The sequence below is a fragment of the Desertihabitans brevis genome (genome assembly GCF_003327535.1).
Classification (GTDB): domain Bacteria; phylum Actinomycetota; class Actinomycetes; order Propionibacteriales; family Propionibacteriaceae; genus Desertihabitans; species Desertihabitans brevis.
In genome coordinates, this window is record NZ_QOUI01000002.1 from 171970 (window position 1) to 228228 (window position 56259).

At 72.9% G+C, this 56259-nt stretch carries 55 protein-coding genes (2 of these 55 cut by a window edge); 33 read left to right on the forward strand and 22 right to left on the reverse strand.

Annotated elements, in window-relative coordinates:
- The 4 genes in view from DT076_RS04130 to katG are tightly spaced (at most 43 nt apart) and all read left to right on the forward strand, a layout consistent with a single transcriptional unit that may run on beyond the window.
- Positions 1–662: the 3' portion of a polyamine aminopropyltransferase gene (locus DT076_RS04130; protein WP_114125388.1), read on the forward strand. The gene continues 31 nt to the left of window position 1, outside the view; the window shows 662 of its 693 coding nt (coding positions 32–693); its start codon lies beyond the left edge, outside the window; its stop codon occupies positions 660–662.
- Positions 659–2071: a class II fumarate hydratase gene (locus DT076_RS04135; protein WP_114125389.1), complete on the forward strand. Its 1413-nt coding sequence runs from the start codon at positions 659–661 to the stop codon at positions 2069–2071. The genes DT076_RS04130 and DT076_RS04135 overlap by 4 nt, the downstream gene beginning before the upstream one ends.
- Before the next feature lie 43 nt (positions 2072–2114).
- Positions 2115–2555, forward strand: a complete 441-nt coding sequence (locus DT076_RS04140) for a Fur family transcriptional regulator (RefSeq protein ID WP_114125390.1) — start codon at positions 2115–2117, stop codon at positions 2553–2555.
- Positions 2556–2567: 12 nt separating this feature from the next.
- The gene (gene katG, locus DT076_RS04145) at positions 2568–4850 is read left to right on the forward strand and encodes a catalase/peroxidase HPI (RefSeq protein ID WP_114125391.1); all 2283 of its coding nucleotides are present in this window, start codon (positions 2568–2570) and stop codon (positions 4848–4850) included.
- 66 nt (positions 4851–4916) lie between these two features.
- On the opposite strand, the gene DT076_RS04150 is transcribed toward katG, so the two are convergent.
- The 4 genes from DT076_RS04150 to DT076_RS04165 all read right to left on the reverse strand — a co-directional run bounded on the left by DT076_RS04150 (position 4917) and on the right by DT076_RS04165 (position 9604).
- Positions 4917–5576: an aggregation-promoting factor C-terminal-like domain-containing protein gene (locus tag DT076_RS04150; protein ID WP_199538950.1), complete on the reverse strand. Its 660-nt coding sequence runs from the start codon at positions 5574–5576 to the stop codon at positions 4917–4919.
- Positions 5577–5679: 103 nt separating this feature from the next.
- On the reverse strand, positions 5680–7005 hold the full coding sequence (locus DT076_RS04155; RefSeq protein WP_114125392.1) for a PhoH family protein: 1326 nt from the start codon (positions 7003–7005) through the stop codon (positions 5680–5682).
- 265 nt (positions 7006–7270) lie between these two features.
- Complete coding sequence (locus tag DT076_RS04160) at positions 7271–8746, reverse strand: S10 family peptidase (RefSeq protein WP_114125393.1); 1476 nt, start codon at positions 8744–8746, stop codon at positions 7271–7273.
- A gap of 48 nt (positions 8747–8794) precedes the next feature.
- Entirely contained in the window at positions 8795–9604 is an 810-nt protein-coding gene (locus DT076_RS04165; protein WP_114125394.1) for an isoprenyl transferase, read from the reverse strand.
- Positions 9605–9751: 147 nt separating this feature from the next.
- Here DT076_RS04165 and trhA point away from each other — a divergent pair, with 147 nt between their 5' ends.
- Positions 9752–10444 (forward strand): PAQR family membrane homeostasis protein TrhA, encoded by a 693-nt coding sequence (trhA, locus tag DT076_RS04170; protein WP_233493626.1) that lies wholly within the window; start codon positions 9752–9754, stop codon positions 10442–10444.
- Positions 10445–10776: 332 nt separating this feature from the next.
- Here the strand turns inward: trhA and DT076_RS04175 are convergent, their stop codons facing one another.
- Positions 10777–11010 carry a hypothetical protein gene (locus DT076_RS04175; protein ID WP_114125395.1) on the reverse strand — a complete coding sequence of 78 codons (234 nt, stop codon included), beginning with the start codon at positions 11008–11010 and terminating at the stop codon, positions 10777–10779.
- A 36-nt stretch (positions 11011–11046) separates the two neighbouring features.
- The gene (mca, locus tag DT076_RS04180) at positions 11047–11991 is read right to left on the reverse strand and encodes a mycothiol conjugate amidase Mca (protein WP_114125396.1); all 945 of its coding nucleotides are present in this window, start codon (positions 11989–11991) and stop codon (positions 11047–11049) included.
- A gap of 59 nt (positions 11992–12050) precedes the next feature.
- Between mca and DT076_RS04185 the strand changes: the two genes are divergently transcribed.
- Together DT076_RS04185 and greA are read left to right on the forward strand one after the other, a co-directional pair.
- A complete protein-coding gene (locus DT076_RS04185) occupies positions 12051–12467 on the forward strand; it encodes a DUF4307 domain-containing protein (RefSeq protein WP_114125397.1) in 417 nt (138 codons plus the stop codon).
- Positions 12468–12576: 109 nt separating this feature from the next.
- Entirely contained in the window at positions 12577–13089 is a 513-nt protein-coding gene (gene greA, locus DT076_RS04190) for a transcription elongation factor GreA (RefSeq protein ID WP_114125398.1), read from the forward strand.
- Between the two features lie 81 nt (positions 13090–13170).
- On the opposite strand, the gene DT076_RS04195 is transcribed toward greA, so the two are convergent.
- The 3 genes from DT076_RS04195 to DT076_RS04205 form a co-directional block, all read right to left on the reverse strand.
- On the reverse strand, positions 13171–13563 hold the full coding sequence (locus DT076_RS04195) for a DUF2089 domain-containing protein (RefSeq protein ID WP_233493627.1): 393 nt from the start codon (positions 13561–13563) through the stop codon (positions 13171–13173).
- A gap of 40 nt (positions 13564–13603) precedes the next feature.
- Positions 13604–14521 carry a hypothetical protein gene (locus DT076_RS04200; RefSeq protein ID WP_233493628.1) on the reverse strand — a complete coding sequence of 306 codons (918 nt, stop codon included), beginning with the start codon at positions 14519–14521 and terminating at the stop codon, positions 13604–13606.
- Between the two features lie 77 nt (positions 14522–14598).
- On the reverse strand, positions 14599–15831 hold the full coding sequence (locus DT076_RS04205) for an AI-2E family transporter (RefSeq protein WP_114125399.1): 1233 nt from the start codon (positions 15829–15831) through the stop codon (positions 14599–14601).
- Positions 15832–15897: 66 nt separating this feature from the next.
- Between DT076_RS04205 and DT076_RS04210 the strand changes: the two genes are divergently transcribed.
- Both DT076_RS04210 and msrA read left to right on the forward strand, forming a co-directional pair.
- Positions 15898–16608 (forward strand): uracil-DNA glycosylase, encoded by a 711-nt coding sequence (locus DT076_RS04210; protein WP_407642703.1) that lies wholly within the window; start codon positions 15898–15900, stop codon positions 16606–16608.
- A gap of 26 nt (positions 16609–16634) precedes the next feature.
- Positions 16635–17279, forward strand: coding sequence for a peptide-methionine (S)-S-oxide reductase MsrA (gene msrA, locus DT076_RS04215; protein ID WP_233493630.1), 645 nt, complete (start codon positions 16635–16637; stop codon positions 17277–17279).
- A gap of 52 nt (positions 17280–17331) precedes the next feature.
- Here msrA and DT076_RS04220 read toward each other — a convergent pair whose 3' ends face one another.
- Complete coding sequence (locus DT076_RS04220; protein ID WP_114125648.1) at positions 17332–17760, reverse strand: pyridoxamine 5'-phosphate oxidase family protein; 429 nt, start codon at positions 17758–17760, stop codon at positions 17332–17334.
- 72 nt (positions 17761–17832) lie between these two features.
- On the opposite strand from DT076_RS04220, the gene DT076_RS04225 reads away from it, so the two are divergent.
- Positions 17833–18612: an SDR family oxidoreductase gene (locus DT076_RS04225; RefSeq protein ID WP_114125401.1), complete on the forward strand. Its 780-nt coding sequence runs from the start codon at positions 17833–17835 to the stop codon at positions 18610–18612.
- Between the two features lie 42 nt (positions 18613–18654).
- Here the strand turns inward: DT076_RS04225 and DT076_RS04230 are convergent, their stop codons facing one another.
- Positions 18655–19224, reverse strand: a complete 570-nt coding sequence (locus DT076_RS04230; protein WP_114125402.1) for a nucleotidyltransferase family protein — start codon at positions 19222–19224, stop codon at positions 18655–18657.
- An 18-nt stretch (positions 19225–19242) separates the two neighbouring features.
- Here DT076_RS04230 and DT076_RS04235 point away from each other — a divergent pair, with 18 nt between their 5' ends.
- On the forward strand, positions 19243–20031 hold the full coding sequence (locus DT076_RS04235) for an endonuclease/exonuclease/phosphatase family protein (RefSeq protein WP_114125403.1): 789 nt from the start codon (positions 19243–19245) through the stop codon (positions 20029–20031).
- A 25-nt stretch (positions 20032–20056) separates the two neighbouring features.
- Here the strand turns inward: DT076_RS04235 and DT076_RS04240 are convergent, their stop codons facing one another.
- From DT076_RS04240 to DT076_RS04250, 3 genes are read right to left on the reverse strand one after another with little or no spacing between them, the layout of a single operon-like run.
- A complete protein-coding gene (locus tag DT076_RS04240) occupies positions 20057–21058 on the reverse strand; it encodes an NAD-dependent epimerase/dehydratase family protein (protein ID WP_114125404.1) in 1002 nt (333 codons plus the stop codon).
- Positions 21059–21103: 45 nt separating this feature from the next.
- The gene (locus DT076_RS04245) at positions 21104–21427 is read right to left on the reverse strand and encodes a hypothetical protein (protein ID WP_114125405.1); all 324 of its coding nucleotides are present in this window, start codon (positions 21425–21427) and stop codon (positions 21104–21106) included.
- A gap of 40 nt (positions 21428–21467) precedes the next feature.
- Positions 21468–22199 carry a M50 family metallopeptidase gene (locus DT076_RS04250; RefSeq protein ID WP_114125406.1) on the reverse strand — a complete coding sequence of 244 codons (732 nt, stop codon included), beginning with the start codon at positions 22197–22199 and terminating at the stop codon, positions 21468–21470.
- Between the two features lie 80 nt (positions 22200–22279).
- Here DT076_RS04250 and DT076_RS04255 point away from each other — a divergent pair, with 80 nt between their 5' ends.
- The 6 genes from DT076_RS04255 (at position 22280) to DT076_RS04280 (ending at position 28902) form a co-directional block, all read left to right on the forward strand.
- The gene (locus tag DT076_RS04255; protein ID WP_114125407.1) at positions 22280–23284 is read left to right on the forward strand and encodes a LacI family DNA-binding transcriptional regulator; all 1005 of its coding nucleotides are present in this window, start codon (positions 22280–22282) and stop codon (positions 23282–23284) included.
- 105 nt (positions 23285–23389) lie between these two features.
- The gene (locus tag DT076_RS04260) at positions 23390–24715 is read left to right on the forward strand and encodes an extracellular solute-binding protein (RefSeq protein ID WP_114125649.1); all 1326 of its coding nucleotides are present in this window, start codon (positions 23390–23392) and stop codon (positions 24713–24715) included.
- A 10-nt stretch (positions 24716–24725) separates the two neighbouring features.
- Positions 24726–25670 carry a carbohydrate ABC transporter permease gene (locus tag DT076_RS04265; protein WP_114125408.1) on the forward strand — a complete coding sequence of 315 codons (945 nt, stop codon included), beginning with the start codon at positions 24726–24728 and terminating at the stop codon, positions 25668–25670.
- A 1-nt stretch (position 25671) separates the two neighbouring features.
- Positions 25672–26574, forward strand: a complete 903-nt coding sequence (locus DT076_RS04270) for a carbohydrate ABC transporter permease (protein ID WP_114125409.1) — start codon at positions 25672–25674, stop codon at positions 26572–26574.
- Between the two features lie 48 nt (positions 26575–26622).
- A complete protein-coding gene (gene arfA, locus DT076_RS04275) occupies positions 26623–28161 on the forward strand; it encodes an arabinosylfuranosidase ArfA (RefSeq protein ID WP_114125410.1) in 1539 nt (512 codons plus the stop codon).
- Positions 28162–28212: 51 nt separating this feature from the next.
- Positions 28213–28902: a M23 family metallopeptidase gene (locus DT076_RS04280; protein ID WP_147264045.1), complete on the forward strand. Its 690-nt coding sequence runs from the start codon at positions 28213–28215 to the stop codon at positions 28900–28902.
- 34 nt (positions 28903–28936) lie between these two features.
- Here DT076_RS04280 and DT076_RS04285 read toward each other — a convergent pair whose 3' ends face one another.
- Complete coding sequence (locus DT076_RS04285) at positions 28937–29983, reverse strand: LCP family protein (protein ID WP_147264046.1); 1047 nt, start codon at positions 29981–29983, stop codon at positions 28937–28939.
- A 75-nt stretch (positions 29984–30058) separates the two neighbouring features.
- Between DT076_RS04285 and DT076_RS04290 the strand changes: the two genes are divergently transcribed.
- The 6 genes from DT076_RS04290 to DT076_RS04315 all read left to right on the forward strand — a co-directional run bounded on the left by DT076_RS04290 (position 30059) and on the right by DT076_RS04315 (position 37405).
- Positions 30059–31465: an L-serine ammonia-lyase gene (locus DT076_RS04290; protein ID WP_114125413.1), complete on the forward strand. Its 1407-nt coding sequence runs from the start codon at positions 30059–30061 to the stop codon at positions 31463–31465.
- Positions 31466–31493: 28 nt separating this feature from the next.
- Positions 31494–32351 (forward strand): LLM class F420-dependent oxidoreductase, encoded by an 858-nt coding sequence (locus DT076_RS04295; protein WP_233493632.1) that lies wholly within the window; start codon positions 31494–31496, stop codon positions 32349–32351.
- Positions 32352–32501: 150 nt separating this feature from the next.
- A complete protein-coding gene (locus DT076_RS04300; protein WP_114125414.1) occupies positions 32502–33614 on the forward strand; it encodes an ABC transporter ATP-binding protein in 1113 nt (370 codons plus the stop codon).
- Between the two features lie 121 nt (positions 33615–33735).
- Entirely contained in the window at positions 33736–34836 is a 1101-nt protein-coding gene (locus DT076_RS04305; RefSeq protein ID WP_114125415.1) for an alpha/beta hydrolase family protein, read from the forward strand.
- A gap of 27 nt (positions 34837–34863) precedes the next feature.
- Positions 34864–36225: a DUF4032 domain-containing protein gene (locus tag DT076_RS04310; RefSeq protein ID WP_114125416.1), complete on the forward strand. Its 1362-nt coding sequence runs from the start codon at positions 34864–34866 to the stop codon at positions 36223–36225.
- A 64-nt stretch (positions 36226–36289) separates the two neighbouring features.
- Positions 36290–37405: an SPFH domain-containing protein gene (locus DT076_RS04315; protein ID WP_114125417.1), complete on the forward strand. Its 1116-nt coding sequence runs from the start codon at positions 36290–36292 to the stop codon at positions 37403–37405.
- Between the two features lie 43 nt (positions 37406–37448).
- Here DT076_RS04315 and DT076_RS04320 read toward each other — a convergent pair whose 3' ends face one another.
- Together DT076_RS04320 and DT076_RS04325 are read right to left on the reverse strand one after the other, a co-directional pair.
- Positions 37449–38048: a carboxymuconolactone decarboxylase family protein gene (locus tag DT076_RS04320; RefSeq protein ID WP_114125418.1), complete on the reverse strand. Its 600-nt coding sequence runs from the start codon at positions 38046–38048 to the stop codon at positions 37449–37451.
- Positions 38049–38082: 34 nt separating this feature from the next.
- On the reverse strand, positions 38083–38847 hold the full coding sequence (locus tag DT076_RS04325) for an SDR family NAD(P)-dependent oxidoreductase (RefSeq protein ID WP_114125419.1): 765 nt from the start codon (positions 38845–38847) through the stop codon (positions 38083–38085).
- 73 nt (positions 38848–38920) lie between these two features.
- Between DT076_RS04325 and DT076_RS04330 the strand changes: the two genes are divergently transcribed.
- Positions 38921–41470, forward strand: coding sequence for a polysaccharide lyase family 8 super-sandwich domain-containing protein (locus tag DT076_RS04330; RefSeq protein WP_114125420.1), 2550 nt, complete (start codon positions 38921–38923; stop codon positions 41468–41470).
- A gap of 14 nt (positions 41471–41484) precedes the next feature.
- On the opposite strand, the gene DT076_RS04335 is transcribed toward DT076_RS04330, so the two are convergent.
- On the reverse strand, positions 41485–42654 hold the full coding sequence (locus DT076_RS04335; RefSeq protein WP_114125421.1) for an acyl-CoA dehydrogenase family protein: 1170 nt from the start codon (positions 42652–42654) through the stop codon (positions 41485–41487).
- 90 nt (positions 42655–42744) lie between these two features.
- Between DT076_RS04335 and DT076_RS04340 the strand changes: the two genes are divergently transcribed.
- From DT076_RS04340 to DT076_RS04355, 4 genes are all read left to right on the forward strand, one after another.
- Positions 42745–43320, forward strand: a complete 576-nt coding sequence (locus DT076_RS04340; RefSeq protein WP_114125422.1) for a TetR/AcrR family transcriptional regulator — start codon at positions 42745–42747, stop codon at positions 43318–43320.
- 38 nt (positions 43321–43358) lie between these two features.
- Positions 43359–44768 carry a cysteine--tRNA ligase gene (gene cysS / locus DT076_RS04345; RefSeq protein WP_114125423.1) on the forward strand — a complete coding sequence of 470 codons (1410 nt, stop codon included), beginning with the start codon at positions 43359–43361 and terminating at the stop codon, positions 44766–44768.
- Positions 44768–45721, forward strand: coding sequence for a 23S rRNA (guanosine(2251)-2'-O)-methyltransferase RlmB (gene rlmB / locus DT076_RS04350; protein ID WP_114125424.1), 954 nt, complete (start codon positions 44768–44770; stop codon positions 45719–45721). The genes cysS and rlmB overlap by 1 nt, the downstream gene beginning before the upstream one ends.
- A 134-nt stretch (positions 45722–45855) precedes the next feature.
- Positions 45856–46713 (forward strand): endonuclease domain-containing protein, encoded by an 858-nt coding sequence (locus DT076_RS04355; RefSeq protein WP_199538953.1) that lies wholly within the window; start codon positions 45856–45858, stop codon positions 46711–46713.
- Positions 46714–46729: 16 nt separating this feature from the next.
- Here DT076_RS04355 and DT076_RS04360 read toward each other — a convergent pair whose 3' ends face one another.
- Complete coding sequence (locus tag DT076_RS04360) at positions 46730–47884, reverse strand: pyridoxal phosphate-dependent aminotransferase (RefSeq protein ID WP_199538954.1); 1155 nt, start codon at positions 47882–47884, stop codon at positions 46730–46732.
- A gap of 356 nt (positions 47885–48240) precedes the next feature.
- On the opposite strand from DT076_RS04360, the gene DT076_RS04365 reads away from it, so the two are divergent.
- The 4 genes from DT076_RS04365 (at position 48241) to DT076_RS04380 (ending at position 51932) form a co-directional block, all read left to right on the forward strand.
- Positions 48241–49641, forward strand: coding sequence for an extracellular solute-binding protein (locus tag DT076_RS04365; RefSeq protein ID WP_114125425.1), 1401 nt, complete (start codon positions 48241–48243; stop codon positions 49639–49641).
- A complete protein-coding gene (locus DT076_RS04370; RefSeq protein ID WP_114125426.1) occupies positions 49638–50561 on the forward strand; it encodes a carbohydrate ABC transporter permease in 924 nt (307 codons plus the stop codon). Before DT076_RS04365 ends, DT076_RS04370 begins: the two co-directional genes overlap by 4 nt.
- Positions 50558–51460 carry a carbohydrate ABC transporter permease gene (locus DT076_RS04375; RefSeq protein WP_114125427.1) on the forward strand — a complete coding sequence of 301 codons (903 nt, stop codon included), beginning with the start codon at positions 50558–50560 and terminating at the stop codon, positions 51458–51460. The genes DT076_RS04370 and DT076_RS04375 overlap by 4 nt, the downstream gene beginning before the upstream one ends.
- 100 nt (positions 51461–51560) lie before the next feature.
- Positions 51561–51932 (forward strand): YciI family protein, encoded by a 372-nt coding sequence (locus DT076_RS04380; protein ID WP_114125428.1) that lies wholly within the window; start codon positions 51561–51563, stop codon positions 51930–51932.
- A 28-nt stretch (positions 51933–51960) separates the two neighbouring features.
- Here the strand turns inward: DT076_RS04380 and DT076_RS04385 are convergent, their stop codons facing one another.
- The 3 genes from DT076_RS04385 to yczE are packed head-to-tail and all read right to left on the reverse strand — an operon-like array spanning position 51961 to position 55317.
- A complete protein-coding gene (locus DT076_RS04385; protein ID WP_114125429.1) occupies positions 51961–53628 on the reverse strand; it encodes an alpha-amylase family protein in 1668 nt (555 codons plus the stop codon).
- Positions 53629–53630: 2 nt separating this feature from the next.
- Positions 53631–54602, reverse strand: coding sequence for a TIGR03885 family FMN-dependent LLM class oxidoreductase (locus DT076_RS04390; protein ID WP_114125653.1), 972 nt, complete (start codon positions 54600–54602; stop codon positions 53631–53633).
- A gap of 49 nt (positions 54603–54651) precedes the next feature.
- On the reverse strand, positions 54652–55317 hold the full coding sequence (gene yczE, locus DT076_RS04395) for a membrane protein YczE (RefSeq protein ID WP_114125430.1): 666 nt from the start codon (positions 55315–55317) through the stop codon (positions 54652–54654).
- A gap of 61 nt (positions 55318–55378) precedes the next feature.
- Between yczE and yczR the strand changes: the two genes are divergently transcribed.
- Positions 55379–56259, forward strand: partial view of a MocR-like transcription factor YczR gene (yczR, locus tag DT076_RS04400; RefSeq protein ID WP_199538956.1) — the 5' portion only. It continues 562 nt past the right edge of the window; only the first 881 of its 1443 coding nucleotides appear in the window; its start codon is at positions 55379–55381; the stop codon falls past the right edge of the window.

The following is a 56259-nucleotide window of genomic DNA, read 5'->3' on the forward strand; positions in this document are numbered from 1 at the left end:
CGGGCCCGCACGGCGAGCTGGCGCTGCGGCTGCGCACCGGCCCCGACGGCGAGGTGCACGAGCTGGTCGTCGACGGCGCCTTCGCGATGGACAGCCGGGAGACCGCCTCGGAGCGCCGGCTGGCCGGGCTGGTCGCCGAGCACGGCGCCCTGGGACGGGTGCTGGTCGGTGGGCTCGGGCTGGGCTACACCGCCACCGCGCTGCTGGAGGCCGGGGCCGGGCGGGTGGAGGTCGTCGAGCTGGAGGCGGCGCTGGTGCGGTGGGCCCACGAGGGCGTCACCCCGCAGCTGGGTGCGCTGGCCACCCACCCCCGCTGCCGGTTGCACGTCGACGACGTGGCCCGCTGGATCGCGACGGCGGAGCCCGGCAGCCTGGACGCCGTCGTGCTGGACGTCGACAACGGCCCCGACTTCCTCATCCACCCCGGCAACGCCGAGCTGTACCAGACGCCGCGGCTGGCCGCTGCGCTCCGGCTGCTGCGCCCCGGCGGCGTCCTCGTCGTGTGGTGCCAGCACCGGACGCCGCAGCTGCGCGAGCGGCTCTCCGAGCTCGGCCCGACGGCCGAGGAGGTGGTGCCCGTCGAGCGCGAGGGCCACCGCCTGGAGTACGCCCTCTACACCGTGCGGGCCGACCCCTCGGGCACGGCTATCGTGCAGCCATGACGACGCAGAACCCCGAGACCGACGTCCGCATCGAGCACGACACCATGGGCGAGGTGCGGGTCCCCGCCCGGGCGCTGTACCGGGCGCAGACGCAGCGGGCGGTGGAGAACTTCCCGATCTCGGGCACCCCGATCGAGCCGGCGCTGATCCGCGCGCTGGCCACCATCAAGGGGGCCGCGGCCGGTGTCAACGCCGAGCTGGGGGTCCTGGACGCCGAGATCGCGGCGGCCATCACCGCGGCCGCCGCCGAGGTCGCCGAGGGCCGTCACGACGCCGAGTTCCCCATCGACGTCTTCCAGACCGGCTCGGGCACGTCGTCGAACATGAACACCAACGAGGTGGTCTCCACGCTGGCCAGCCGCGCGCTGGGCCGCGACGTCCACCCCAACGACCACGTCAACTGCTCCCAGTCCAGCAACGACGTCTTCCCCAGCGCGATCCACATCGCCGCCACCCGCTCGCTCACCGAGGAGCTGCTGCCGGCGCTGGAGCACCTGGCCGGCACGCTGCGCACCAAGTCGGGCGAGTTCGCCGAGGTGGTCAAGAGCGGGCGCACCCACCTGATGGACGCCACGCCGGTCACCCTGGGCCAGGAGTTCGGCGGCTACGCCCGCCAGGTCGAACTGGGCGCCGAGCGCGTCCGTGCCGCGCTCCCCCGGGTCGCTGAGCTCCCGCTGGGCGGGACGGCCGTCGGCACCGGGATCAACACGCCGGCCGGGTTCGCGGCCAAGGTGATCGCCAGCATCGCCGAGCAGACCGGGCTGCCGCTGACCGAGGCCGCCAACCACTTCGAGGCACAGGGCGCCCGCGACGCGCTGGTCGAGGCCTCCGGGGTGCTGCGCACCATCGCGGTCAGCCTGACCAAGATCGCCAACGACCTGCGCTGGATGGGCTCGGGCCCGACCGCCGGGCTGGGCGAGATCGCCCTGCCCGACCTGCAGCCCGGCTCCTCGATCATGCCGGGCAAGGTGAACCCGGTGATGTGCGAGGCCACCCTGATGGTCTGCGCCCAGGTGATGGGCAACGACGCGACGGTCGGCATCGCGGGCGCGGCGGGCAACTTCGAGCTCAACGTCATGCTGCCGGTGATCGCCCGCAACCTGCTGGAGTCGATCCGGCTGCTGTCCTCGGTCAGCGTGCTGCTGGCCGACCGCTGCGTGGCCGGGATCACCGCCAACGAGGAGCACTGCCGGGCGCTGGCGGAGTCCTCGCCCTCCATCGTCACCCCGCTCAACCGCTACATCGGCTACGAGAACGCCGCGAAGGTCGCCAAGACCGCGCTCAAGGAGGGCAAGACCATCCGCCAGGTGGTCGTCGAGTCCGGGTTCGTCGCGCAGGGACGCCTCACCGAGGAGCAGCTCGACACGGCGCTGGACGTGCTGTCGATGACCCGGGCACCGCAGGCCTGATCCTTTTCTTGACTCGTTCCAGAAAAGACAGCAGACTGCGGCCGTGGTCACCGAGCCGGAGCTGCACCCGCTGCTGAGGGCAGCCGGGTTGCGCGTCACCCGCCCGCGGGTGGCGGTGCTGCAGGCGGTGCACGCCGCCCCGCACGCCGACACCACCGAGCTCCTCCACCGCACCCGGCAGACCCTGCCCGAGGTGTCGCAGCAGGCCGTCTACGACGTGCTCGCCGCGCTCACCGACGCGGGTCTGGTCCGCCGGTTGCACGCCGGGGGTTCGGTGGCCCGCTACGAGGCACGGGTGGACGACAACCACCACCACCTGCTGTGCCGCTCCTGCGGCACGATCGTCGACGTCGACTGCGCCGTCGGGCCCGCCCCCTGCCTGGCCCCCGACGACGCCCACGGATTCACCGTCGAGCAGGCCGAGGTCGTCTACCGCGGCCTGTGCGCCTCCTGCTCCTCCGCACCCGACCCCGTCACCACCTGAGGAAGGACCGTCATGACCGACCAGAACGACGCCCCGGAGCCCACGCCGGGCAACGCCCAGGGGCTGGACGCCAAGACCGAGGGCGGCTGCCCGGTCGCGCACGGCAGCGTCACCTCCCACGGCAGCGAGAGCGAGAACCCCGCGATCGACTCGCCCACCCCGGTCAACCCGCGCCCGCGCACCAACCAGGACTGGTGGCCCAACCAGCTCGACCTGTCGGTGCTGCACGCCCACCACCCGGCCGGCAACCCGCTCGGTCCGGACTTCAGCTACCGCGAGGCCTTCGCGACGCTGGACGTCGAGGCGCTCAAGCGCGACATCGTCGAGGTGCTCACCACCCCGCAGGACTGGTGGCCGGCCGACTTCGGCCACTACGGCGGCCTGATGATCCGGATGAGCTGGCACGCCGCCGGCACCTACCGGGTGCACGACGGCCGTGGCGGCGCCGGTGACGGCGGGCAGCGGTTCGCCCCGCTCAACAGCTGGCCCGACAACGCCAACCTCGACAAGGCGCGCCGGCTGCTGTGGCCGGTCAAGCAGAAGTACGGCCAGGCGCTGTCCTGGGCCGACCTGCTCGTGCTGGCCGGCAACGTCGCGATGGAGTCGATGGGCTTCAAGACCTTCGGCTTCGCCTTCGGCCGCGAGGACGTCTGGGAGCCCGAGGAGATCTTCTGGGGTCCCGAGGACACCTGGGTCGGCGACGAGCGCTACCTCGGCGAGCAGGAGATGAGCGAGGGCGTCGGCTCCACCGAGATGGGTCTGATCTACGTCAACCCCGAGGGCCCGGCCGGCAACCCCGACCCCAGGGCGGCCGCCTGGTTCATCCGCGAGACCTTCAAGCGGATGGCGATGAACGACGAGGAGACCGTCGCGCTGATCGCCGGCGGGCACACCTTCGGCAAGACCCACGGCGCCGGACCGGCCGACGACCACGTCGGCCCGGAGCCGGAGGGCGCCCCGCTGGAGGCCCAGGGCCTCGGCTGGCTCAGCAGCTACGGCAGCGGGAAGGGCGGCGACACCATCACCTCCGGTCTCGAGGTCACCTGGACCGACCGCCCCACCGAGTGGAGCAACCGGTTCTTCGAGATCCTCTTCGGCCACGAGTGGGAGCTCACCGAGAGCCCGGCCGGGGCCAAGCAGTGGGTGGCCAAGGACGGCGAGGCGATCATCCCCGACCCGTTCGACCCCGAGAAGAAGCACAAGCCCACGATGCTCACCACCGACCTGGCGCTGCGGGTCGACCCGGTCTACGAGAAGATCTCGCGGCGCTTCCTGGAGAACCCCGACGAGTTCGCCACCGCCTTCGCCAAGGCCTGGTACAAGCTGCTGCACCGTGACATGGGCCCGGTGGGGCCGCACATGCTCGGCCCGTGGGTGCCGGAGCCGCAGCTGTGGCAGGACCCGGTGCCGGCCGTCGACCACCCGCTGGTCGACGAGGCCCGGGTGGCCGAGCTCAAGCAGCGCCTGCTCGGCTCCGGTCTGTCGGTCTCCCAGCTGGTCTCGCTGGCCTGGGCCTCGGCGGCCACCTTCCGCAAGACCGACAAGCGCGGCGGGGCCAACGGCGCCCGGATCGCGCTGGAGCCGCAGCGCGGCTGGGCGGTGCACGCCGACGTCCAGGACGCCCTGGCCACCCTCGAGCGGCTGAAGCAGGAGTTCGACGGCGCCCAGACCGACGGCACGCGCATCTCGCTGGCCGACCTGGTCGTGCTCGGTGGCTGCGCCGCGGTGGAGCAGGCGGCCCGCGAGGCCGGTGTCGAGGTGGTCGTGCCGTTCCGTCCGGGACGGACCGACGCCACCCAGGAGCAGACCGACGTCGAGGCGGTCGGCTACCTCGAGCCCCGCGCCGACGGGTTCCGCAACTGGGTCGGTGAGGGCCAGGAGCTGCGTCCGGAGACCCTCCTGCTGGACAAGGCCTACATGCTCGACCTCTCCGCACCGGAGATGACGGTGCTGCTGGGCGGTCTGCGGGCGCTGGGGGCGAACGCCGGCGGCACCGCGCACGGCGTCCTCACCGGGCGTCCGGGGGCGCTGACGAACGACTTCTTCGTCAACCTGCTCTCCCCCGGCGCGAAGTGGCAGAAGAGCGGCGAGGACGGCGTCTACGAGATCACCGACGCCGCCACCGGTGAGTTGCGCTGGACCGCCACCGCGGTCGACCTGGTGTTCGGCTCGAACTCCCAGCTGCGCGCCCTCTCGGAGGTCTACGCCAGCGCGGACGCCGGTGAGAAGTTCGTCCGTGACTTCGTGGCCGCCTGGGTGAAGGTCAGCGAGCTGGACCGCTTCGACCTGCGCTGAGCGCATCGATCCCTGCCGACGCGGTGGGCTGTCCCCCGACGGCCCGCCGCGTCGGCGTCTCTGGGGTCAGTACCAGTGGTGCGCTCGGTGGAAGGACCAGGCCCGGCACGGTGTGGAGTAGCGCTGCTCGATGTCCTCGAAGCCCCACCGCAGCTGGGTCGCCGGGTTGGTGCGCCAGTCGTCCCCGGCGGTGGCCAGCTTCTCCGCCGGCAGGGCCTGCACCAGCCCGTACGCCCCGGAGCCCGGGTTGACCGCGAGCGGGTCCCAGGACGACTCCTGGGTGATCAGCGCGTCGATGCACCGCCACTGCTCGCCGTCCCAGCCGTGGCGGGAGGCGGCCAGCTGGCGGGCGATCTGGCGGGGGTCGGTGAGGTCGGGGTCGTCGCCGGCCCGCTCGGCCTCACGCCGGGCGCGTTCCAAGTCGGCGGTCAGACGCTCGTCGACCTCGCGCAGGGTCTCCGCCCGGGCAGCCGCCTCGGCCTCCAGCACCGCCTCGTCCACCGGGACGCGGGTGCTGGACCGGGAGAACGCGTCCTCCACCGCCGCCCGGCGCGCCGCCCCCTCCACGTCCCCGCTCGAGACCGTGCCGCGCGCCGGTGCGGGCTGCTGGCCGTGCACGTCGGGGGCCGACGCCGAGGCCCAGGGCTGCACCAGCAGCACCACCACGGTGAGGACCAGGGTCGCCACCACCACCACGGCAGCACCGAGCAGTCGAGGGGCAGGCATCCGCAGCAGACTGGCAGATGAGAAGTTCTTGGTCAACTCTCAGGTGCTGCACGGTTTTCTGACGGCCGGGGTGGCCCGTGGCGCGGGCCACCCCGAGAACCGGTCAGCCGAGGGGTTCGCCCTCCAGCATCTCCGTCACCAGCGCCGCGATCGGCGAGCGCTCCGAGCGGGTCAGCGTGATGTGGGCGAACAGCGGGTGGCCCTTGAGCTTCTCCACCACCGCAACCACACCGTCGTGGCGGCCCACCCGCAGGTTGTCGCGCTGGGCGACGTCGTGGGTGAGCACCACCCGGGAGTCCTGCCCGATCCGGCTGAGGACCGTGAGCAGGACGTTGCGCTCCAGGGACTGGGCCTCGTCCACGATGACGAACGCGTCGTGCAGCGAGCGTCCGCGGATGTGGGTCAGCGGCAGCACCTCGAGCATCCCGCGGTCGAGCACCTCGTCGATGACGTCGCGGCCGGCGACCGCGCCGAGGGTGTCGAAGACCGCCTGGGCCCAGGGCGCCATCTTCTCGTGCTCGGTGCCCGGCAGGTAGCCCAGGTCCTGCCCGCCGACGGCGTAGAGCGGCCGGAAGACGACCACCTTGGAGTGCTGGCGACGCTCCAGCACCGCCTCCAGACCGGCGCACAGCGCGAGCGCCGACTTGCCGGTGCCGGCCCGGCCACCCATGGAGACGATGCCGATGCTGGGGTCGAGCAGCAGGTCGAGGGCGATCCGCTGCTCGGCCGAGCGCCCGTGCAGCCCGAAGGCCTCCCGGTCGGGCTTGACCAGCCGGAGCTGCTTGCCCGGCGTCACCCGGGCTAGCGCCGACGTGCCGTTGCCGAGCACCACGACACCGGTGTGGCAGGGCAGGTCGCGGGCGGCGTCGGAGTCGATGACACCCTCGGCGTAGAGCGCGTCCACCTCGGCCGGGCTGGCCGCCAGCTCGGCCATCCCGGTCCAGCCCGAGGCCGAGGCCAGCTCGGCCCGGTACTCCTCGGCCGGCAGGCCCACCGCGCTGGCCTTGACCCGCATCGGCAGGTCCTTGCTGACCAGCACCACGTCGCAGCCCTCGGCCTGGAAGTTCAGCGCCACCGCCAGGATCCGCGAGTCGTTGTCGCCCAGCCGGAAGCCGGCCGGCAGCACCGTCGGATCGGTGTGGTTGAGCTCGACGTGCACCGTCCCGCCGCTGTCGGTCACCGGGACCGGGGCGTCCAGCCGGCCGTGGGCGATCCGCAGGTCGTCCAGCTGCCGCAGCGCCGAGCGGGCGAAGTAGCCCAGCTCGGGGTGGTGCCGTTTCGCCTCGAGCTCGGTGATCACCACCACCGGCAGGACCACGTCGTGCTCGGCGAACCGCGACAGCGCCCGCGGGTCGCTGAGCAGCACGGAGGTGTCGATGACGTAGGTCCTGCGACCGGACGCGGGCGTCGCGGCGGATTCGATCGTCACAGTGAGTCCTTGTCCGGGACCGCACGTCACCACCCGCCGGCCCCACGGTGCTACGTGGTCAGCCGGGTGGCCTGCCGTGGCCGCCGGAGCGGCCGGTGGTGTCCATGCAGTGCGCCTCCGGACGGGCAGCTTCCCCACTCCCCGTGACCCCGACGCTACGCCCGTCGGAGCTCGGATCGACGCGCGGACACGCCGGGGACGGCTCCGTCACCGAGTCGTCATCCGCCCGCTCCCCGGTCGTCATCCGGACCGCCGCGGGACACGCTCAGCGGTGGCTGCGGCGGCGGACGAAGTCGGCCAGGTCGGCGCTCTGGCGCAGCCGGGTCTCCTCGTGCACGTACATCATGTGGCCGGCCTCGTAGTAGCGGTGCTCGATGTTGGCGCGCAGCTCGTCGGGCACCTGCAGGTGGGCGATCGAGTCCTCCGCGCAGGAGTACGGCGTCGCCCCGTCGTAGTAGCCGTAGGCCACGTGCACGGCCAGGTGCGGGTTCTGCCGCATCGCCCGGGCCAGCCGGTCGGTGACGACCACCGGGGAGTTCTCGAACTCGCGGTAGCTCCACTGCTCGATGACGCCCTTGCCGAACACGCGGAACGGGGTGTCCAGGCGCACCTCGAGGTCGTGGTGCAGGTAGTGCTGGTAGGCCGCGGCGTAGGGGCCGAGGATGGCGTCCATCGACGGGTCGGCGTCCATCTTCTCCGCGATCGCGCTGGCGGCCGGACCGGTGAAGCGGGAGTCCAGCCGGCCGACGGTGAGCCCTTCCGCGCGACGCAGCTCGCCGAAGTAGCGCCAGTGCTCGATCCGCAGGTCGGCCCGGTCGACGTAGTCCTCGCTCAGCCCGCTCAGCCGGGCCACGGTGGCGACCGCGCGCGCCCGCTCCTCGGCGTCCAGCCGGGAGCCGCGGGCCAGCACGTAGGGGTACTCCCGGGCGGCGTACTGCTCGGCCTCGGCCAGCACCTCGGCGAGCGGGCGGTCGCCGTGCCGGCCGTGGTAGTGCGCGGTGGCGGCGTAGAAGGGCAGGTAGAGCGCGACGGCACGGTCGTTCCCGCGCTCGAAGTTGAGCACCCCGAAGTCGAGCACGGTGGAGATCAGCAGCAGCCCGTTGAGGTACATCCCGTACTCGCCCTGCAGGTGGGCGGCCAGCGCGGCGGCCCGGGTGGTGCCGTAGGACTCCCCGGCCAGGAACTTCGGCGAGAGCCAGCGCCCCTCGGCGCTGACCCACTGCCGGATGATCTCCCCCACCGACTCCAGGTCGGCGGTGAAGCCGTGGAAGTCGCGGGCCTTCTGCCCCTCCACCACCCGCGAGCGACCGGTGGAGACCGGGTCGATGAAGACCAGGTCGCTGACGGCGAGCAGCGACTCGGGGTTGTCGGCCACCGCGTACGGCGGTGTCTCCAGCGCGCCGGCGTCGCCCATCAGCACCCGGCGCGGGCCGAGCAGACCCATGTGCAGCCAGACGCTGGAGGATCCGGGGCCGCCGTTGAAGGCGAAGGTGACCGGGCGGGTGGTCGGGTCGGCGCCGTCGGCGGTGTAGACCGTCACCCCGACGTGGGCCCGCGGGCGACGGCCCTTGGAGACGCCGTCCTCGACGTGGTCCTCCCACAGCACGACGCTGCCGGCGCGGGCGGTGTAGGCCAGCGGGCCGTCGGGGGTCTGCAGCTGGTGGCGGGTGGTGACCAGCTCGTCCGCGACGGCGGTCGGCGGCTCGGGCTCGGCGGGCGCGCTCGGCGCTGGCTCGGTCATGTCAGCCGACCCTAGCGACCTGCTCCGACGACGCCAGCGGGCACCGCCTCAGCGGCCGAAGCGGCGCTCCCGGCTGGCGTAGGAGCGCAGCGCCCGGACGAAGTCCACCTTGCGGAAGTCGGGCCACAGCGCGTCGCAGAACCAGAACTCGCTGTGCGCGGACTGCCACATCAGGAATCCCGACATCCGCTGCTCGCCGGAGGTCCGGATGATGAGGTCGGGGTCGGGCTGGCCGCTGGTGTAGAGGTGCTCGGCGATCTCGTCGATCTCCAGCGTCCGGGCCAGCTGCTCGATCGAGGTGCCGCGCCGGGCGTGGTCGGCCAGCAGAGAGCGGACCGCGTCGCGCAGCTCGTGGCGCCCGCCGTAGGAGACGGCGATGTTGATGTGCATGCCCTCGATGTGACGGGTCTCCTGGTCGGCCACCCGCAGCCGCTCGGCGGTGACCTCGGGCAGCAGGTCGAAGGCCCCCACCGGTTTCACCGGCCAGCGCCCGGCGTCCACGAGGTCGGCGACCATCTGCTCGATCACCTCCAGCAGCGGTTCCACCTCCTCGTCGGTGGTGCGGCCGAAGTTGTCGGTGGACAGCACCCACAGGGTCACCACCCGGATGCCGGCCTCGTCGCACCACTCGACGAACTCGCGCAGCTTGCGCGCCCCGGCCCGGTAGCCGGTGACCAGCGGCTGGCCGGGCGCGTTGAGGCGGGCCCAGCGCCGGTTGCCGTCGGCCAGCACCGCGACGTGGCGTGGCAGCCGGCGCGGGTCGATCTCGGCCAGCAGCCGGTGCTCGTAGGTGCTGTAGAGCAGCCCGGCCGGGTGCAGGCGGTCGAGCCACTCCCGGACCCGCAGCGCTCGCACCATGGGTCGGACTCTACGCGCTGGGTACCCAGAGGTGCGGCGTGCCGGGCCCTTGACGCGCCGCGCTGACGGCCTACTATACCTACGGTGCCGTAGGTTACGGGCGCGTAGGTACGACCGCACGGACGTGCGGAGGAGGTGGTGGAGCCGGTGGCGACCTGGTCCTCGTCCAAGGACTCCGGGACCGACCCTCTCAACGGGGCGGTCCGCGAGATCAAGCCACGGCTGCGCGGCTGGCTGCACTTCGGGATGACGCCGCTGGCCGGCATCGCGGGGGTGGTGCTGGTGGTGCTGGCCCCTACCGCGGCGGGCCGCATCGGCGGCGCGGTGTTCCTGGCCGCCTCGCTGCTGCTGTTCGGCACCAGCGCGCTCTACCACCGCTTCTACTGGAGCGCCGCCGGTGAGGCGGTGCTGCGACGGATGGACCACGCGAACATCTTCGTGTTCATCGCCGCCACCTACACCCCGATGGCGTTGACCATGCTCGCCGGCCGCTCCCAGGTGGTGCTGCTGGTGCTGATCTGGTCGGTGGCGCTGCTCGGCCTGGTGTTCCGGATCGTCTGGCTGAGGGCGCCGCGCTGGCTCTACACCGTGCTCTACCTCGGCATGGGGTGGGCCGCGCTCGGCTGGCTGCCGCAGTTCTACCGCAGCGGCGGACCCGTCGTGCTGGGGCTGGTGCTGGCCGGCGGCCTGCTCTACTCCCTGGGTGCGGTGGTCTACGCCCGCAAGCGTCCCAACCCGTCCCCGCGCTGGTTCGGGTTCCACGAGATCTTCCACGCCGCCACCATCGGTGCCTTCGCCTGCCACTACACCGCGATCTCGATCACCACCTACGCCCACTGAGCCCGGACCGCTCCGGGCGGGCCGGCCCAGCTGCAGCCACTGGACGTGGTGGGCCAGCGGCCGTGGTGCTGCGCATCCGGCGTCCCCACGGGAGGACCAGCCGGACGTGACGGCTCACCCACGGAGGGTAACCAGCCGGTGCCGGCGCATCCGCACCGGTGCCCGGCGCCGAACCAGGACCGGCCGAGCCAGCTGCGGGTCCGCGGACCCTGAGGAGGACGACGACGTGACGAAGAGCAAGACCTGGTGGATCTGGGTGTTCCTGGCCGGGATCGTGGTGGTCGTCGTGCTGCTCACCTCGCTGTACTTCGTCAGCGACTGACCTCCGGCGGTCATCCGCGCCGGCGGCCGTCCTCCTCACCCGGCCGGCCACCCTCCGGGCCGGCGGCTCCCGGGTCGCCGGCCACGTCGTCCCCGGCGTCGGGGTCGTCGGCGTCCTGCGCCGACCAGTTGGCGTGCAGCCGCTTCATCTGACGCTGCATCAGCACGAACAGCACCCCGGCGATCGCCACCATCACGACGACGAGCACCAGCGGCGTCCAGTCCGACGGCACGTCCAGCTCCATGCCGGCGACCCTACCCCGGGCCGCCGACGCCCGGGCTCAGCCGACGGCCGGGACGGCGATACCGGCGAACAGGTCGTCCTCCAGACCGCCCTCGGGCCGGGTGGGGCCGATCCGGCTCTGCGCCAGCTCGAAGTCCTCGGTGGGCCACACCTCGGTCTGGACGTCGAGCGGCACGGCGAACCAGGCCCCGTGGGGGTCGACCTGGGTGGCGTGGGCCAGCAGCGCGGCGTCGCGGACGGAGAAGTACTCCGCGCACGGCACCCGGGTGGTGATCCGGTCCTGGTGGGCGGGGTCGCGCGTCCAGTCCTTCATCCGCTCGGCGTAGGGCGACTCCAGCCCGTGCCGCAGCATCGCCTCGTGCAGCGCGAGCATGCGGTCGTAGTGGAAGGAGAAGTGGTAGTACAGCTTGCTCGCCGCCCACGGCTCGCCGAGCTCGGGGAAGGCCTGCGGGTCGGCCGCCGCCTCCCACGCCGCCACGCTCACCCGGTGGCACATGATGTGGTCGGGGTGGGGGTAGCCGCCGTTCTCGTCGTAGGTGGTGATGACGTGCGGTCGGAACTCCCGGATCACCCGCACCAGCGGCGCGCAGGACTCCGCCGGGTCGGTGAGCCCGAAGCACCCCTCGGGCAGCGGCGGCAGCGGGTCGCCCTCGGGCAGCCCGGAGTCGACGAAGCCCAACCACACCTGGTCCACGCCCAGGATCTCGCGGGCCCGCTCCATCTCCGCCCGCCGCACCTCGGTGATGTTGGCCAGGATGTCGGGACGCTCCATCGCCGGGTTGAGGATCGAGCCGCGCTCCCCGCCGGTGCAGGTAGCCACCAGCACCTGCACGCCCTCGGCCACGTAGCGCGCGGTGGTGGCCGCACCCTTGCTCGACTCGTCGTCGGGGTGGGCGTGGACGTGCAGCAGGCGCAGCGGTTCCCCGTCGGCGTCGACGCGCAGCGGCGTGGTGGGGCGGGGACGGGAGGATCGGTCGAGCACGGCGGAAAGGCTAGCCCGACGGGTCGGGCGCGCCCGCGCCGGAGTGGGAGGATGGACGGGTGCCCGAGCCCGTCCAGACCCTGACCGCCGCCGACCGGGAGCGGATCCGGCGGCGCTACCCGCGGTCCTGGTTCGCCCGGCCGGCCGGTGTGGCGGGGCTGGCCGTCACCGCCGTGCTGCTGCTGGCCTGGCTGGTGTGGGCCGGGCTCGACCAGTCCACGCCGGCGGTCAGCGGCCGGGTGGACCGCTACACGATCAGCGACACCCACCTGGACGTGACCGTGAGCATCCAGCGTCCGGACCCGGGCGTGCGGGCGTCCTGCCTGCTGGTGGCCTCGGCCCAGAACTTCGAGCGGGTCGGCGAGGTGGAGGTGGTGCTGCCTCCCGGCGGCGAACCGCTGGTGCAGCAGGACGTGCGGGTGCGGACCTTCCGGCGGGCCTCCACCGCGAGCCTGGAGGACTGCTCCGCCGGCTGATCCCGCACCGCTCCCACCGGCGGGGGCGGCGTCTGAGAAGATGCCAACGACAGCCTGAGCGTCGCCCGACCACTTCGGCCGCTGGTGTCTGCGCTGCTAAGGTCGCCCGATGGACAAGACCGACGCGAACACCATCTGGTTGACCCAGGAGGCGTACGACAAGCTCAACCAGGAGCTGGACCACCTCATCAACGTGGGTCGCGACGAGGTGTCCCAGCGCATCGCCGCTGCACGCGACGAGGGCGACCTCAAGGAGAACGGCGGGTATCACGCCGCCCGTGAGGAGCAGGGCCAGATGGAGGCCCGGATCCGCCAGCTGCAGGACATGCTGCGCCGCGCCGAGGTGGGTGAGCAGCCCGACGACCCCGACGAGGTGGCCGCGGGCACGCAGGTGACCATCGCCTTCGACGGCGACACCTCCGACACCGACACCTTCCTGCTGGGCTCGCGGGAGGTGCTCGGCCTGGACGAGGCCGCCGACACCGTCAACGTGTACAGCCCGCAGTCGCCGCTGGGCAGCGCCATCCTCGGCAAGAAGAAGGGTGACGAGGTCACCTACGAGGCCCCCAACGGCCGGCCGATCACGGTGACGATCGTCGGCGTGCAGCCCTTCCGCTCCTGAACGGGCCGGCCCGGCCCCGACCACACGCACGACGCCCCGGACCCACCTCGGGTCCGGGGCGTCGTGCGGTTGCGGCCGTCCTCAGGAGGAGAGCAGCCGCTGCGCCTCCTCCGGCGTGATCCGGCCGCTCGCCACGTCGGCCAGCACCTGCTCGCGGTCGACCTGCGGGGCGGGCTCACCCAGCCCGAGCTTGTCGAGCAGCCGCGTGAACCGCTGCCGCGCGGTCGGGTAGGAGACGCCGAGGTGCTTCTCGACCTCGCGCAGGTTGCCCCGCGAGGCCAGGAACACGTTGAGCGTCTCGCGGTCCTCGGCGCTGAGCGCGCAGAACTGGCACTGCTGGAAGAACCCGGCCAGCTCGGTGCCGCAGCCCGGGCAGCCCAGCCGCGTCACCTCCAGCCGCTGCGCGCACACCGGGCACGTGCTGGGAGCCGGGTGCAGCCCGTGGTGCCCGCGCCGGGCGCTCTGCTCGCTCACCAGCGCCACCCCCGTCGAGCCCGGGCCGCCCGCGGGGCCGTCACGGGGTGCCCACCCGGACCGCGGCGTGGCCCATCACCACGCCGATGTCGAGCCGGGCGTTGCCCTGGCCCATCACCACCTCGTCGCCGGCGCCGGTGTGACCGCCGGACCAGCTCACCTTGCCCAGCTGGGCGTCGGAGCGGATGGTGACGTTGGAGCGGTCGTCGAGCTCGATGGTCAGCGAGCCGGACTCCACCTTGACCCGCGAGCGGCCGGTGCGCAGGGCCCCGGTCAGGGTGGCCTGGCCGGCCTGCACCAGGGCGTCGTTCACCTCGGCCACCTCGCTCATCCGGGCCCCGCCCGCAGTGACCCGGATCCGGCCCAGCCACGGCACCCTCTCGGTGGTCAGGCTGCCGGCGGTCACCTCGGCGTCGACGGCCAGCACCGGGTTGACCCGCACCACCAGCTCCTTGCCCAGGCCCATCGAGCGGACGTCGTCCAGGCTGCGCGGCGGGCGGAGCACCGAGAACCCGTCGAAGGACGGGCCGAGCTCGCCCTCGCTGGTGATCTCCAGCACGTCGCCGTTGCGGCGGACCACGTTCGGACCGTCGACGGCGGCGGTGCTCACCTTGCGGTCACCGATGATGCGGACCCGCCGGCCCACGGTGCGCACCGAGACCCGGTCGACCCCGTTGACGCTGCCGCGGTCGGGGACGGAGAGGTCCTCCGGCTCCCGCGGGCGCGCCGGCTCGTCGGCGGCACCGGTGGGCCGGGGGTCGGTCGGGTCGGTGCCGGTGTCCTCCCCGTCCAGCGGCCAGACCCGCTCCGAGGCGTGGGTGGCGTGCTGGGGACGTCCGTTCTGGACGTCGTCGACGGGCTCGGCCTTGAGGGCGTCGATCCGTCGGGCGGCTTCGGCCGGGGTGAGGCGGCCGGCGGCGAGGTCCTCGAGGATCGGACCCAGGTCAGGTTGACTCATGGCACGAATATAAACGCGTCTTGCCAGAGTGGGAAGACTGCTTTCCTGATCTCAGGGACGGGTCGGGGGTGACCCTCTCAGGCGCTCGGCTCCTCTGCCGGTTCGGGCAGCTCGAGCCGGCCGAAGTCGTCGCCACGGACCAGGGTGGAGACGAAGCTCTGCACGAAGGCCAGCACCGGGATGGCGATCAGACCACCGACGATGCCGCCCAAGGTGATCCCGACCGTGATGGCCAGGATCACCGCCAGCGGGTGCACCGAGACGGCCTTGCCGAGCAGGAACGGCTGCAGCACGTTGCCCTCCAGCTGCATCACCAGGATGACCCCGCCCAACATGATCAGCGCCTGCACCCAGCCGACGGCCACCAGCGCCACCGCCACCGCGACGAACCCGGTGACCACCGCGCCGACGATCGGCACGAACGCGCCCAGGAAGACCAGCGCGGCCAGCGCCGGCGCCAGCGGCACCTGCAGCACCAGGGCCACCACCAGCACGCCGACCGCGTCCACCAGGGCGACCAGCACGGTGGCCCGGACGTAGGAGATCAGCGAGGTCCAGCCGGTGCGCGAGGCGACGTCCACCCGCTCACGGGCCGCCCCGGGCACGAAGCGCAGCACCGCGTTCCAGATCCGGGGACCGTCGTAGAGGAAGAAGAACAGCGCGAACAGCGCGATGGCCAGACCGGCGAAGAAGTTGCCGACCGCTCCGCCGGCGGTCTGCGCCCACCCCAGGAAGGTGTCCTGGGAGCTGCGGGCCCAGTCGACGATGCGGTCCTCGAACTGCTGGATCTGGGCCGCGTCGACGGGCAGCGGACCCTCCTGCAGCCAGGTGAGGAAGGTCTGCACCCCGGCCAGCGTCTGGTCGTAGAGCTCACCGGAGGCCTGCACGATCTGCTGGACGATCAGCGCCAGCACGCCGACCACCACCAGGAACCCGCCGACCACCCCGAGCGTGACGGCCAGGCCCCGCGGCCAGCCGTGCCGGGTCAGGAGGCCGATCAGCGGCTGCAGCAGCGCGGCCAGCAGCAGCGCCACCGCCACCGGGACGGTCACCCCCGAGAAGTAGGTCATCGCCCAGCCCAGACCGATCACCAGGGCGGCGATCGCCAGCAGCCGCCAGGACCAGCCCGCCGCGACCCGGATCCCGAACGGCACCGCCCGCCCGAAGTCGCCGGTGCGTTCGGTGAACGGGGTGGCCGCCTTGGCCTCCTGCACGGCCGGGTCGGCCGCGGCCGCCCGGATCGCCGCCTGCTCGCGCTCGGCCTTCTGGATCGCGCCGCGACGAGCGGCCTCCTCGCGTCGTGATGCCATGGTCGCAGTCTGTCACCCCGCTCCGACGGGTGGGCGCAGCGGAGCGAGCGTGGCACCATGCGGCGGGTGAGCCCACGACCGCTGCACGAGCTCGTCGCCCCGGACTGGGCCGAGGCCCTCGCGCCGGTGGCCGACGAGATCGCCGCGCTGGGCGACTTCCTGCGCGCCGAGGTCGCGGCGGGCCGCGGCTACCTCCCGGCCGGGCCGGACGTGCTGCGGGCCTTTCGGCTGCCGCTGGCGACGGTCCGCGTGCTGGTGGTCGGCCAGGACCCCTACCCCACGCCGGGGCACCCGGTCGGGCTGTCGTTCTCGGTCGCCCCCGACGTCCGGCCGCTGCCGCGCAGCCTGGTCAACATCTACACCGAGCTGCAGGCCGACCTCGGCATCCCGCCCGCCGAGCACGGCGACCTCACCGCCTGGTTCGAGCAGGGGGTGCTGCTGCTCAACCGGGTGCTCACGGTGCAGCCGGGCCAGCCGGCCTCGCACCGGGGCCGCGGCTGGGAGCGGGTCACCGAGGTGGCGATCCGGGCGCTGGTGGCCCGGGGCGGCCCGCTGGTGGCGCTGCTGTGGGGCCGGGACGCGCAGTCGCTGCGGCCCCTGCTGGGCGACGTCCCGGTGGTCGCCTCGGCGCACCCCTCACCCCTCTCGGCCAGTCGCGGGTTCTTCGGCTCGCGTCCCTTCAGCCGCATCAACGAGCTGCTGGACGCGCAGGGCGAGGCGCCGGTGGACTGGAGGCTCGACGGCGGGAATCAGCCGGCGTCGGTGGCGTTGTCCTAGGTGCACAGCGATCTGAGGAGAGAAGCTTGTTCGAGCGCCTGTTCGCCCAGCAGTCCCTGGTGGAGCCCGACCGGGCCCTTCCGGGCCGGGACACCCCCGTCCTCACCGGGCAGCACTTCCACGAGGTCCTCGGGACGCCTCTGGAGCCGGTTCCCGCCGGGTCGGAGGTCGCCTACCTCGCCCTTGGCTGCTTCTGGGGCGCGGAGAAGCTGTACTGGCAGCTGGACGGGGTCACCTCGACCGCGGTCGGCTACCAGGGCGGCTACACCCCCAACCCGACCTACGAGGAGACCTGCTCCGGACGCACCGGGCACGCCGAGGTGGTCCGGGTGGCCTACGACCCGTCCCGGATCGGCTACGCCGACCTGCTGAAGGTGTTCTTCGAGAACCACGACCCCACCCAGGGGATGCGCCAGGGCAACGACTTCGGCACCCAGTACCGCTCGGCGATCTACACCGTCGACGAGGCCCAGGCCGAGACCGCCCGCCGGGTGCGCGACGACTTCCAGGCCGAGTTCAGCCGCGCGGGCTACGGCGAGATCACCACCGAGATCGCCCCGGCCGGCCCGTTCTACCTGGCCGAGGAGTACCACCAGCAGTACCTGGTCAAGAACCCGAACGGCTACTGCCCGATCCACGCCACCGGCGTGACCTGCAACCCGGGCGCCTGAGCCCCGGCCGTGCCGCCCGGTCGCTGCCGGGCGGCACGGCGTCCGGCCGCCGTCAGCCCAGGGTGAGGTCGGCCCCCAGCCACTGCGTGGGCCGCAGCACGACGACCACCTCCGAGGCCAGCGCCTCGTCGTCGCGGGCGTGCTCCAGGTAGCCCTCCAGGGCGTCCCCCTGCAGGTAGCGGCTCGCCATCGCGCGCTGGTCGTCCGGTGTGCTGGGGCGCTCCTCGACGACGCGGCACGCGACGCTGACGTAGCGGACCCGCGGCTCCACCGTCTGCGCGACCAGCGTGCACCTCCCGGTCGAGCGGAGTGCGGCAGCCTTGCGCGAGCGGGAGCCGGTGAGCACCCAGGCGTCGCCGCCGGGGGTGTAGTGGTACCAGATCGGCACCGCCAGCGGCGGCCCGTCCGGCTCGGGGACGGCGATCACGCCGACGTGCGGTGCGGCGAGGAACTCCTGCTTCTCTGCCTGGCTCAGCCTCATGCCGGTCACGCTAGGGCGCGCCACCGACAACCCCGCTGCCGCCGTCCTCCGCGCACCTGCTGGGATGGGCCCATGCTGAGCGACAGAGTGGCTTTCGTGACAGGAGCAGGGTCCGGGATCGGCGCGGCGTCGGCCCGGCTGATGGCGCGCCAGGGCGCCGCGGTGGCGCTCGTGAGCCGCACCGCCGAGGAGCTGGAGGAGCTGGCCGAGCAGATCCGCGGCGAGGGCGGGCGGGCGCTGCCGGTGAGCGGCGACGTCAGCGACGAGGAGTCGGTGGTCGAGGCCTACGCCAAGGTGCTCGAGGAGTTCGGACGGCTGGACGTCGTGGTCGCCAACGCCGGCGTGAACGGCCGCTGGGCCGGGATCGAGGACCTCACCGCCGACGACTTCCGCTCCACCCTCGACATCAACCTCACCGGCACGTTCCTCACCATCAAGCACGCCGTGCCGCACCTGCGCCGCCAGGGCGGCGGTTCGGTGGTGGTCGTCGCCTCGGTCAACGGCACCCGGATGTTCTCCAACACCGGCGCCACCGCCTACTCCAGCAGCAAGGCCGGCCAGGTCGCGATGACCAAGATGCTCGCGGTCGAGCTGGGCCCGTCGAAGATCCGGGTCAACGTGGTCTGCCCCGGGGCGATCGACACCGACATCAGCGACAACACCCAGGCCGACAACGCCGACGTGATGATCCCGGTCGAGTTCCCCGAGGGCGCCATCCCGCTCACCGGGACGGAGTCGGGCTCGGCCGAGCAGGTCGCCGACCTCATCACCTTCCTCGCCTCCGACGCCGCCAGCCACGTCTCCGGCTCCGAGGTCTGGATCGACGGGGCGCAGTCGCTGCTCCAGGGCTGAGCACGGGGCCGGGGTGGGCGCGGCGGATGCGGTCCGCAGCGCCTACCCCGACGCCGGTCCGCTGATCCCCAGCCGGTCGGTCAGCAGCAGGAAGGCCTCGGCGAACGGGTGGTCGCGCGCCTCGTCCCGCAGCCGCGGCCAGTCCAGCTGCTCCCGGACCGCCCGCGCCACCCCGAGCAGGGGCGCCAGGTCGCAGTAGTGCTCCGACAGCGAGCCCAGCTTGGCCGCCATGATCTCCGTCGCCGGCATCACCGGCATCCGCAGCCCGAGGATCTCCTGCTCACCCGACGCCGCGATCAGCGGGGAGTCGACGGGGTCACCCTGGAGCCGGTGCAGCACGTCGACCATGGCCCCGTCCCGGTGCGCCTTGAACAACCAGTCCTCGGGCGGCCGCTCCACCTCGAACCCGGCCGCCGCGAGCGACGCGGCCGCGTGCTCGACCTCGTCCTCGGGCACCGCGAAGTCGACGTCGTGGGTGGGCTCCGGCGCCCCGTGCACCCACAGCGCGTACCCGCCGGTGAGCGCGAACGGGACGCCGTCGGACTTGAGCGCCGAGGCCGCCGCCCGCAGTGCGGCCCGCAGCCCGGGCTCGGTCTCGGGGTCGCTGCTCATGCTGGATACCGTCGGTTCATGCGTCTGGCCACGTTCAACATCCTGCACGGTCGCACCCCCGCCGACGACAGCGTGGTCCTCGACCGGCTGCGCGCGGCCGTCACCGCCCTCGACCCGGACGTGCTCGGGCTGCAGGAGGTCGACCGCGACCAGCCCCGTTCCCACCTGGCCGACCTCACCGCGGTGGCGGCCGAGGCGATGGGCGCGGTGAGCTCGCGCTTCGCCGCCGCTCTCACCGGGACGCCCGGAGCCACCTGGCTGGCCGCCACCGAGCGGGAGGTGCCGGGCGAGGCGTCCTACGGCATCTCGCTGCTCTCGCGCTACCCCGCCCGCAGCTGGCAGGTGCTCCGGCTGCCGCGGATCCGCCCCACCGTCCCGGTCTGGCTGCGCGAGCCGCGGAAGCTCATCTGGGTGCGGGAGGAGCCGCGGACCGCGCTGGTGGGCCAGTTCGACACCCCCGCCGGGAGCCTGGTGGTGGCCAACACCCACCTCTCCTTCGTCCCCGGCTGGGGCCGGCTCCAGCTGCGGCGCGTGCGCCGCGACCTCGCCACCCTGCCCGAGCCGGTGGTGGTGATGGGCGACCTCAACATGGCCGACGCGCTGCCGGCGCAGGTCACCGGCTACACCCCGCTGGCCAGCCACCCCACCTTCCCGCTCGAGGAGCCCACCCGGCAGCTGGACCACATCCTGCTGCGCGGACGGCTCGGCGCGGTGGTGCGCAGCGAGGCACCCCGGCTGCCGCTGTCCGACCACCGGGCGCTGGTGGTGGAGCTCCGCCACGACGCCGCCCGGGACGTGCCCGGCTGAGGACGCGGCCGGGCACGGGAGCGCGTCAGGTGGTCGGGACGGTGCCGGCCCACTCGACCAGGCGGTCGAAGGCGGCGTCGAGGTCGGCGTCCACCTCCTGGCGGGACGGGTCGGCCTCGTACCAGGCGACCTGGTCGGAGGCGGCCTGGTCGTAGCGGATCGTGGTGGCGAACTCGGGCACCAGCGCCCGGAGCTTCGCGCAGTCGAAGACCATCGAGTGCGCCTTGTCCCCGACCAGGCCGTCACCCAGCGACGGGATCGCGCGGGCGATGGTCTCCGAGGCGACGTGCACCAGCTGCGGCTCCACCCCGGCGGCCGCGCCGAGCCAGGTGTAGATCTGGTCCCAGGTGGGGGCGTGGTCGCCGGTGATGGTGAAGGTGTCGCCGATCGCGGCGGGGTGGCCGAGCAGCCCGACGAAGCCGACCGCGAAGTCGTCGGTGTGGGTGAGCGTCCACTGGGTGGTGCCGTCGCCGTGCACGACCACCGGCTTGCCGGCCCGCATCCGGGCCACATCGGTCCAGCGTCCGCTGGTGGGGATCAGCGTGTGGTCGTAGGTGTGGGACGGGCGGACGATGGTGACCGGGGCCTCCCCGGCGCGGCTGGCCCGCACCAGGACGTCCTCGCAGGCGATCTTGTCCCGCGAGTACTGCCAGAACGGGTTGTGCAGCGGGGTCGACTCGGTGACCGGGAGCCGGGCCGGCGGCTTCTGGTAGGCCGAGGCCGAGCTGATGAACACGTACTGCCCGGTGCGCCCGGCGAAGGTGCGCAGGTCGGCCTCGACGTGGTCGGGGGTGAAGGCGCGGAACTGGGCCACCACGTCGAACTCGCGGTCCCCCACCGCCGCGGCCACCGCGGTCGGGTCGGTGGCGTCGGCGGTCAGCCGCTCCACCTCCGCGGGCAGCTCCCGGGTGGTCGAGGTCCCCCGGTTGAGCACGGTCACCCGGTGGCCCCGCTGCACCGCGAGCCGCACGCTGGCCGCGCTGATGATGCCGCTGCCGCCGATGAAGAGCAGGTCGAGAGGATTCATGGGCCTGATGCTGCCAGCCCGGTCCGGACCTCCTCCGGCCGGGCCTCAGCGCCGCCGGTGCCGGTCGACCAGCAGGTGCTGGGCCGCCATGCTGACCGCGGTCACCGAGAGCACCGAGGGCCAGCCGCCGATCTTCTTGGCCAGCGGGTGGGACGCGCCGAAGCCGAGCACGTAGAGCGCGGCCAGGGCGACCGTCATCCCGGGCCCCCGCGTGGCGAGGGTGGTGCGCCCGGCCAGCACGCCGGCCGCGGCCAGCACCAGCCCACCCAGCGGCCGGAAGCCGGACTCGCGGGCGGTGATGAAGCCGCCGAGCAGGCCCAGCGCCACCACGGGGGCCGTCGTCACCTCGTGCGCAGGGGTCAGGGTCATGCCGTCCTTCGCCATGGGCGCCAGCCTAGGACGTGGGCCGTCAACCGGCCCACCACCGGGTGACCCACTCCTGCAGCGGCAGCACCAGCGCCGCGCCGGCCACGCTCGACGCCGTCGTGACCAGCAGGAAGAGCAGCTGCCACAACCGCTCGGGGACGCCGGTCAGCCGGGCCAGCTGGCCGGCGTCGGAGCCCGGGTGCCGGCCGGTGGCGAGCAGCTCGACCACCGGGCGCGGTGCCGCCAGCAGCAGCACCCAGCACAGCAGGTGCGCCAACCAGGAGAGCACCCCCGCCTCCAGGGACCAGGTCGCCGCCCCGAGCGCCCCGCCGACGACGAGCAGCACCAGCAGCCCGTACAGGTTGCGGATCTGCAGCAGCATCAGCGCGAGCGCCACCAGCAGCACCCAGAGGAAGGCCACCGCCCGCCCGGTGCCCAGCACCGCCGCGCCGGCCAGCCCGAGCACCGCCGCGGCCGGGTAGCCGGCGAGCAGGGTGGCCACCATCCCCGGCCCGCGCGCCGGTCCGCGGGAGACCGTCAGCCCGGAGGTGTCGGTGTGCAGCCGGATCCCGGCCAGCCGACGCCCGGTGAGCAGCGCTCCCAGCGCGTGCCCGCCCTCGTGCGCGATCGTCACCAGCATCCGGCTGACCCGCCACAGCGGCCGCGGCACCACCAGCACGGCCGCGACCAGCAGCAGCACCAGCTGGTGCTCCAGCGGCGGCACCGGCTGCACCTGCTGGACCCGGCGGACGATCTCGCTCAGCACCTCCTGCACGCCCCCACCCTCTCGCCCCGGACAACCCGGCGGCGCCCGCGTCCCCGGTCTCCTAGACTCCCGAGCCGAGGAGGTGCACCGTGCGGGCAACTGTCAAGGACGTCGCGAAGCTGGCCGGGGTGTCGCCGAAGACCGTCTCCAACGTCGTCAACCGCACCGTGCCGGTGTCGCCGGCCACCCGGGCCCGGGTGGAGAGCGCGCTCGCGGCGCTGGACTACGTGCCCAACCTGTCGGCCCGCGGTCTCCGCAACGGCCGCACCGGCGTCATCGCCCTCGCCCTGCCCGACCTGTCGACCCCGTACTCCGCGGCGGTGGTGCAGGCCTTCGTCCGCTCCGGCAAGGCCCGCGGCTTCAGCGTCCACGTGGAGGAGACCACCGACGCCGACACCGAGGCGGCCCTGCTCACCCGGGCGCGCGAGCACCTCGTCGACGGGCTCGTGCTCAACCCCGTGCTGCTCGAGGCCTCGGCCGTCCGGCTGGCCGGGTCGCTGCCGCCGGTGGTGATGATCGGGGAGGTCGACGAGCCCGCCGTCGACCACGTCTGGGTCGACAACGCCGCCGCCGTGCACAGCCTGGTCACCGCGCTGGTGCGTTCCGGGCGCCGCCGAGTGGCCGTCCTGGGCGTGATGCGCTCGGCCAGCTCCGACCTGCGCACCGAGGGCTACCGCCGGGCGCTGCGCGAGGCCGGGCTGCCGCACGACCCGGAGCTGGAGATCCCCAGTGCGGAGTGGTCGAGCCAGGGCGGCCACGACGCCATGACGGCGGTGCTCGCCCGGGGCACCGAGGTTCCCGACGCCGTCGTCTGCTTCACCGACACCCTGGCCCTCGGGGTGGCCGGCGCCCTGCAGCGCCGCGGTGTCGACGTCCCCGGACGGGTGGCGGTGTGCGGCTACGACGACGTGGAGGTCGCGCGCTGGGTCTCCCCCTCGCTGACCACCGTCTCCTTCGACCGGCAGGCGGTCGCCGAGGCGGCCCTCGACCTGCTCACCGCCCGGATGGAACGTCCCGACGCGCCGGTCGAGACGCGGACGGTGCCGCACCGGATCGTGGTGCGCGACAGCTCCGGTCCCCTCCCGCTCGGCTGAACCGTGGACGGGCACGGCCCGTCTCCGACCCGGCAGGTACTTGACCTCCGACTACAACGATGTAACGGTGGTGCTCCCAACCACGACGGAGTGGAGGAGGACACGATGACGACGGACCGACGAGCCGCACCGCGGCTCTCCCGACGCGGGTTCCTCGGTGCGGGCGCCGCGGCCGGGACGGCGGTCCTGGGCCTGACCGGCTGCTCCGGCGCGACCGGGGGCAGGACCCCGCTCGACTACTGGCACCTGATGAGCGGCGGTGACGGCATCCTCATGGGCGACATGGTCGCCGCCGTCAACGCGAGCCAGCAGGCCTACACCGCCGCCCAGACCGTGCTGGCCTGGGGGTCGCCGTACTACACCAAGCTGGCGATGTCCTCGGTGGCCGGTCGTGCCCCCGACCTCGCGATCATGCACCACACCCGGGTGGCCGGCTACGCCCCCGGCGGGCTGCTCGAGCCCTGGGACGTCGCCGAGCTGGAGCGGTTGGGCATCGGCCCGAGCACCCAGCCGGAGCGGATCTGGCAGAAGGGCCAGCACGAGGGCCAGGTGTACTCGATCGCCCTCGACTCCCACCCGTACATCATGATCGTCAACACCGACCACGCCGATGCCGCCGGTGTGCTGGAGAGCGACGGCACCGTCGAGATCTCCTCCCCCGAGCAGCTGGTGGAGGTCGGCACCCGGCTGGCCGAGGTGACCGGCGGGACGGGGCTCTCCTACGGCTTCCTCGGCGACGGCGCGTCGATGTGGCGGTTCTTCTACACCCTCTACCGCCAGCAGGGCGCGGAGATGGTGCTGACGCCCGGACATCCCGCCGAGTACGACATGGACGCCGCCGTCACCGCGCTCACCACCGTCCGGTCCATCCTCGACGGCCGGATCGCGGTGCAGAGCAACGACCTCGGCGGCTCGATCGCGGAGTTCGTCAGCGGCAGCACCGGGATCCTCTTCACCGGTGTCTGGGAGACCCCCACCGTGGAGGACGCCGGGATCCCCTACTCCGCGGTACCGATCCCGACGATGTTCAGCGAGCCGGCGGCCTACGGCGACAGCCACGCCTTCGTGCTCCCCCGGCAGGCCTCGGTCGACCCCGACAGCCGGCGGGCGGCCTACGAGTTCGTCGCCGCGATGCTCAAGAGCTCGGGCACCTGGGCCCAGGCCGGGCACGTCCCGGCCTACCTGCCGGTGGTCGAGTCGGAGGAGTACCAGGCCCTACCGGCCAGCAGCTACGCCGACGTCACCGAGATCCTCAACTACGACCCCGAGGCCTACTTCTCCGGGTCGGGCTCGAACTTCCAGAACTACTTCGCCGAGAACATCCAGACCGTGCTGCTCGGCCGCACCGAGCCCCAGGAGGGGATGACCGGCTTCATCGAACGGGTCAACTCGCTGCTGATGCAGCCCAACCCCGCCGCCCCGGCGGCCTGAGGAGACGACGATGAGCACCTCAGCCCTCAGCACCCAGGCGGAGCCGGCACCCGCCGCGGCGCCGCCCCGCGACGAACGCAGCCCGGCCCGGCGCCGCCGCGACAACATCGCCGGTTGGGCCTTCGTCGGCCCGTTCACGCTGCTGTTCCTGGCCTTCCTGGTGGTGCCGATCCTGCTCGGGCTGTGGCAGAGCTTCACCTCCCTCAGCCTCACCGGCGCCAACAACACCTTCATCGGGCTCGCCAACTACGCCGAGGCGTTCGGCGACGCCGACATGTGGAACGCGCTCGGCAACACCACCGTCTTCACCGTGCTGAGCACCGTGCCGCTGGTGCTCATCGCGCTGGTGATGGCCCTGCTGGTCAACATGGGCATCAAGGGCCAGTGGTTCTGGCGGCTGGCCTTCTTCCTGCCCTTCCTGCTGGCCTCCACCGTCGTCACGCTGTTCTGGGAGTGGATGTACAACCCCGAGCTGGGCGTCATCAACGACGTGCTGACCCGCTTCGGCGCCGAACCGGTCTCCTGGCTGCAGGACCCGAACACCGCCATGGGCGCGGTGGTGGTCACCACCGTCTGGTGGACGGTCGGCTTCAACTTCCTGCTCTACCTCGCCGCCCTGCAGAACATCCCGCACGTGCAGTACGAGGCGGCCGCCATCGACGGGGCCAGCGCCTGGCGCCAGCTGTTCTCCATCACCCTGCCCCAGCTCGGCCCGACGACCGTGCTGATCGTCATCCTCCAGGTGCTCGCCTCGCTCAAGGTCTTCGACCAGATCTACATGATGACCCAGGGCGGGCCGGCCGGGGCGACCCGTTCGATCGTCCAGTACATCTACGACACCGGCTTCACCGGCTACCGGCTCGGCTACGCCGCCTCGATCTCCTACATCTTCTTCGCGATCATCGTCGTCCTGTCACTGGTGCAGGCCCGGATCGCCGTCCGGAGGAGCAGCTGACATGACCACCATCGCCGCCCCCGCCAGCGGACGCCGCGTCATCACCGACGTCGCGACCGCCTCCGCCGGACGCCGCCGCGGCCCGTCCCTGGGACGCGGGTTCGCCTTCCTCGTCCTGCTGGTGATGGCCGTCGCCTGGCTGGTGCCCTTCGTCTGGGCGCTGCTCACCTCGTTCAAGACCGAGACCGAGGCCGCGTCCGCACCGGTGACGTTCTGGCCCACCAGCGGCTTCTCCGTCGAGGGCTACGTCGCCACGATCGCCAACGGCCAGATCCCGCTGTGGATCGGCAACAGCCTGCTGACCTCGACCATCATCACCGTGCTCAGCGTCGGGCTGGCCGCCGCCGCCGGCTACGCCTTCTCCCGGATCGAGTTCGCCGGCAAGAAGGTGCTCTTCGCCGTCATCATCGGCTCGATCATCGTGCCCCCGCAGATCCTCCTGGTGCCGCTGTTCCAGGAGATGCTGGTGCTCGGGCTGGTCGACACCTACGCCGCGATCATCCTGCCCCAGCTCATCCACCCCGAGATGGTGTTCATCCTCAAGAAGTTCTTCGACGCCGTCCCGGTGGAGCTCGAGCAGGCCGCGCTGGTCGACGGCGCCAACCGGTTGCGGGTGTTCTGGACGATCGTGCTGCCATTGTCGCGACCCATCCTCGCGGCGGTGTCGATCTTCATCTTCATCGGCGCCTGGAACAACTTCCTGTGGCCGTTCATCGCCGTCAGCGACACCTCGTTGATGACCCTGCCCGTCGGGCTGGAGACGGTGAAGAGCGCCTACGGGATCCAGTACGCGCAGAACATGGCCTCTGCCATGCTGGCCGCGGCGCCGTTGATCCTCGTCTTCCTGTTCTTCCAGCGCCAGATCATCCGTGGCGTCGCCACCACCGGTTTCGGCGGCCAGTAGGCCGTCGAGCACGACCGTCCCACTCGAAGAGAGCGAGAACGATCCCCCATGACCACTGCCCGCGTCGTCGTCGACCGCGACTTCACCGTCGGCCCGGTGCCGCACCGCCTCTTCGGCTCCTTCGTGGAGCACATGGGCCGCTGCGTCTACACCGGCATCTACGAGCCCGGCCATCCGAGCGCCGACGAGCAGGGCTTCCGCACCGACGTGCTGGAGCTGGTCCGCGAGCTCGGCCCCACCGTGGTGCGCTACCCCGGCGGCAACTTCGTCTCCGGCTACCGCTGGACCGACGGGATCGGCCCGGTCGAGGAGCGGCCCCGCCGCCTCGAGGGCGCCTGGCACACCGTCGAGAGCAACGCCTTCGGCCTGCACGAGTTCGTGGCCTGGGCCCGGACGGCCGGGGTCGAGGTGATGGAGGCGATCAACCTCGGCACCGCCGGCGTGGAGGAGGCGCGCGCGCTGGTCGAGTACGCCAACCACCCGGGCGGCACCTACTGGTCGGACCTGCGCCGGCGCAACGGTGCGGAGGAACCCTTCGACATCCGGCTGTGGTGCCTGGGCAACGAGATGGACGGCCCCTGGCAGATCGGGCACAAGACCGCCGAGGAGTACGGCCGGCTGGCCCAGGAGGCGGCCAAGGCGATGCGCCTGGTCGACCCCGGCCTGGAGCTGGTGGCCTGCGGCAGCTCCAACTCCCGGATGCCGACCTTCGGCGCCTGGGAGCAGACCGTGCTGTCCCACGCCTACGACGAGGTCGACTTCATCTCCCTGCACGCCTACTACCAGGAGCACGAGGGCGACGTCGCCAGCTTCCTGGCCTGCGCCTACGACACCGACTACTTCATCGAGTCGGTCGTCGCCACCGCCGACGCCGTCGGGGCCAAGCGCAAGTCGACCAAGCGGATCAACCTCTCCTTCGACGAGTGGAACGTCTGGTACCAGCGCGGCCAGGAGACCGAGGACCAGCTGCACCAGCTGGTCAAGCAGCCCTGGCGCGAGCACCCCCGGCTGATCGAGGACACCTACAACGTCACCGACGCCGTGGTGGTCGGCACCCTGCTCAACTCGCTGCTGCGCCACGGCGACCGGGTGACGGTGGCCAACCAGGCCCAGCTGGTCAACGTCATCGCCCCGATCCGCAGCGAGGAGGGCGGACCGGCCTGGCGGCAGACGATCTTCCACCCGTTCGCCCAGACCGCCCGGCTGGCCCGCGGGCAGATCATGCGTACCGCCGTCACCTCCGACCGCCACCACAGCGACCGCTTCGGAGACGTCGACACCGTGGACGTGGCCTGCACCTGGGACGAGGGCACCGGCCGGCTCGCGCTGTTCCTGGCCAACCGCGGTCTGGAGGAGGCCTCCGACGTCGAGGTCGTGCTGCGGGGCCTGCAGGCCGGCGCCGACGGCCTCACCGGCCGCGTGCTGACCGTGCCCGAGGACGGCGACCGCTTCACCGCCAACACCGAGGACGCCCAGGACCGGGTGGGTCTGAGCGACCTGCCGGTCGACGTCCAGGACGGCAGTGTGCGGGTCAGCCTGCCGCCGCTGTCGTGGGCCTGCGTCGAGGTGCCCGTCACCACCGCCTGATCCGCGTCCGTCCACCCGGCTGCCGCCGTGCCGTCACGTACGGTGGGCGGCATGGCAGCACCGGGCAGGGCGGTGGCCGCGCTGGCCGCGGCGGTGCTGGTCGGTGCCTGCACACCGTCGACCGGGCCGACCGGGGCCCCGACCCCGCCGGCGACGACGTCCGGCCCGACGCCGTCCCCGAGCGCCACGCCGACACCGTCGCCGAGCGCCACGCCGGCACCGTCGTCGGCACCGGAGCCGACGCCCTCGCTCGACCCCGACAACGAGTTCTGGGTCGAGGACGACACCTGGTACACCTCCGACTGGTTCGCCGGACGCGGCCGCGTGATGATCGGCTTCGGCTGCACCGAGGCGCCCTACTACTCCCCCGACCCGCGCTGCCCCGGTGGCCAGGGGTTCCACCACGGCATCGACGTGGCCCTGCCCTGCGGCACCGACCTGCTGGCCGGCACCGCCGCGGAGGTCGTCCCGCCGGACAGCCGCGGCCGGCTGGGCGGGGCCTACGGCGACACCGCCTTCCGGCTGCGCGACAGCGAGCGCGGCATCGACGTGGTGATCGGCCACCCCGAGCGGGTGCTCGTCACCGAGGGCCAGCAGGTCCGTCCCGGGCAGCGCATCGCCACCGTCGGCGACCGCGGCGCCCCGGACGGGTGCCACCTGCACCTGGAGGTGCGGCCCAGCGCCGGTCAGGTCTCCGACGCCGTCGACCCCACCGAGGTGCTCGGCCTCACACCCGCCTGAGGGCGGCGCACCGGCGCCGCCCCGGCTTCACGGCTCACTCCGGGTACTTCTCCAGGTACTCATCCATCGTGTCGTCCTGCAGCGCCTCGGCCATCTCCTGCATCCGCTCCTCGTCCACCACGACGATGGACTGGCCGTCGGCCGACGTGCCGGTGCCCTGGTCGGGGGCCTGCAGCTGCTCGATGTCGCCGGCCCCGTTGAGCCGCAGCGACAGCGCGGTATCACGGATGACGTCGTCGGTGAGCCCGGCGTCCACCGAGGTGTGGGAGGCGATCCCGCTGACGAACTCGCTGAACCGGCCGGGGTTGGCGATGACCTCCGGGCTCAGGCCCTTGGCCAGGATGGCCTGGACGACCTTGCGCTGGTTCTCCGCGCGGTCCAGGTCGCCGCCGGGCAGCGACTTGCGCTCCCGGACGAACTCCAGGGCCCGCTCCCCGTCCAGCTGCACCTCGCCCTCGGGGAAGGAGTAGTTCTTCGTCTCGAAGGCGGTCTCGTTGTCCACGGTGACGCCGCCGACCGCGTCGCAGAGCGCGACGAAGCCCTCGAAGTCGACCACCGCCAGGTGGTCCATCCTGACGTCGGTCAGCTGCTCCAGGGTCTGCACCGCCAGCGAGGTGCCGCCGTAGGCGTAGGCGGCGTTGATCTTGGCGGTGCCGTGGCCCGGGATCTCCACCCACATGTCGCGGGGGAAGGAGATCAGGTAGGCCTTCTCGCGGTCGCCGCTGAGGTGGGCGATCATCAGCGTGTCGCTGCGGCCCGCGCCGGCGTTCTCGACGTCGCGGCTGTCCGAGCCCATCAGCACCACGTTCATCGGCGCCTGCTGGTCACCGTCGCCGCCCTCAGCCGGCTGCTGCGGCTGCGGGCGGTTCTCCTCAGCCGGCAGCTCGGCGCTGCGGTCGAGGTTCTCGCTCACCCGGCTCTGCAGCCAGCTGGCGTAGCCGAAGAGACCACCGGCGGCGATCAGCACCACGGCGAGGAGGACCACCACCGGGATCACCCAACGGCGGCGACGAGGCTGGGCGCGCCGCGGCTCGCGGGGCTCCTCCTCGGCGTCCATCCCCGGGACGAATGACTCGCTCACGTGATCTCCTTCGCTACGCTGCGGCCCCCGGTCGACCGGCTGGGCCGCCGATCAGTGTAGGTGCAGACTGGGTCCGTGCCGGTCAGCGTCTTCGACCTCTTCTCCATCGGCGTGGGCCCGTCCAGCTCGCACACGGTGGGGCCGATGCGGGCGGCCGGACGCTTCGTCGCCGCCCTCGCCGACGCCGGCACCATCACCCGGGTGCACCGGGTGCGGGCCGAGCTGTTCGGATCGCTCGGCGCCACCGGCCACGGCCACGGCAGCGCTCCGGCCGTGCTCTGGGGGCTGGAGGGCGAGCAGGCCGAGACCGTGGACACCGGGACCGCGCCGGCCCGCGCCGCCGAGATCGGCCGCACTGGCCGGATCGTGCTCAACCGGGTCGACGCCGACCCCGCGCGCCGCCAGGAGATCGACTTCCGCCCCGACGACGACCTGGTGCTGCACCGGCGTCGCAGCCTGCCCGGGCACCCGAACGGGATGACCTTCCGGGCGACCGACGCCGACGGGCGCGAGCTCGCCTGCCGCACCTACTACTCCGTCGGCGGCGGTTTCGTGCTCGACGACGACGGCGGGGGCCGCCCCCGGCTCGTCCCCGACCCCACACCGGTGCCGTACCCGTTCCGCACCGGCGCGGAGCTGGTGGCGCGGTGCAGCGAGAGCGGCCTGTCGGTCGCAGAGCTCGCCATGGCCAACGAGTGCGCCCGACGACCGGAGGCCGAGGTGCGCGCCGGCCTGCTGCGGATCTGGCAGGTGATGGCCGGATGCGTGGCGGCGGGCTGCCGCCACACCGGCACCCTCCCCGGCGGGCTGCGGGTGCCCCGCCGTGCGGCCGGTCTGCACGCCCGGCTGGTCGGCGACACCGGCCGCTCCCGCGACCAGGTCGACCCGCTGGCGGCGCTGGACTGGGTGACGCTGTGGGCGCTGGCGGTCAACGAGGAGAACGCCGCCGGCGGCCGGGTGGTCACCGCTCCCACCAACGGGGCGGCCGGGATCATCCCCGCCGTGCTGCACTACGCGGTCCGGTTCGTGCCCGGAGTCGACGACGACGCGGTGGTCGACTTCCTGCTGGTGGCCGGGGCGCTGGGCGCGGTGTTCCAGCAGACCGCCTCGATCTCCGGGGCCGAGGTCGGCTGCCAGGGCGAGGTCGGCACCGCCTGCTCGATGGCGGCGGGCGCGCTGGCCGCGGTGCTCGGCGGCACCACCGCCCAGATCGAGAACGCCGCCGAGATCGGCCTGGAGCACCACCTCGGGCTCACCTGCGACCCGGTGGGTGGGCTGGTGCAGATCCCCTGCATCGAGCGCAACGCGGTGGCCTCGGTGAAGGCGATCACCGCCGCCCGGCTGGCCCTGCACGGCACCGGCGCGCACAAGGTCAGCCTCGACCAGGTGGTGCGGACCATGATGCAGACCGGGGCCGACATGAAGGTCAAGTACAAGGAGACTGCCCGTGGCGGCCTCGCGGTCAACATCGTCGAGTGCTGACCCGCAGGACCCGACCCGAAGGAGCAGCGTGACCGACACCACGACCGTCCCCGACCACCTGGCCACCGACCCCCGCCCGGCGCGGCTGGCGGTGCAGGTCCAGCCCCAGCACGCCGAGTACGCCGAGCTGCGCCGGCTGGCGTCCTCGTTCGAGGAGATGGGCGTCGACGTCATCCTCAACTGGGACCACTTCTTCCCGCTCAACGGCGACCCCGACGGCCTGCACTTCGAGTGCTGGACGATGCTGGCCGCCCTGGCCGAGTCGACCGAGCGGGTCGAGATCGGCCCGCTGGTCAGCTGCAACTCCTACCGCAACCCGCACCTGCTGGCCGACATGGCCCGCACCGTCGACCACATCAGCGGCGGCCGGCTGCTGTTCGGCATCGGCTCGGGCTGGGCCGAGCGCGACTACACCGAGTACGGCTACGAGTTCGGCACCGCCGGCAGCCGGCTGGACGACCTGGCCGCCGCGCTGCCCGTCATCAAGGACCGCTGGAGCCGGCTCAACCCGCCGCCCACCCGCGAGGTGCCGGTGATGGTCGGCGGCGGCGGCGAGCGCAAGACGCTGCGGATCGTCGCCGAGCACGCCACGATCTGGCACGGCTTCGGCGACGTCGAGACGCTGGTGCGCAAGAACCGGGTGCTGGACGAGTGGTGCGCGCGGGTCGGCCGCGACCCGCGCGAGATCGAGCGCTCGACCGGGGTCGCCCCCACCCCGGGCCGCGCCCCGGAGCAGGTGGCCGACTACGCCGCCGCCGCGCAGGCCCTGCACGAGATCGGCATCCGGCTGTTCACCGTCGGCTGGAACCCCGCCGAGGACCGCGACCCGGGCAAGGTCCGCGACCTCGTGTCCTGGCGCGACGAGGTGAACGGACGGCGTCCGTAATGCGAACGTCACGGATGTAACGGAACGGTCTCAGTCAGGAGGACGCTCTCTCCACCTGTTGTTCCCCACGACGTCATGTGAGACGGTGACGTCGCTCCATTCACTACGGATCGTCGGGCACGTACCTGCCCGTGAAAGGAAGGCCCCCGCATGGCCACAGTCAGTTTCAAGGACGCAACCCGGGTCTACCCCGGAGCCGACAAGTCCGCCGTCGACAAGCTCAACCTCGAGATCGGCGACGGCGAGTTCATGGTCCTGGTCGGACCGTCGGGCTGCGGGAAGTCCACCTCGCTGCGGATGCTCGCGGGGCTGGAGGAGGTCAACAACGGCTCGATCTACATCGGCGAGCGCGATGTCACCGACCTGCCGCCGAAGGACCGCGACATCGCGATGGTGTTCCAGAACTACGCGCTGTACCCGCACATGACCGTGGGCGACAACATGGGCTTCGCCCTGAAGATGCAGAACGTGCCGAAGGCCGAGCGCCAGCAGCGCGTGATGGAGGCCGCCAAGCTGCTCGGCCTGGAGGACTTCCTCAACCGCAAGCCGAAGGCCCTCTCCGGTGGTCAGCGTCAGCGCGTGGCCATGGGCCGCGCCATCGTGCGCCAGCCGCAGGTGTTCCTCATGGACGAGCCGCTGTCCAACCTGGACGCCAAGCTCCGCGTCTCCACCCGCACCCAGATCGCGGCCCTGCAGTCGCGGCTGGGCGTCACCACCGTCTACGTGACCCACGACCAGGTCGAGGCCATGACGATGGGTGACCGCGTCGCGGTGATGAAGGACGGCGTCCTGCAGCAGGTGGACAGCCCGCTGGCCCTGTACGACACCCCGGCGAACCTCTTCGTGGCCGGCTTCATCGGCTCGCCCGCGATGAACCTCATCGAGGGCAAGGTCACCGAGAGCGGCGTCCAGGTGGGCGACTACGTGGTGCCGGTCCCGCGCGAGACCCTGTCCAAGCTGTCCGGTGAGTCCACCGCGACCATCGGCATCCGGCCGGAGATCTTCAACCTCGCCGACGGCGGGGACGGCATCGGCCTGGACGTGGCCGTCGTCGAGGAGCTCGGCGCCGACGCCTACCTCTACGGCACGCTGTCCGGCTTGAGCGAGGACGAGAAGATCACCGCCCAGCAGATCGTGGCCCGGATCTCCTCGCGGCGTCCTCCGCAGCGCGGCGCCCACGTCCGGCTGGCGGTCGACCCGACCCACGTGCACGTGTTCAACCAGTCGACCGGGGAGCGCGTCTCCACCGCCGCCGGTTCCTGAGCGACACCGCACCGATCCGCAGGGCCCCGCGCAGCAGCGCGGGGCCCTGCGGCGTCCACGGGGTCGTGCGGGCACCAACGGCGGCGTCGGCTCGTTGTCGTCGGTGACCAGGAGGAGCGCCATGCACACCGCCCGCCCGCGGCCCGCCCGCCGCCACCGCCCGACCCGGCTGGGTCTGGCCGCCGCGACCGCCCTCGCCCTGGCCGGCTGCTCGGCCGGAGCCAGCCCGTCCCCCGCGCCCCCACCGGCGGGGGCCACCTCCGCCGCCTCCTCACCGGCCACGTCGACCACCACGCCGACGCCCAGCCCCACCCCGACCCCCACCCCGACCCTGCCGGAGGTGCGCTCGCCCGACACGCTGCCGGCCTACATGGCCGAGGAGCTCGACCTCGACCTCACCATCACCCGGGAGCGGCTGCAGAGCGAGACCGACGACCACGAGCGGTGGGAGGTCAGCTACCCCAGCGGCGACCTCACCATCACCGGCATCCTGCTGGTCCCCGAGGGCGAGGGGCCCTTCCCGGCCGTGGTGCTCAACCACGGCCACATCGACCGCAACCGCTACTGGAGCGGGCAGGGCGTCCCGCGCGAGCAGGAGCACCTGGTCGAGCAGGGCTTCGTCGTGCTGCACACCGACTACCGCGGTCACGCCGGCAGCGACGACACCGACGAGGTCGACCACACCCTGCGGGTCGGCTACGTGCGCGACGCCGTGAACGCCGCGATCGCGCTCGGCAACGAGGACGTCGTCGACCCCGACCGGGTGGGCATGGTCGGCCGCTCGATGGGCGGCGGGGTGACCCTGGGCGCGGCCGTCACCCACCCGGAGGTGATCGATGCCGCCGTGGTCTACGCCTCGGTCAGCTCGCTCTACCTCGACAACTTCCGTCGCTGGGAGCTGCCCGAACGCTCCGGCACCGCCCAGGAGGTGTACAAGGAGTACGGCGACCCCGAGGAGAGCCCGGAGTTCTACACCGACCTGTCCCCGAGGACCTTCTTCGACCGGATCGCCGCGGCCGACCTGCCGGTGCAGATCCACCACGGGGAGGCCGACGACACCTGCCCCGTCGAGTGGGCCCGGGCCACCGAGGCCTCGTTGGAGGAGGCCGGGGTGCGCACCGAGACCCACTACTACGCCGACGAGGGGCACACCTTCGAGGCGGAGTGGCAGACCTCGATCGAGCGCACGGTGTCCTTCCTGGAGGAGAGCTTCGAGGACTGAGCCGGGCGCAGGGTGCAGACTGGGCAGGTGCCACGTTTCCTGTCCGCCCGACCCGACTCCCGTCTGATCCCGCTGCCGTGGTCGACCCCGCTGGCGGACTGGCCGACCGAGCACCTGGTGGCCCTGCCCCGCGGCATCTCCCGGCACGTCGTCCGCTTCATCAAGGTCGGCTCGGACGTCTACGCCGCCAAGGAGGTGCTGGAGCACCTCGCGCTGCACGAGTACCGGCTGCTGCACGACCTCACCCGGCTGGCCACCCCGTCGGTGGTCCCGGTCGGCGTGGTCACCGGCCGGGTGGGGCCGGACGGGCCGCTCGACCCCGTGCTGCTCACCCAGCACCTGCAGTTCTCGCTGCCCTACCGCTCGCTGTTCGCCCCCGGCGTCCGGTCGGAGACGGTCAGCCGGCTGCTGGACGCGATGGTGGTGCTGCTGGCCCGGCTGCACCTGACCGGCTTCCTGTGGGGTGACGTGTCGCTGTCGAACTGCCTGTTCCGGCGCGACGCGGGCTCCTTCGCCGCCTACCTGGTGGACGCCGAGACCGGTGAGCTGCACGACACCCTCACCGACGGCCAGCGCGCCCACGACCTGCAGATCGCCCGGACCAACCTGTTCGGCGAGTTCAGCGACCTCGAGGCCGGCGGCCTGCTGGACGAGGCGCTGGACCCCCAGCAGCTGGTCGACACCATCGAGGCCCGCTACCGCGAGCTGTGGGACGAGCTGACCGGGGTCGAGGAGTTCGACCAGTCCGAGATGCACCGGATCGAGGGCCGGGTGCGCCGGCTCAACGCGCTCGGCTTCGACGTGGCCGAGCTCGACATCGTCACCGACCTGGACGGCTCCACGGTGCGGATCCAGCCCAAGGTGGTCGACGCCGGCCACCACTCCCGCCGGCTGCTGCGGCTGACCGGGCTGGACACCGAGGAGAACCAGGCCCGCCGCCTGCTCAACGACCTCGACACCTTCCGGGCCCGCACCGACCAGCAGGGCGCGGACGAGGCGATCGTGGCCCACCAGTGGCTGACCACGAACTTCGAGCCCGTGATCGCCGCGGTGCCGCCCGATCTGCGGGCCAAGCGGGATGCCGCCGAGATCTTCCACGAGGTGCTGGAGTACCGGTGGTACTCCTCGGAGCGGGCCGGATACGACATCGGCCTGATGGAGGCCGCGCAGGGCTACGTCGACAACGTGCTGCGCACGCTGGAGGACGAGGCGATGGCGGCCGCGCCGCTGCCCGAACGGCGGCTGGCCAACCCCTACGACCCCTCCCAGGGCTTCGCCGAGGACACCGACCAGGCCCCCTACGACCCGTGGGAGGCCGAGGCCGAGGAGGTCGACGTCCGGGCCGGCTCCTTCCTCGACATCGACGCGCTGCGCCGCTCCCGCGGCTGAAGGGCCCGTCCGGCGTTGGGAGCCGTCGGGCAGACTGGGTTCCCCGACCCCTGAGGAGGTCGCCATGGACGTCGCCACCCTGGTCGTCGTCGGTCTCGTCGTCGCCGTCGTGCTGGTGCTGCTCGTGCTGCTGCGGGTCACCGCGGTCTTCACGGTGCGGACGCAGGAGAACGTCATCGTCGAGCGCTTCGGCAAGTTCGTCCGGGTCGCCGGCCCCGGGCTGAACTTCAAGCTGCCCTTCGTCGATTCCACCACCGCCCCGATCTCGCTGCGGGTGCAGCAGCTCGAGGTCAACATCGAGTCCAAGACCCGCGACAACGTCTTCGTCACGGTGCCGGTCGCGGTGCAGTACGTCATCCCCGAGGGCAACGTCCGCGACGCCTTCTACCGCCTGTCCGACCCGACCGCGCAGATCCGCTCCTACGTCTTCGACGTCGTCCGCTCCGCGCTGTCGGGGCTCAACCTCGACGACGCCTTCGAGTCCAAGGACGACATCGCCACCTCGGTGGAGCGGACGCTGTCCAACCAGATGCGCAACTACGGCTTCGAGATCGTCAACACCCTGGTCACCGACATCTCCCCCGACCCGCGGGTGCGGGACTCGATGAACTCGATCAACGCGGCCCAGCGCGACCGGGTGGCCGCCCAGTCGCTGGCCGAGGCGGACAAGATCAAGCGGGTCACCCAGGCCGAGGCCGAGGCGGAGGCGAAGCGGCTGCAGGGCGTCGGCGTCGCCGCCCAGCGCAAGGCCATCGCCGAGGGCATCGCCGAGCAGTACGAGCTGTTGCGCCAGGTGGGCATCGAGGCCACCGCCGAGCAGCTGCTGCTGATGACCCAGTACTTCGACACCCTGCAGGACGTGGCCCGCAACGGCCGCTCCAACGTGCTCTACCTGCCCTCCAACCCGGGCGCGGTGGGCAGCATGTTCGACGAGATCCGCAACAGCCTGCTGATCTCCAAGGGCGCCGAACCCGCCCTGACCGACACCGGGGCCCCGGCCGGCGACGAGCCGTCGGCGCGGCGCGCACCCGAGCCGCCCCGCGCCCCGGCCCCGCCACCCGCCCGGCGGGCCGAGCCGGCGCCGCAGCGCTCGCTGCAGCAGGCCGCCGGCCAGACCCAGGCGCGGGTGGACCAGGTGCGTGACCTGGCCGAGCGGTTCGTCCGGCGCCGGCGGGGCTGAGCGCGTCCTCCCCCTCGACCCGCCCCCCTCGACCCGGCTCCGCTCAGCCGGCGGCCGGACGGCCGTAGCCGACGGCCTCGCGGACCACGGGCGGGGCGGCCCGGAGGAGCTCGGCGTCCGGGGCCGCGCCCAGGGCGTCGTTGACGGTGGAGAAGGCCTGGCGCAGCGCCACGTAGAGGGTGAGCCCGACGACCTGGCGCTCCTCCAGGCCGGCGTCCCGCAGCGCCTGCACGTCGTCGGCGGTGGTCCGGTTCGGGTCGCGCACCACGGCCCGGGCCCACGCCGCCAACGCGTGCTCGGCCGGGTCCTCCAGCGGCGCCCCGGAGAGCACGGCGCCCGCCACCTCCTCCCCCGCCACCTCGGCCAGGCGGTTCCCCCAGGCCAGCGAGCAGTAGGCGTCGCCCAGGGTGGCCGCCATCGCGGTGACGACCACCCCCTTGCGGCGCAGGTCCAGCCCGGCCAGCTCGGCGGCCAGCACGGTGAGCTCGGTCCAGCGGCGGTGGGCCTCCGGGACGTGCGCCCACAGCCGGGTCAGGTTCATCACGTAGCCGACGTCGGCCACGTCGTCGTCGAACATCTGCTGCGCGGCCTCCGACGGTGGCGCCCCGTCGAGGAAGCCGGTGCGGTGCTGGTCAGCGGCCATCGCGGGTCCCTCCTGCCACCAGCATGGCACCGGCTCAGCGCGGTGGCATCCGCAGGGCTCCGTCGAGGCGGACCACCTCGCCGTTGAGCAACGGGTTGGCCACCAGGTGCTCGACCAGCGCGGCGTACTCCTCCGGACGTCCGAGCCGGGAGGGGTGCGGCACCAGCGCCTCCAGCGAGGAGCGGACCTCCTCGCCCAGCCCGGCCATCATCGGGGTCTCCATCACCCCCGGTGCCACCGTCATCACGCGGATCGCGGCGGAGGCGAGGTCGCGGGCCGCGGTCAGGGTGAGCGCGGCCACGCCACCCTTGGAGCTGGCGTAGGCGGCCTGGCCGACCTGCCCGTCGTAGGCGGCGACGCTGGCCGTCATGACCACCAGCCCGCGGTCGCCGTCGGTGGGCTCGTTCCCGCTCATCGCCTCGGCGGCCAGCCGGAGCACGTTGAAGGTGCCGAGCAGGTTGACCTCGACCACGGTGCGGAAGTGCTCCAGGCTGTGCACCCCCTTGCGGCTGAGGATCCGTCCCGGTGTGGCGACCCCGGCGCAGCTCACCGCCACCCGCAGCGCCCCGAGCGCACTCGCCTGCTCGACCGCCGCCCGCACCTGGTCCTCCTCACGCACGTCGGCGGGGGCGAACACAGCCCGCGCACCCAGCTCGGCAGCCACCTCGGCCCCGGCCGAGGTGGGCAGGTCGACCAGCACCACACCGGCACCGGAGGCGGCCAGGACGCGGGCGGTGGCCCGTCCCAGGCCTGAGCCGCCACCGGTGACGAGGACGGCGTCGGACGCGGACAGCTGCATGTCCCGACCCTAGCCAGCACGCACCGACGGTGGTGGGATGGGGCGCACGCCGCCACCCCTCGGAGGTCCCCTCGTGCCGATCAGCCGCCGACTGCTGCTCACCGCCGCCCCCGCCGCCGGGCTGCTCACCGTCGCCTGCCCGTGGCCGGCCCGCGCCGACACCGGCGAGGACGACCTGAGCCGCGTGCTGGCCAACACCGTCGCCTCGCTGGCCGGCACCGAGGCAAGCAACGCGCACCCGGCCGTCCAGCCGTGGCTGGCCCGCCAGGAGGCGACGGCCCGCAACCGGTTGGCCGCGATGGACGCCGCCGGGCCCGGCGAGCTGTTCGCCGGCGTCCCGCTGGGCAGCGACGACGCGCTGCTGGCGCGCACGGCCGGCTACCTGCTCGACATCGCCCGGGCCACCCGGCTCGCCGGAGGCCGCTCCGGGCTCGCCGACGACGTCGCCGTCCAGGACCGCGTGCTGCAGGCCGTCGCCTGGTTGCACACCCACCACCTCGCCGACCAGTCGAAGGGCTACTACGGCAACTGGTTCAACTGGGAGATCGGCGTGCCGGGCTCGCTCACCCGGACGCTGGTGCTGCTCTCGCACCGGCTGCCCGAGCACCCCGGTCTGCTGACCGCGCTGCTGCCCACGCTGGACGCCTACCTCCGCCATGGGAAGGACGGCGACGTCGACCTGGACTCGCGGTTCCACACCGGGGCCAACCTGGCCGACATCACCACCAACCGCATCCTGCAGGGGGCGCTCACCGGGGACACCCAACGGGTCAGCGCCGCGATCGGCGACCAGCTGACCGTGTACGCCACCATCGACCCCTACCACCTGAGGCACGGGGTGACCGACGGCCACTACGCCGACGGCTCCTTCATCCAGCACCACTCGGTGGCCTACACCGGCTCCTACGGCAAGGCGCTGCTGGCCCGCGTGGTGCAGACGACCGCCCTGCTGCGCGGCACCTCCTGGGCCTCCGGGGCGGAGCTGGTGGAGGTGGTCCAGCAGTGGGTCCGCGACGGCTTCGCACCCGTCGTGTTCGAGGGCTGGATGATGGAGGCGGTCAAGGGGCGCGCGGTCTCACGGACCACCACCGGCTACACCGACGTGGCCGCGGTGGTCGAGGCCGTGGTCGACCTGGCCGAGCTGAGCGAGGGGGCCGAGGCCGAGCGCCTGCGCAGCTGGGTGGCCTACCTGAGCGAGGCCGCCGGCCCGGCGATCGACCCGCAGGGCTTCGGCTCGCCGCTGAGCATCGCCCGGCACGCCGACCTGCTGGCCGACCCGGCGGTGCGGCCGGCCGACCTGGTGCCCACCACCTCCCACAGCGCCTTCGCCGCCATGGAGCGCAACGTGCACCGCCGTCCCGGCTGGGCCTTCACGCTGTCGCGCAGCTCGGAGCGGATCAGCAAGTACGAGTACATGAACGGGGAGAACCTGCTGCCCTGGTTCCAGGGTGAGGGCGCCCACCACCTCTACCTCTCCGGCCAGGACCAGAGCCGCGTCTTCGGGGTCGACCACCTCGTCACCGTCGACCCGGCGCAGCTGCCCGGGGTCCTCGCCCCGGTCGAGCAGCGGCGCAGCGTCCCCGACCTCTACGGCACCCGGTGGTACGAGGACCCCGACCACCCGCTGGGGTTCACCTCCTCCTCGGAGTCGCAGAACACCTACGTCTACTTCCCGGTCGGCACCTCCGCCCACTCCGGCGGCGCCCGGCTGGGCGCCTACGGCACGGCGTCGATGGTCCTCTCCGACGACGTGGCCCACCGCGATGCCGAACGGGGTGTGCTCCCGCCCGAGCTGGTCACCTGGGCCAACGCCCGCGCCACCCGCTCCTGGTTCATGCTGGACGAGGAGGTCGTGCTGCTCGTCGCCGGCGTCTCCGACCCGGCCGGACGCGACGTGCTGGTCACCCTGGACCGTCGCAGCACCGCCAGTGCCGCCGTCACGGTGACCGGACGGCTCCGCGACGGCAGCCCGTGGACCGGTCCGGGCCGGGCCGACCTGGCCTGGGTGCTGTGGCAGGACGAGACCGACCGGGTGTCGGTCGGCCACGTGCTGCTGGACACCCCGGAGGTCGAGGTCACGCTCGAGCAGGTGCGGGCCAGCCGGCGGGCGGTCCGGCTGTCGAACCCGGCCACCACCGCCACCCGCACGGTGTTCGGCGTCGAGGTCGGGCAGCCGGCCGGCGCCGAACCGCTCGCGCTGGCGTGGGCCCTGGTGCCGGGGGCGGACGCCGCGGCGCTCGACGCCTACGCGGGCGGGCCCGGGACGTCCGGCGGCGCGCTGCGGGTGCTGGCCAACACGACCTCGCTGCAGGCGGTCCAGCACACCGGCACGGGGCTGACCGCGGTGAACACCTTCGGTACCGGGCTCCAGCAGGCCGGCGGCGTCCGCGTGGACGGTCCGGCCTCGGTGCTGGTGCGCCGCAGCGGCGCGGAGACGGTCGTGGCCGTGGCCGACCCCACCACCACCCGCGACCGGGTCGAGCTGGTGCTGGAGGGGTCGCTGCGGCTGGTCCGCTCCGACCGCCGGGTGCGGGCCACCCCGGTCGACGGCGGCACCCGGCTCACCGTGGACGTCCACCAGCACCACGGCCGCAGCGTCACCGCCACCCTGCGGCCGCGCTGAAGCACCACCTGGGGTCAGGAGGAGCGCTGCCGGGGCCGGGAGCTGCGCCGGAGCAGGTGCCGGGCCACCACCAGGCGCTGGATCTGGTTGGTGCCCTCGAAGATCTGGGCCACCTTCGCCTCGCGCATGTAGCGCTCCAGCGGGAAGTCGCGGGTGTAGCCGTAGCCGCCGAGCACCTGCACGGCGTCGGTGGTGACCTTCATCGCCGCGTCCGTGCAGTGCAGCTTGGCCACCGCCGCGTCGCGGCTGAAGGGGCGTCCGGCGTCGCGTTTGCGGGCCGCCAACAGGTAGGTGGCGCGGGCGGTGTCGACGGCCGTGGCCATGTCGGCGAGCAGGAACTGCATGCCCTGGAAGGAGGCGACCGGCCGGCCGAACTGCTCACGCTGCTCGGCGTAGGCCACGCAGGTGTCCAGCGCCGCCTGGGCGAGCCCCGTGGCGCAGGCGGCGATGCCGAGCCGGCCGGAGTCCAGCGACTCCAGCGCGATCCGGATGCCCTCGCCCTCCGCACCGATCCGGCGGTCGGCGGCGACCCGCACCCCGTCGAGGTGGACGGCGGTGGTCGGTGAGGCGGTCATCCCCATCTTGCGCTCGCGGCCGCCGGTGCTGATGCCCTCGGCGCCGGCCGGCACCAGGAACGCCGAGACGCCGCGGTGCCCGGGACTGGTCCGGGCGAAGAGGGTGTAGTAGTCGGCGACGTCGCCGTGGGTGATCCAGCTCTTGGAGCCGTCGAGGACGTAGTCGTCGCCGTCGCGGACCGCCCGGGTGCGCACCGCGCTGACGTCGGAGCCGGCCTGGACCTCCGACAGCGCGTACGCGCCGAGCAGCCCGCCGCCGATCAGGTCGGGCAGCAGCCGCTCGCGCTGCTCCTCGGTGCCCTCGGTGGCCAGCGCCAGGCAGGTCATCCCCTGCACCGACACGCTCACCCCGACGGTGAACCAGGCGGCCGCGATCTCCTCCAGCACCTGCAGGTACACCTCGTAGGGCTGCTCCAGCCCGCCCCAGCGCTCCTCGTGGGGCAGCGCGAAGACCCCCATCTCGCCCAGCTGGGCGACCAGCTCACGGGGGAACTCCCCGACCTCCTCGGCCTTGGCGGCCCGCGGCGCGAGCTCCGCACGGGCGAAGCCGGCGACCTCGGCGACGATGTCGGCGGCCTCCTCAGTGGGCAGCAGACGGTCGACGGGCATGGTTCCTCCGGGCTCTGGACGCTCGACGTCGAGCGGTACGGACGAGCGTACTGTAGTACCGCTTCGAGTGTGCCGACCTCGGGAGACGCCGTGAACCCGCTGCGCCCGCTGACCCGGCGCCAGTCCCAGCTGGAGACCGCGCTGCTGGAGCTGGTGCTGGCCGAGGGCTTCGCCCACCTCACCCTCGACGACCTGGCCGTGCGGCTGGGCTGCTCCAAGCGCACCCTGTACGCGCTCGCCCCGAGCAAGGAGCAGCTGGTCACCCGCATCGTGCGGCTCTTCTTCCGCACCGCCGCCGAGCAGGTGGAGCAGACCACCCGGCGCACCCGCTCGCCGGCCCGCCGGCTGACCCGCTACCTGGAGGAGGTGGCGACGGCGCTGTCCCCGGCGAGCCGGCGGTTCCTGGCCGACGTCAGCGCGTTCACCCCGGCGGCCGAGATCTACGAGCTCAACACCCAGCTCGCCACCAAGCGCGTCCGCGAGCTGGTGGCCGAGGGCATCGCGGCCCGGGAGTTCCGTGACGTGCACGCCCTGTTCGTCGCCGAGGTGGTGGCCGCCACCATGCGCCGGATCGGCAGCGGGGAGCTGCAGCGGGCCACCGGGCTCACCGACGCCGAGGCCTACCGCCACCTGGCCGACGTCGCCGTCGCCGCGCTGCGCCGCTGAGGTGGGCCGCGTCGGGTGCCGCCCAGTAGGCTGCGCGGGTGAGTCTCCGCCTCTACGACACCGCCACCGCCGAGATCCGTGACTTCGTGCCCCTGCGCGAGGGCCAGGTGTCGATCTACCACTGCGGGCTCACCGTGCAGGCCTCGCCGCACCTGGGCCACATCCGCAAGGAGGTGGTCTTCGATGTGCTGCGGCGCTGGCTCGGCTGGCACGGCTACGACGTCACGGTGATCGCCAACGTCACCGACATCGACGACAAGATCCTCACCAAGTCCGCCGCCGCCGGGGTGCCCTGGTTCGCCCACGCCTACCGCTTCGAGCGCGAGCTGCACGACGCCTACGCCGCGCTCGGCTGCCTGCCGCCCACCTACGAGCCGCGGGCCACCGGACACGTGCCGGAGATGGTCGAGCTCATCGAGGTGCTGCTGGAGCGCGGGCACGCCTACGTCGCCGAGGACGGCTCGGGCGACGTCTACTTCGACGTCCGCTCCTGGCCCTCCTACGGCGAGCTGTCCGGGCAGCGGGTGGAGGACATGGAGCCGGCGGCCGACGCCGACCCGCGGGGCAAGCGCGACCCCCGCGACTTCGCGCTGTGGAAGGGCCACAAGCCCTCCGAGCCGCTGACCGCGTCCTGGCCGACGCCGTGGGGACGCGGACGTCCCGGCTGGCACCTGGAGTGCTCGGCGATGGCCGGCAAGTACCTAGGCGACGAGTTCGACATCCACGGCGGCGGGCTGGACCTGCGCTTCCCCCACCACGAGAACGAGCTGGCCCAGTCCCGCGCCGCCGGGCGCCCTTTCGCCCGCTGGTGGATGCACAACGCCTGGGTGACCGCGGCCGGAGAGAAGATGAGCAAGTCGCTGGGCAACGGGGCGCTGGTCTCGGAGGTGACGAAGAGCTACCCGCCGCGGGCGGTCCGCTTCTACCTCGCCGGGCCACACTACCGCTCCCAGATCGAGTTCTCCGACACCTCGCTCGCCGAGGCCTCGGCCGCCCTGGCGCGGATCGACACCTTCGTCGACCGGGCCACCAAGGCGGTCGGTGACGCGACGGCCGAGCTGCCGGAGGCGTTCGTGACCGCGATGGACGACGACCTGGGCACCCCAGGTGCGCTGGCCGTCCTCTACGGCGCGGTCCGGGAGGGCCACACCGCCCTGGACGCCGGCGAGACCGCGCAGGCGCGGGCCCGCCTCGGCGCGGTGCTGGCGATGCTGGACGTCCTCGGGCTGCGGGCCGACGACCCGGTCTGGGGCGACACCTCCTCCGACCTCACCCCGGTGGTGGACGCGCTGGTGTCCTCGCTGCTGGAGCAGCGGGCCCGGGCCCGCGAGGCCCGCGACTTCGCCACCGCCGACGCCGTCCGCGACTCCCTGGCCGCGGCCGGGATCGCGATCACCGACACCCCCAGCGGCCCGGAGTGGTCGCTCGCTGCGAAGGAGCGCCCCTGATGCCCGGGAACAGCCAACGCCGGAACGCCGGCTCGAGAGGTCGCAGCACCGCGGTCGGCAGCGGCGGCAAGGGTCGGCGCACGCTGCGCGGCAAGGGCCCGACGCCGAAGGCCGAGGACCGCCCCTACCACAAGGCGTACAAGGCCAAGCAGGAGGCGCAGCGGCGGGGGGCCGGACGTCCGGCCAAGCCGGCCGCGCGGACCGGGCGCCCCGGCGCGGGCGCGGAGTGGGTGGCCGGGCGCAACCCGGTCCTGGAGGCGTTGCAGGCCGGCATCCCGGTCAAGACCGCCTACGTGGCCGAGGGCGCGGAGCGCGACGACCGGCTCCGCGACATCCTCAAGATCACCGCCGACCGCGGCCTGCCCATGCTGCAGGTCACCCGCGCCGAGCTGGACCGCCACACCGGCGGCGCGGTGCACCAGGGGGTGGCGCTGCAGCTGCCCGAGTTCGCCTACGCCCACCCCGACGACCTGCTGGCCACCGCGCTCGACCAGGGCCCGTCGGCCCTCGTGGTGGCGCTGGACCAGGTGACCGACCCGCGCAACCTCGGCGCGGTGGTCCGCTCGGCCGCGGCCTTCGGCGCCACCGGCGTGCTGATCCCCGAACGCCGCGCGGCCGGGATGACCGCCGCGGCCTGGAAGACCTCCGCCGGCGCCGCGGCGCGGATCCCGATCGCCCGGGCCACCAACCTCAACCGCAGCCTCAAGGCCTTCGCCGACGCCGGCTTCACCCTGGCCGGTCTGGACGGGGAGGCCGACACCGACATCGCCGAGCTCCCGGGGGCGTCGGAGCCACTGGTGCTGGTGGTCGGCAGCGAGGGCGAGGGCCTGTCGCGCCTGGCCCGCCAGACCTGCGACGTCCTGGTCTCGATCCCCGCCCCGGGGGTGGAGTCGCTCAACGCCGGCGTCGCCGCCGGGATCGCGCTGTACGAGATCTCCCGCCAGCGGGCCTGACCGCCAGAACCTGTTCATAGCGTCCCGACGGGCCGGTATCGGCGCCGATCGGACGCCATCGACAGGTTCCGGCGTGAGCATCTGCCCTGTGCACAACTCCGGGCACGGTGGTCGGCCCGTGCTGGCATGGATCCGTGCGGGTCCCCGACGTCGTCAAGGCCGGCACCCTCCTCGGGATGGGTCTGCCCCGGCGTGAGCTGGAGGCCCTGGTGGCCGGTGGTGCCTACCGCCGGATCGGTGGCGGCTGGCTCGTCTCCGGCGCGGCCTCGTCCGATGTCGTCAGCGCGCTGACCCGCGGCACGCGACTGACCTGCCTCAGCGCCGCGAAGGCGGTCGGGCTGTGGACGCCGCCCTTCGAGGGTGTGCACGTCTACGTCCGGCGGGGGTGCGACACGCCTCCTCCGTACCGGGGGCACCGGCCAGAACCGCGCTGCTGGCCCGACCGCAGCCCGATCGCCCCGGTACCGCTGCTGCTGCAGCACTCGCTGCGGTGCGCCGGGACGGAGACGGCCGCGATCCTGCTCGAGTCGGCGTGGAACCTCGGCATCCTCGACGCCGCGGGGGTGGCCGATGTCGTCGGCCGTCTGCCGTCCAAGCCCCGGACGTCGCTCTCACGTCTCCGCGGGGACGCCCAGTCCGGGACGGAGACCCGGGTGCGGCGGTGGTTGGAGAGCCGGCGCGTCCGGGTGCGGGCGCAGGTGACGATCCGGGGCGTGGGTCGGGTCGACCTGCTCGTGGGCGACCGGTGGGTGGTCGAGTGCGACAGCGTCGCCCACCACACCGGCGTCGAGAGCTACGCCAGGGACCGGCGCCGGGACCTCGAGCTGCAACGCCTCGGCTACGTGGTGACCCGGCTCTCCTGGGAGCAGGTCTTCCTGGAGTGGGAGGCCACCCGGCAGGCGCTCACGGAGATCCTGCGGCGGGGCGAGCACCGCCGGAAAGTGCTCATGGCGTCCGATCAGGTCCGCTACGGGCTCGAAGGGACGCCATGAACAGGTTCCGGCGGCGTCAGAGGCGGGCCAGCCGCTCGGCGGCCTCGGCCAGCACCTCCGGGCGCTTGCAGAAGGCGAAGCGGACCAGGGTGCGGGCGGAGTCGGGGTCGGCGTGGAAGACCTGGCTCGGGACGGCCACCACGCCGGCCCGCTCGGGCAGCGAGCGGCAGAACGCGATCCCGTCGCTCTCCCCGATCGAGGCGATGTCGACGTTGACGAAGTAGGTGCCCTCGGCGCCCAGCGTCTGCAGGCCCGCCGCGTGCAGACCCTGGACCAGCAGGTCGCGGCCAGCCTGCAGCCGGTCCCGGATCGCCTGCAACCGCGCCGGCGGCAGCCCGAGCCCCACCGCCACCGCCGGCTGGAACGGCGCGCCGCCGGAGAAGGTGGTGAACTGCTTGACCGTGTTGACCGCCCGCACCAGCGGCGCCGGTGCGCACACCCAGCCGATCTTCCAGCCGGTGACGGAGAAGGTCTTGCCGGCCGAGGAGACCTGCACGGTCCGCTCCCGCATGCCGGGGAAGCCGGCCAGCGGCAGGTGGGGCCGACCGTCGAAGGTGAGGTGCTCGTACACCTCGTCACAGACCACCCACAGGTCGTGCTCGACGGCCACCTCGGCCAGCGCCCGCAGCTCCTCCTCGGTGAGCACCCGCCCGGTGGGGTTGTGCGGGGAGTTGACCAGCAGCACCCGGGTCCGACCGGTCACCGCCGCCCGCAGTGCCGCGACGTCTAGGGCGAAGTCCGGAGCGCGCAGCGTCACCGGCCGCAGCACGGCGTGGGCCATCGCCACCGCCGCGGCGTAGGAGTCGTAGGTCGGGTCGAGGGCGACCACCTCGTCGCCCGGGTCGCACAGCGCGAGCAGGCTCGCCGCCACCGCCTCGGTGGCCCCGGTCGTGACGAGCACCTCGGTCGCGGGGTCGTAGCGCAGCCCGTACCAGGCCTCCTGGTGGGCGCAGACCGCCTCCCGCAGCACCGTGTGGCCCAGCGCCGGCGGGTACTGGTTGACGCCGTCGCGCACGGCCCGGGCGGCGGTCTCGAGCACCTCCTCCGGCCCGTCGGTGTCGGGGAAGCCCTGACCGAGGTTGATCGCCCCGGTCGCGGTCGCGAGCTGCGTCATCTCGGCGAACACCGTCGACCGGAAGGCCCGCATCCGCTCCACCAGTGGCTCAGTCACCCGGTCACGCTCTCACACCCGCCGCCCGCCCGGCCCGACCGGGCACCGACCCGACCTAGGCTCGGGACGTGTCCGCACCCTGGCTGCCGCAGACCCCCGGTCTGCTGCGGCTGCCCTCGGAGGGCGCCGTCGCCTGGGTCCGGGAGCGCTGGGACCGCCGCGCGTTCGAGACGCCCTGGCAGGCGCGGCTGGTCCGGCGCACCGCTCCCCTACCACCCCCACACACCGCAGGCCTGGATCCCGGGGTGGCTTGGGTCGCGGGCACACCCCGGTACGGTGGCTCCAATCGATCGAGCTGATCACGATGTCGTGACCCGCCGGGCGAGGCTGCCGGGGGGCGCACGGGAAGGTGCGAGATGGCAGGACGAAGAAGGAGCCCCGGGCTCTCCCGCCGGAGCCTGATCAGAGCCGTCGGCGGGACCCTGGTGGCGGTCCCCTGGCTGGCCGCGTGCGGCTCGGCCCCCGACCCGAACACGGTGCGCATCCAGTACCAGCAGTTCGGCTCCGGGACGGTGATGCGCGACTACCTGCTGCGGGTGGTGCAGCAGCTGAGCAGCCAGCGTCCCGACATCACCATCGAGCTGGTGCCGCTGGTGGCGGCCGAGGCGGACTACTTCACCAAGAACGAGCTGATGATGTCCTCGCCGAACGTCACCCCCGACCTGGTCTACGAGGACACCTTCATCCTCAAGTCCGACGTGGCCGCGGGCTACCTGCGTCCGATCGACGAGCTGGTCCGCGACTGGCCGGTCTGGGACGAGCTGACCGCACCGTCGCAGCGGGCCGTCACCTACACCGACGGCAAGGTGTACGCCGTCCCGACCCACACCGACACCCGTGCGCTGTGGTACCACACCGGCGTCTTCGAGGCCGCCGGCATCGAGCAGCCCTGGCAGCCCGGCAGCTGGGAGGACCTGCTGGCGGCGGCCCGCCAGATCAAGGAGCGGGTGCCCGACGTCGTCCCGCTCAACATCTTCTCCGGTGAGCCGCAGGGCGAGAAGGCCAGCATGCAGGGCTTCGAGATGCTGCTCTACGGCACCCAGACCACCCTGTTCGACGAGGCCAGCCAGAAGTGGGTGGTCGGCGGGCAGGGATTCGTGGACGCCCTGCAGCTGATCCAGACCGTCTACACCGAGGGGCTGGCGCCCAGCCTGGGCGACGCGCTCAACCCCAACATCGGCGACACCATCTACAACAGCTGGCTCCCCGAGGGCCGGCTGGGGATCAACCTCGACGGCAGCTGGATCAGCCAGAACTGGGGCGCCGGCGCGGCCGGGGAGTGGCCGGAGTGGTGGCCGACCCTGCAGCTGGCCACCATGCCCACCCAGCACGGCGAGCCCAACCCGTGGGCGCCCGGCGAGGTCGACTTCGTCACCCTGGCCGGCGGCTGGTCCTGGGCCTTCCCGGCGCTGTCGACCAAGACCGACCTGGCCTGGGAGGTGCTGCAGCAGATGATGACCACCGAGAACGCGCTGTCGATGGCGCTGGCCGACAACCAGGTGACGATCCGCGCCGACGTCCGCGCCGAGCCCGACTACCAGGGCTACTCCCCCACCATCGACTTCTTCACCGACCTGGGTGAGAACGCCATCTACCGTCCGGCGGTGGCGGCCTACCCCGAGGTGTCGGCCCGGATCCAGGCGGCCATGGGCCAGGTGATGACCGGTGGCACCACCCCGGAGGAGGCCGCGGCCACGTACGACGCCGCCGTCACCGACCTCGTCGGCCCCGACCAGGTGGTGGAGGCGACCGCATGACGACCACCACCGCACCTCCCTCCTCCGCCGCGGCCGAGCGCCGCCCACCCCGCAGCCGCACCGTGGCCCGCGGGCTGCCGCTGGTGCCGGCGGTCGTGCTGCTGCTGGTGTTCATGGCCGGCCCGGTCGTCTACAGCGTCTACCTGGCCTTCACCAACGAGGCCCTGCGCGGTGAGGGAGCGGCGGTCACCTCGCTGGTCGGGCTGGACAACTTCGCCACCGCGCTGGCCGACCCCGCGTTCTGGAACTCCGTCCTCCTCACGCTGGTGTTCACCCTCATCTCGGCGGTGATCGGACAGAACCTGCTCGGGATGGCGCTGGCCCTGCTGATGCGGCAGTCGACCAAGGTGGTCCGCGCGATCACCGGCGCGGTGGTGATCGCCGCCTGGATCCTGCCCGAGGTGGTGGCGGGCTACCTGTGGGTGACCTTCCTCGCCGAGGACGGCTCGCTCAACGCGCTGCTCACCGGGATCGGGCTGCCCGCCCAGGACTGGCTGGTGAGCGTCCCGATCTGGGCCGTCGCCTTCGCCAACATCTGGCGCGGCACCGCGTTCACCATGTTGATCTACACCGCGGCGCTGGCCGGCATCTCCCCGGAGATCCGCGAGTCGGCCGAGATGGACGGCGCCGGGCCGGTGCGCCGGTTCACCACGATCACCCTGCCGCTGCTGCGGCAGTCGATCGCCACCAACCTGATGCTGATCACGCTGCAGACCCTGTCGGTGTTCGGGCTGATCTGGATCATGACCGCGGGCGGCCCGGCCGACGCCAGCCAGACCCTGCCGCTCTACATGTACGAGCAGGCGTTCAGCTACGGCCAGCTCGGCTACGGCACCGCGATCGCCCTGATGCTGCTGCTGATCGGCGCGCTGGCCTCGCTGGCCTACCTGCGTCTGCTGCCCAAGGAGGACAAGCAGTGACCGCCACCGACACCGCACCACACCCCGTCGCGGCCCCCGACACCCCGACCCCGGCCCGCCGGGGCGGTGGGAAGACCCGGCGGGCCCTCGGCGTCCGCACCGCCTCCGACCTGGCACTGCTGGTGGTGACGGTCTTCTTCTGCATCCCGCTGCTGTGGGTGGTGCTGGCCTCCTTCGACGCCCAGGCCTCCCTGTCGGTGGCCTGGCCCGCCGAGCCGGGGCTGGCCAACTACGCCGCGATCTGGAACGCCGAGACGCTGTTCCGTCCGCTGCTCAACTCGGTGGTGCTCTGCGGCGGGGCGACGCTGGTCACCGTCGCCACCGCCGCGCTCGCGGCCTACCCGCTCTCGCGCTACCGCTCCCGGGCCAAGCGGCCGTTCCTGCTGACGATCATCTTCGCCACCGGGTTGCCGATCACCGCGATCATGATCCCGGTGTACGCGCTGTTCGTGCAGGTCAACCTGGTCGACTCGATGGGTGGGGCGATCCTCTTCCTGGCCGCCTCCTCGCTGCCCTACTCGATCTTCCTGATGAAGAACTTCATGGACGACGTGCCGATCCAGATCGAGGAGAGCGCCTGGACCGAGGGCGCGGGGATGCTGCGCACGCTGTGGTCGATCGTGCTGCCACTGATGCGTCCGGCGACCGCGGTGGTGACGATCTTCACCTTCGTCAGCATGTGGGGGAACTTCTTCGTCCCGTTCATGCTGCTGCTCTCCCCGGACAAGCTGCCGGCGGCCGTCACGCTGTACACCTTCTCCTCCCAGTACGGGCAGGTCGCCTACGGCCAGCTGGCGGCGTTCTCGATCTTCTACTCGCTGCCGGTGATCGTGCTCTACCTGCTGCTGGGACGCCGGCTGGGTGCCGGATTCGCCGCCAGCGGCGGGCTCAAGGCCTGAGCCGAGCAGGAAACGGGACGAAGGTGTCGATCCGCGCCGTCCCCGCCCGTCATGGTGGTGGACGGCGCGATCGCGCCGTCACCCCGACGGAAGGCCGAGCATGACCGAGCAGAGCTCCAGCACGCAGCGCTTCGTGGTCCTCATCACCTACACCCAGGGCGATGAGGACGCCTACACCCCGGAGGTGCATCAGCGCTACGTCGAGGGCCACCGTGCCTTCGAGCAGTACGTCAGCACGCACGGGCGGGTGCTGTCCTCGGCTGCGCTGGCCGATGCCGACCGGGCCACCACCGTGCGCCGCCGCGAGAGCGGGGTCGTCACCACCGAGGGGCCCTTCGCCGAGACGGTGGAGATGATCGGCGGCTACTACGACGTCGAGCTGCCCGACCTGGACGCGGCGGTCGAGGCCTGCGCGCTGCTGCCCGAGGAGTACACCCTGGAGATCCGGCCGACGGTCCGCATCTCGATGTGAGCAGCGCGCCCGGGCGACCGCCGCCGCCTCAGGGCAGCGACAGCAGCGCGCCTCGGCAGAGGCGTAGCCAGCGGTGGCCGTAGCCGGCCAGCGCCATCTCGAGCTCTTCGCCCTCGGGCGAGACCACCTCGTGGCTGAGCAGGTCGATGATGCGGTGCTCGTCCTCGGTGCCGCCCAGCCGCACCGGCACGGTGACCGGGTCGGCCGACAGGTTGTGCACGGCGAGGACGGACGAGTCGTCGAGGTCGCAGCGGTGCACCAGCACCGCCGGGTGCTCGGTCGGCACCACCTCCAGCGTCCCCCAGCCCAGCTCGGGGCAGCTGCGCCGCACCGAGATCAGCGCCTTGACGAAGGAGAGCAGCGAGTCCGGGTCGTGCAGCTGGGCGGCGGCGTTGACGAACCGCGGGCCGTAGCCGTCGGCGACGACCGCCTGCACCAGCTGCTCGGCCGGTGCGGTGGAGAACCCGCCGTTGGCGCCGTCGGACCACTGCATCGGGGTACGCACCGCCATCCGCCCGTGCGCGGCCAGGTCCTCCCCCATGCCGATCTCCTCGCCGTAGAAGAGCGTCGGGGTGCCGGGCAGGGAGAACATCAGGCTGTAGGCCAGCCGCACCCGGCGCGGGTCGCCGTCCAGCATCGGCGGCAGCCGGCGCTTCAGCCCGCGACCGTAGACCTGCATCTCCGGCTCGGGGCCGAAGGCGGCGAAGACCTCCTGCCGCTCCTCCTCGGTGAGCTTGTCGAGGGTGAGCTCGTCGTGGTTGCGCAGGAACGTGGCCCACTGGCAGCCCGGCGGCAGCGCGGGACGGGCGGTGAGCGCCTCCACCAGCGGGCCGGCATCGGCCCGGGCCAGCGCGAGGTAGGTGCGCTGCATGGTGATGAAGTCGAACATCATCTGCAGCTCGTCGCCGGCCTCGCCGCCGAAGTACTCCCGCTGCTGCTCGTGCGGCAGGTTCACCTCGCCGAGCAGCACCGCGTCGCCCTTGCGCCGGCCGAGGAAGGCCCGCATGGTGCGCAGCACCTCGTGCGGGTCGCCGGTGGGGTGCCCGGTGGTCTCGATGTCCTCGACGAAGAACGGCACCGCGTCCACCCGGAACCCGTCGATGCCGAGCTCCAGCCAGAAGCCGATGGTGCGCAGCAGCTCGTCCACCACGGCCGGGTTGGCCACGTTGAGGTCGGGCTGGTGGGCGTAGAAGTGGTGCAGGTACCAGTGCCCGCTCTGCTCGTCGCGCGTCCAGATCGACTCCTCGGCGTCGGGGAAGACGACCTGCTTGGCGGTGTCCGGCGGCTCGGTGTCGCGCCACACGTAGTAGTCGCGGAACGGGCTGTCGGGTCCCCGTCGGGCCGAGACGAACCAGGGGTGCTGGTCGGAGGTGTGGTTGATCAGCAGGTCGACGACCACCCGGATGCCGCGGTCGTGGGCGGTCCGGACCACCTCGACCAGCCGGCCGTAGTCGCCCAGCCGGCGGTCGACGCCGTAGAAGTCGGTGACGTCGTAGCCGTCGTCGCGGTCGGGGCTGGGGTAGATCGGCATCAGCCACAGGCAGGTGATGCCGAGCTCGGCCAGGTAGTCGATCCGCTGCGCCAGCCCCTGCAGGTCGCCGATCCCGTCGCCGTCGGCGTCGAGGAACGTCTCGACGTCGAGGCAGTAGATGATCGCGCTCTTCCACCACTGGTCGGAGGTGTCGGTGATCCGCATGCTCAGCCCTCCCCGGTCGTGGTCAGCTGGGGCAGCACGCGCTCGCCGAACACATCGAGGAAGCGCTCCTGGCTCTGCCCGACGTGGTGCAGGTAGATGTCGTCGAAGCCCAGCTCGGCGTACTCCCCCAGCCACTGCACGTGCTGGTCGGTGGAGGCCGAGACCCGCACCACCTCCCGCACCGAGCCGGCGCCGACGTGCTCGGCCATCGTGTCGAAGGCGGCCGGGGTCTCGGTGTCCCAGTTGACGGGCTCGGTGAAGACGTTGGTGCGCCACTGCTCCACGGCCAACCGCTCGGCCTCCTCCTCGGTCCCGGCCCACGACAGGTGGACCTGCAGCGAGGTGCGCCCGCGCCCGCCCGCCTCGCGGTAGCGCTCCAGCAGTGTCCGCAGCGTCTCGACCGGCTGGTTGAGGGTGATCATCCCCTCGGCCCAGCGGGCGACGCGGGTGGCGGACTCGGCCGAGACGACGGGCGCGACGAGCAGCGGCGTCGGCTCGGCCCGCTCCCACACCCGGGCCCGGTCGACGGTGACCAGGCCGTCGGCGCTGACCTCCTCCCCGGCGAGCAGCCGGCGGATGATGTCCACGCACTCGTCACGACGCCGGTCGCGGACGTCCTTGGCGGGCCAGCGCTGCCCGGTGACGTGCTCGTTGGCGGCCTGGCCGCTGCCGAGGGCGACCCAGAACCGTCCGGGGAACATCTGACCCAGGGTGGCGACCTTCTGCGCCACCACCGCCGGGTGGTACCGGACGCCGGGGGCGCAGACGGTGCCGAAGGTGAGCCCCGTGGTGGCGAGCGCGGCACCCAGCCAGGACCAGGCATAGCCGGAGTGCCCCTGCCGCTCGCTCCACGGCGCCAGGTGGTCGGAGCACATCGCCATCTGGAAGCCGGCGTGTTCGGCGTGCTGGACGTCGGCCAGCAGCTGGCGCGGGGCGATCTGCTCGTGCGAGGCGTGGAAGCCGAACCGGGTCATGGCGCCCATCCCACCGCACCGGCCCTGGGAGCGGTACCCGGGGGCGGGTTCAGCCGCCGGTGCCGCGGGCGGACGGGTCGAGCCGCACGGTGAACCAGGGCAGCGCCGCCTGGGTCAGCGGACCGATGGCCAGCGCGTACAGCACGGTGCCGAGCCCCAGCGTGCCGCCGAGCAGCCACCCGAGGAGCACCACGGTCACCTCCAGCGCGGTCCGCACCGACCGGACCGAGCGGCCGGTGCGCCGGGCCAGCCCGGTCATCAGCCCGTCCCGCGGCCCGGGCCCGAACTGGGCGCCGAGGTAGGCGGCGGTGGCCAGGCCGTTGAGCAGCACGCCGCCGAGCAGCGCCAGCACCCGCGGCAGCAGCCCGTCCAGCGGTCCGAGCAGGGCCAGGAAGACGTCGGTGGCGACCCCCACCAGCAGCGCGTTCGCGACCGTCCCCAGCCCTGGCCGCTGCCGCAGCGGCACCCAGGCCAGCAGCACCAGCACCGAGACGACGACGATGACGGTGCCGAGGCTGAGCGGCGTCCGGCCCGCCACGCCCTGGTGCAGGACGTCCCAGGGCGCGGACCCGAGCGCCCCGCGGATGATCAGGGCGAGGGAGAGGCCGTACACCACGAGGCCGAGACCCAGCTGGGTGAGCCGGCGCGGCAGCCGTCCGGCGCGCAGCTGCTGCAGCGGGCCGAGGTCGACCAGGACGGCGGAGGGGGACGTCATGGCACCCATCCAACTCGCCACTGGCCTTGCCGAAAATAGCCAGTTGGCACAGACTGGCCTCGTGCACCGCAGCATCTCCGCCCCGCGGGTGGCCACCCTCGTCGGATCGGGGCCGTGGCCGGCGCCGGCCTACCGCTCACTGGCCGCCGCGGTGCGCCGCTCGGTCGAGGACGGCCGGCTGCCCGTGGGCACCCGGCTGCCCAGCGAGCGCGAGCTGACCGGCGCGGTGGGGCTGAGCCGCACCACGGTCACCCGCGCCTACGCCGAGCTGCGCTCCCAGGGCTACCTGGTGACCCGGCGCGGCTCGGGCAGCGTCACCCGGGTGCCCGACGTCCCGGGTGGGCGGGTCGACCACCTGCTGACCCCGGCCGGGGTCGACGACGTCGCCCTCGACCTCACCTGCACCGCCCCGCTGGCCCCGGCCGGCGTCGCCGAGGCCTACAGCCGCGCCCTGGACGGACTCGGGGCCTACCTGCCCGGCACCGGCTACTACCCCAGCGGGCTGCCGGTGCTGCGGGCCGCGGTGGCCGAGCGGTTCACCCGCCGCGGTCTTCCCACCAGCCCCGACCAGGTGGTCGTCACCACCGGCGCGCTGTCGGCGGTCGCCGTGGCCGGTGCGACACTGCTCGGCCGCAGCGACCGGGTGGTGCTGGAGAGCCCGAGCTATCCCAACGCGATCGCCACCCTCGACGGTCTGGCCCGGGTGGTGCCGCACCCGCTGCGCCCCGACCAGCCCGGGGCGGAGTGGGACGTCGAGGGCCTGGCGGCGCTGGTGCGCCAGGTCGGGCCGCGAGCGGCCTACCTGATCCCCGACTTCCACAACCCGACCGGGCTGCTGATGGACCCCGACCAGCGCGAGCAGGTCGGCCGGGTGCTGCGCACCGGCCGGGTGGTGCCGGTGGTCGACGAGTCGCTGGTCGAGCTGGCGCTGGACGGCGCCGA

What these genes read in the sequence shown, in the direction of transcription:
- DT076_RS04135 (WP_114125389.1), top strand. Translation starts at nt 659, where the DNA reads ATGACGACGCAGAACCCCGAGACCGACGTCCGCATCGAGCACGACACC.
- katG (WP_114125391.1), top strand. Translation starts at nt 2,568, where the DNA reads ATGACCGACCAGAACGACGCCCCGGAGCCCACGCCGGGCAACGCCCAG.
- DT076_RS04150 (WP_199538950.1), bottom strand. Translation starts at nt 5,576, where the DNA reads ATGCCTGCCCCTCGACTGCTCGGTGCTGCCGTGGTGGTGGTGGCGACC.
- DT076_RS04160 (WP_114125393.1), bottom strand. Translation starts at nt 8,746, where the DNA reads ATGACCGAGCCAGCGCCGAGCGCGCCCGCCGAGCCCGAGCCGCCGACC.
- DT076_RS04165 (WP_114125394.1), bottom strand. Translation starts at nt 9,604, where the DNA reads ATGGTGCGAGCGCTGCGGGTCCGGGAGTGGCTCGACCGCCTGCACCCG.
- DT076_RS04175 (WP_114125395.1), bottom strand. Translation starts at nt 11,010, where the DNA reads ATGGAGCTGGACGTGCCGTCGGACTGGACGCCGCTGGTGCTCGTCGTC.
- greA (WP_114125398.1), top strand. Translation starts at nt 12,577, where the DNA reads ATGGACAAGACCGACGCGAACACCATCTGGTTGACCCAGGAGGCGTAC.
- DT076_RS04200 (WP_233493628.1), bottom strand. Translation starts at nt 14,521, where the DNA reads ATGAGTCAACCTGACCTGGGTCCGATCCTCGAGGACCTCGCCGCCGGC.
- DT076_RS04205 (WP_114125399.1), bottom strand. Translation starts at nt 15,831, where the DNA reads ATGGCATCACGACGCGAGGAGGCCGCTCGTCGCGGCGCGATCCAGAAG.
- DT076_RS04220 (WP_114125648.1), bottom strand. Translation starts at nt 17,760, where the DNA reads ATGAGGCTGAGCCAGGCAGAGAAGCAGGAGTTCCTCGCCGCACCGCAC.
- DT076_RS04225 (WP_114125401.1), top strand. Translation starts at nt 17,833, where the DNA reads ATGCTGAGCGACAGAGTGGCTTTCGTGACAGGAGCAGGGTCCGGGATC.
- DT076_RS04230 (WP_114125402.1), bottom strand. Translation starts at nt 19,224, where the DNA reads ATGAGCAGCGACCCCGAGACCGAGCCCGGGCTGCGGGCCGCACTGCGG.
- DT076_RS04235 (WP_114125403.1), top strand. Translation starts at nt 19,243, where the DNA reads ATGCGTCTGGCCACGTTCAACATCCTGCACGGTCGCACCCCCGCCGAC.
- DT076_RS04240 (WP_114125404.1), bottom strand. Translation starts at nt 21,058, where the DNA reads ATGAATCCTCTCGACCTGCTCTTCATCGGCGGCAGCGGCATCATCAGC.
- DT076_RS04245 (WP_114125405.1), bottom strand. Translation starts at nt 21,427, where the DNA reads ATGACCCTGACCCCTGCGCACGAGGTGACGACGGCCCCCGTGGTGGCG.
- DT076_RS04260 (WP_114125649.1), top strand. Translation starts at nt 23,390, where the DNA reads ATGACGACGGACCGACGAGCCGCACCGCGGCTCTCCCGACGCGGGTTC.
- DT076_RS04265 (WP_114125408.1), top strand. Translation starts at nt 24,726, where the DNA reads ATGAGCACCTCAGCCCTCAGCACCCAGGCGGAGCCGGCACCCGCCGCG.
- DT076_RS04270 (WP_114125409.1), top strand. Translation starts at nt 25,672, where the DNA reads ATGACCACCATCGCCGCCCCCGCCAGCGGACGCCGCGTCATCACCGAC.
- arfA (WP_114125410.1), top strand. Translation starts at nt 26,623, where the DNA reads ATGACCACTGCCCGCGTCGTCGTCGACCGCGACTTCACCGTCGGCCCG.
- DT076_RS04280 (WP_147264045.1), top strand. Translation starts at nt 28,213, where the DNA reads ATGGCAGCACCGGGCAGGGCGGTGGCCGCGCTGGCCGCGGCGGTGCTG.
- DT076_RS04300 (WP_114125414.1), top strand. Translation starts at nt 32,502, where the DNA reads ATGGCCACAGTCAGTTTCAAGGACGCAACCCGGGTCTACCCCGGAGCC.
- DT076_RS04305 (WP_114125415.1), top strand. Translation starts at nt 33,736, where the DNA reads ATGCACACCGCCCGCCCGCGGCCCGCCCGCCGCCACCGCCCGACCCGG.
- DT076_RS04315 (WP_114125417.1), top strand. Translation starts at nt 36,290, where the DNA reads ATGGACGTCGCCACCCTGGTCGTCGTCGGTCTCGTCGTCGCCGTCGTG.
- DT076_RS04320 (WP_114125418.1), bottom strand. Translation starts at nt 38,048, where the DNA reads ATGGCCGCTGACCAGCACCGCACCGGCTTCCTCGACGGGGCGCCACCG.
- DT076_RS04325 (WP_114125419.1), bottom strand. Translation starts at nt 38,847, where the DNA reads ATGCAGCTGTCCGCGTCCGACGCCGTCCTCGTCACCGGTGGCGGCTCA.
- DT076_RS04335 (WP_114125421.1), bottom strand. Translation starts at nt 42,654, where the DNA reads ATGCCCGTCGACCGTCTGCTGCCCACTGAGGAGGCCGCCGACATCGTC.
- rlmB (WP_114125424.1), top strand. Translation starts at nt 44,768, where the DNA reads ATGCCCGGGAACAGCCAACGCCGGAACGCCGGCTCGAGAGGTCGCAGC.
- DT076_RS04365 (WP_114125425.1), top strand. Translation starts at nt 48,241, where the DNA reads ATGGCAGGACGAAGAAGGAGCCCCGGGCTCTCCCGCCGGAGCCTGATC.
- DT076_RS04370 (WP_114125426.1), top strand. Translation starts at nt 49,638, where the DNA reads ATGACGACCACCACCGCACCTCCCTCCTCCGCCGCGGCCGAGCGCCGC.
- DT076_RS04380 (WP_114125428.1), top strand. Translation starts at nt 51,561, where the DNA reads ATGACCGAGCAGAGCTCCAGCACGCAGCGCTTCGTGGTCCTCATCACC.
- DT076_RS04385 (WP_114125429.1), bottom strand. Translation starts at nt 53,628, where the DNA reads ATGCGGATCACCGACACCTCCGACCAGTGGTGGAAGAGCGCGATCATC.
- DT076_RS04390 (WP_114125653.1), bottom strand. Translation starts at nt 54,602, where the DNA reads ATGACCCGGTTCGGCTTCCACGCCTCGCACGAGCAGATCGCCCCGCGC.
- yczE (WP_114125430.1), bottom strand. Translation starts at nt 55,317, where the DNA reads ATGACGTCCCCCTCCGCCGTCCTGGTCGACCTCGGCCCGCTGCAGCAG.